The sequence below is a fragment of the Vogesella amnigena genome (genome assembly GCF_042648905.1).
Taxonomy (GTDB): domain Bacteria; phylum Pseudomonadota; class Gammaproteobacteria; order Burkholderiales; family Chromobacteriaceae; genus Vogesella; species Vogesella amnigena.
This window is the reverse complement of sequence record NZ_JBHRYH010000009.1, coordinates 1-54,720: the sequence shown is the minus strand read 5'-3', so window position 1 is coordinate 54,720 and position 54,720 is coordinate 1. Positions and strand designations below refer to the sequence as shown.

Here is a 54,720-nt window from a genome sequence, read left to right as displayed (position 1 = left end):
CCAGCGCCCAGTTGCGGCCGGAGCTGCTGGCCATGATCTCCGACAGCACTGCCGGGTCCAGCCCGTTTTTCACGCCCATGGCCAGCGCTTCGGCGGTGCCGGCCATCAGAATGCCCAGCAGCATGTTGTTGCAGGCCTTGGCGATCTGCCCGGCGCCGATGTCGCCGGCGTGGAAGATGCGCTTGCCCATGGCCGACAGCAGCGGCCGTGCGGCATCCACGTTGGCCGCATCGCCCCCCACCATGAAGGTGAGGGTGCCGGCGGCGGCGCCGGCAGTGCCGCCGGAAACCGGCGCGTCGATGAAGCACAGCCCGCTGTGTTCCGCTACGCGCCCGACATCGCGCGCTGTCTGCGCGTCGATGGTGCTGCAGTCGATCACCAGTGTGCCTTGCGGCAGGGTGGTGAACAGCCCTTCGCTACCCTGGTACAGCGCGGCGACGTGCTTGCCGGCTGGCAGCATGGAGATGATGGTGTCGGCGCCATCGACAGCCTCCGCCACCGAGCGCACGGCGTTGCCGCCGTGCTCGGCGAAGTGTGCCAGCGCCTCTGGCGACAGGTCGAAACCGCGTACGGCGTAGCCGGATTTGACCAAGTTGATGGCCATCGGGCCGCCCATATTGCCCAGGCCAATGAATGCGATGTGTTGCATGATGCGGCTCCTTGCGATGAGGAATCCAGGTGCCGGCGCCATGGTGAGGCTGCGCCAGCGCTGGTGGCACTTACAGCGTAGCCAATGGATGATTCTGTGGCCGCCACGGTGAGGCGAAATGTTGTGCGACATAGCCGGAATCCACCGCGGCGAGGGTGGGGCGCGACCAGCGCGGCTGTCTGTCCTTGTCCACCAGCAGCGCACGCACGCCTTCGCGGAAGTCCGGTGCGGCGCAGAAGTTCACCGACAGCACCAGCTCCATGCGGAACACTTCGGCAAGCGACAGGTGACGCGCGCGGTGGAAGATTTCCCAGCACACAGCGGCGCTGGCCGGGCAGCCGGCGCGGTAGGTCTCGGTGGCCGCCGCCAGCCACGGGTCGTCGAAGCTGCCGTGGCGCAGCGCGTGGTCGAAGGCTGCCAGCGAGCCCTTGTTCAGCAGTGCGTGGATGGCCGGCAGGTTACGTGCCAGGTTGCCGTCAGGCACCACGTCGCTGTTGCCGGCTTCCAGCTCGCCCAGCAGTGCGGTGAGCAACTCATGGTTGGCCGCAGGCTCCGCCTGCCAGGCAGCCTGGCGCAGCAGGTCCAGCAGCAGCGGCCAGCCGGTTTGCGGCAGGATGTGGTCGGCCAGGTTGGTCAGCAATGCATCGCGGGCGTTCAGCGGAGCGCCGGTGAGGCCGAGGAACAGGCCGCAGCGTGCCGGCATGCGCTGCAGGAACCAGCTGCCGCCCACGTCCGGGTACAGGCCGATGGTAATTTCCGGCATGGCGATGCGGGTGCTGGCGGTGGCCACACGGTGGCTGGCGCCGGCCAGCAGCCCCAGGCCGCCACCCATCACGATGCCGTGGCCCCAAACCAGCAGCGGCTTGCGGTAGGTGTGGATGCGGTAGTCCAGCGCGTATTCGCGGCTGAAGAATTCGGTGGCCAGCGGGTTGGGGTAGCTGTCGTCGGCCAGAATTGCCTCGCGCATGGCGCGCACGTCGCCGCCGGCGCAGAACGCCTTGTCGCCGCTGCCGCGCAGCAGTACCGCCACAATGCCGTCGTCACGGTCCCAGATCGACAGCCGTGCGTCCAGCAGGCGAATCATCTCCAGGTTCAGCGCGTTCAGCGATTTCTCGGCATTGAGCAGCGCCACGCCGATGCGCCGGCCACCGGCGGTGGCGATTTCGTCAAACAGTACCGCGTCGTTCATGGTGTTCCCTTTGTTCTTGTTGGCGGGCTCAGGCGTTTTTCCAGGTCGGCGTGCGTTTTTCCAGAAACGCCTGCACGCCTTCGCGCTGATCCTGGGTATCGAACAGCTTGATGAACAGCTCGCGCTCGTGGATCAGGTTGGCCGCAGGCGGCGCGTGGCGCGCGGCCTGTACCAGGGTCTTGCAGGCGGTGACGGAGCAGGGTGACTGGCGGCCAACCTTTTCCGCCAGCGCCAGCGCCGCGTCGCGGGCGGCGCCGCGAGACACCACTTCTTCCACCAGGCCGATGCGCAGCGCAGTGGCGGCATCCACCCGCTCGCCACACAGGATCATGCGCTTGGCCCAGCCTTCGCCTACCAGCCACGGCAAGTGCTGTGTGCCACCGGCGCAGGGTAGCAGGCCAACTGCGGCTTCCGGCAGCGCCATCTGCGCCTGTTCCTCGGCGATGCGGATGTCGCAGGCCAGTGCGCATTCCAGCCCGCCGCCCATGGCATAGCCGTTGATGGCGGCGATGCTCACGCCGCGGAATGCCGACAGCGCCTCGAATGCCTCGCCGAACAGGATGGTCATGCTGGCCGCTACGCCCTTGTCGCCATCGGCGAACAACTTGAGGTCGGCGCCGGCGGAAAAGAACTTCTCGCCCTGGCCGGTAATCACCAGCGCGTAGATGTCGCGGTCGGCGTTCAGGTCGGCCACCAGCCGTTTCAGCGCCTGCAGGCTGTCGTAGGTCCAGGTGTTGGCCGGCGGGTTGGCGATGGTGACGAGGGCGGTGTGGCCGATTTTTTCGACCTGCAGATTGGTGTAATGCATGTTGAAGAGTCCTTTGTTTTTGCCACGGAAGCACACGGAAGAACACGGAAATTTCTGGCCACGAACCCCACGAAAAACACGAAAAAAAGAGCAGTCAACCAAGCGCATTGTTTTCTTTCGTACCTTGCCGTGAGCGCCCTTGGCTAAAAAATCCGGCTGGCTGAAGCGTCGGGTAGCCAACAGCAGGTCAGGCAGCGTTTCGTGTCCTTTCGTGGGGTTCGTGGCCAGAGCGGTTTTATGTTTGCCACGAAAAACACGAACAAAAAGCAGTCAATCAAGTTCATTGTTTTCTTCCGTGCCTTTCCATGTGCTTCCGTGGCTAAAAAATCCTGCTGGCCTTCCGTGGCGAATCAGCTTGTTGGTCAGCGCAGCGTGTCCAGCGCGCCTTCCTGCCGCAGGCGGCGGGCAATGATCACGCGCATGATTTCGTTGGTGCCTTCCAGTATCTGATGCACGCGGTTGTCGCGCAGGTAGCGCTCCAGCGGGTATTCCTTGATGTAGCCGTAGCCGCCGAACAGTTGCAGCGCCTCGTTGGCTACCTTGAAGCCGGTATCGGTGGCAAAACGCTTGGCCATGGCGCAGTAGCTGCTGGCGTCCGGGCTGGCGTTGTCCAGGTTCCATGCGGCCAACCTTACTAGCTGGCGTGCGGCGATCAGCTCGGTGGCCATGTCGGCCAGACGGAACTGCACACTCTGGAACTCGGCCAGCGGCTGGCCGAACTGCTGTCGCTGCTGTACGTGGCGGGTGGCAGTCTCCAGTGCGGCCTGCGCAGTGCCCACCGAGCAGGTGGCGATATTGATGCGACCGCCATCCAGCCCCTTCATGGCCAGCGCAAAGCCCTGGCCTTCCTCGCCCAAGAGGTTGGCCGCAGGCACGGCGACATTGTCGAAGGTGATGGTGCGGGTGGGCTGGCTGTTCCAGCCCATCTTTCTCTCTTTTTTGCCGTAGTTGATGCCGGGGGTGTCGGCAGGCACCAGCAGGGCGGAAATGCCCTTGGGCCCCGGCCCGCCAGTGCGCGCCATCACCACCAGCACATTGCTGCTGCCGGCGCCGGAGATGAAGGCCTTGCTGCCGTTCAGCACGTAGCTGTCGCCCTGGCGTTCGGCGCGGGTGCGCAAGCTTGCGGCGTCGGAGCCGGCGCCGGGTTCGGTAAGGCAGTAGCTGCCCAGCAGCTCGCCGCTGGCCAGTCGCGGCGCCCATTCGGCGGCCACTTCCGGGCGGGCAAAGCTGCCCACCATCCAGCTCACCATATTGTGGATGGTGAGGTAAGCGGTGGTGGAGGTGCAGCCGGCGGCCAGCTCTTCGAACACGATGGCGGCATCCAGCCGGCTCAGGCCCAGCCCGCCGTATTGCTCCGGTGTGTACAGGCCGCAAAAGCCCATGTCGCCGGCGCGACGCAGGGTGTCCAGCGGAAAAATCTCTGCTTCGTCCCAGTGCGCGGCATGCGGCGCCAGTTCATGGCTGGCAAACTCGCGCGCGCTGTCACGAAAGGCGATCTGGTCGTCGCTGAGGGCAAAATCCATATGGCGTCCTTTCGGCCGGCTAGCGCAGCGCAATGGTGGTATGCACCTTGCCGCTGCTGGCTTCGTCGTCGAACCAGCGGCTGGTGACGGTCTTGGTCTGGGTGTAGAACAGCACCACCTGCTTGCCGTACGGGCCCAGGTCACCCAGCTTGCTGCCGCGCGAACCGGTAAACGAGAACAGCGGCACCGGCACCGGAATCGGCACGTTGATGCCTACCTGGCCCACGTTGATCTCTTCCTGGAACTTGCGTGCCGCTGCGCCGCTTTGCGTGAAGATGGCGGTGCCGTTGCCGTGCGGGTTGGCATTGATGATGGCGATGGCTTCGTCCAGGCTGTCTGCGGCCAACAGGCACAGTACCGGGCCGAAGATTTCCTGCTCGTAGATGCTCATGCCCGGCTTCACGCCGCTGAAAATGGTGGGGCCGACGAAGTTGCCCTGCTCGTAGCCGGGCACGTGCACGTGGCGGCCGTCCAGTTCCAGTCGCGCGCCTTCCGCAACGCCCTTGGCGATCAGCCCGGTCACACGTTCGCGCGCGGTGCAGCTGATCAGCGGGCCGAGATCCGGGTTGTCTTTGCCGGCGCCCACGCTAAGCGATTTGGCGCGTGCCACCAGCTCGGGTATCCACTGCTGCGCCTCGCCCACCAGTACTGCAACCGACAGGGCCATGCAGCGCTGGCCGGCGGCGCCGAATGCCGCGCCGGTGAGCTGATTCAGCGCCTGGTCCTTGTTGGCGTCTGGCAGCACGATGGCGTGGTTCTTGGCGCCCATCATGCACTGCACGCGTTTGCCGTTCTGGCTGGCGCGGTGGTAGACGTGGCTGCCAACGCGGCTGGAGCCGACAAAGGACACCGCCTTGATGTCAGGGTGGTCGCAGATGGCATTCACCACCTCCGGCCCGCCGTGTACCACATTGAGCACGCCCGGCGGAATGCCGGCTTCCAGCGCCAGCTCCACCAGCCTCATGGTCACCATCGGGTCCTGCTCCGAAGGCTTCAGTACGAAGGTGTTGCCGGTGGCGATGGCCATCGGGAACATCCACAGCGGAATCATGGCCGGGAAGTTGAATGGGGTGATGCCGGCGCACACGCCCAGCGGCTGTTGCAGGGTGTAGGTATCCACGCCGCCGGCCACGTTCTCGGCGAATTCGCCCATCTGCAGGGTGCCGATGTTGGCCGCATGCTCCACCACCTCCAGGCCGCGGAAGATGTCACCCTCGGCATCGGCCAGGGTCTTGCCCTGTTCGGCGGTGAGGATGGCGGCCAGTTCCTGCATGTGCTCACGGATCAGTTGCTGGTACTTGAGGAAGATGCGGGCGCGGGCGCCGATCGGAGTTTTCTTCCAGCTATTGAAGGCGCGGCTGGCAGCGGCTACCGCGGCGTTCACCTCATCGGCGGTGGCCATCGGCACGCGTGCCAGCACCTGCTGGGTGGCGGGGTTGATCACCTCGCGCCATTCGCTGCTCTGCGATTCGACGAATTCGCCGCCGATCAGCAGCTTGACGGTGGGAAGCTGAGACATGGTATTGCTCCTTCCTGCAGGCGCGCCGGGCGCGCATCCAAAGGTTGGCCGCAAGCCGGCTGGTGGCTGGCGGCGGCGTTCTTGCTGTTGGCAACATTCCCTGATCCAGGGCGGGTAGCGCGGGGTCAGGGGTGTTGTCGGTAGCAATCAGTAGCGATAGAAGCCCTGACCGCTCTTGCGCCCCAGGTGTCCGGCCGCCACCAGCTGCACCAGCAGCGGGCAGGCGCGGTACTTGGAGTCGCGGAACTCGCGGTACAGGATGTCCATGATGGATAGACATGTGTCGAGGCCAATCAGGTCCGCTAGCGCCAGCGGGCCGATGGGGTGGTTCATGCCCAGCTTCAGCACTGTGTCGATGTCCTCGGCGCTGGCCAGGTTTTCGTACAGCACGAAGGCCGCCTCGTTGATCATCGGCATCAGCACGCGGTTGGAGACAAAGCCCGGGCCGTCCTTCACCGTTACCGGGGTTTTGCCCAGCTGCAGGCTGAGTGCGTGGATGGCGGCGTGGGTGGCGTCGCTGGTCTGCAGCGCGCGGATGATCTCCACCAGCTGCATCACCGGCACCGGGTTCATGAAATGCATGCCGATCACCCGCTCCGGCTGCTTCACCCAGGCGGCGATGGTGGTCAGCGAGATCGACGAGGTGTTGCTGGCCAGGATGCAGTCCGGGCTCACGATATCTGCCAGCTCGCGAAAGATTTTTTCCTTCACCGCGGCGTTTTCGGTGGCGGCTTCCACTACCAGCTGGCAGCCGGCGAGGTCGGCCAGCAGGGCGCTGCCACGGATGCGCGACAGGGTGGCCACCGCCTCGTTGTCGTTGAACTGGCCCTTTTTCACCAGCCGGCTCAGGCTGTTGCTGATGCTGGCCAGGCCGCGGTCCAGCGCCTGCTGGCCAACATCGGCCATGATCACGTTGAAACCCGCCTGGGCGAATACCTGGGCAATACCGTTGCCCATGGTGCCGGCGCCAACAACGCCGATGGTGGTCATGCTCATCTTGCTTCCTCCGCTGATGGATGGTTGGCAAAATTAATTCTAGTTTACGTAAACGTCAACTATAATGAAAAAACTTGTACGAATCGCCATGCCGCAGGCCGGCTGCCTGCTGGCCGCAGTGCGGGATATGCCGGATGCCGCAAACGCGGCCACGTATTACAATCCGGTGATTGCGTACTTGCCGGCCCCGTGCCGGCGCTTTGCCGAACCTTTCCAGGAGTTGTCGTGAACGTAGCTGCTGATCGCACCTTCAGCATTTCCGAGCTGGCGCAGGAGTTTGATGTCACCACCCGCGCCATCCGTTTTTACGAGGCTGAAGGCTTATTGTCCCCCGCACGGGAAGGGCAGCGCCGCATCTACACCCGCCGCGACCGTGTACGGCTGATGCTCACCCTGCGTGGCAAGCGCATCGGCCTGTCGCTGCAGGAAATCCGCGAGCTGTTCGAGCTGTACGATGCGGCCAACACCGACGAGCCGCAGCTGAAGAAATTCATCGACCTGCTCAGCAGTCGCGAACAGCAGCTGAAGCGGCAGATGCAGGATCTGCAGCTGGTGCTGAAGGAAATTGGCCAGGTGCGCGGCCAGTGCGAGGAATGGCTGCACACGCGCAGCAAAGGCTGAGCGTTTTCGAGACTCCCTATCGCGTTTACGCGACAGCCGCCAACGAGGCGGCTTGTTTTTCAAATTAACTTTACGTTAACGTAAACGTACACATCACGCCGGAGGCTGTAATGCAACAAGATGCAATTGTAATCGTGGGCATGGCGCGTACCGCCATGGGTGGCTTTCAGGGCAGCCTGTCGGCGCTGAGCGCCAGCGAGCTGGGCGCCGCCGCCATTCGCGCCGCGGTAGCGCGCGCCGGCCTGGCGCCGGAGGCGGTGGAAGAGGTGATCATGGGTTGCGTGCTGCCGGCTGGTCAGGGCCAGGCTCCGGCGCGCCAGGCGGCGATCAAGGGCGGGCTGCCGCAGTCCGCCAACGCCACCACGGTGAACAAGATGTGCGGCTCCGGCATGAAGGCGATGATGCTGGCGCACGATCTGCTGCTGGCCGGTAGTGCCAGCGTGATGGTGGCCGGCGGCATGGAAAGCATGAGCAACGCCCCGTACATCATTCCCAAGGCACGCGGCGGGCTGCGCCTGGGCCATGGCGAAATCAAGGACCACATGTTCCTGGACGGGCTGGAAGATGCCTACGACAAGGGCAAGCTGATGGGCGTGTTCGCAGAAGCCTGCGCCGACAAATACGGCTTCAGCCGCAGTGCGCAGGACGAATACGCGATTGCCTCGCTTAGCCGTGCGCAGGCGGCCATCACCAGCGGCGCTTTCAAGAGCGAGATCACGCCGGTGACGATAGTTGGCCGCAAGGGCGAGGAGGTGATCGACACCGACGAGCAGCCGTTGAAAGCCAACCCGGACAAGATTCCCACCCTCAAGCCGGCATTCCGCAAGGACGGCACGGTGACCCCGGCCAATGCCAGCTCCATTTCCGACGGCGCCGCCGCGCTGGTGCTGATGCGTGCCAGCGAAGCCGCCGCACGCGGGCTGACGCCGCTGGCACGCATCGTGGCGCACGCCACCCATGCGCACGAGCCGGCCTGGTTCTCCACCGCGCCGGTGGGCGCGATGCAGAAGCTGCTGGCCAAGGCTGGCTGGAACGTGGCCGACGTGGACCTGTTCGAGATCAACGAAGCCTTCGCGGTGGTGACCATGGCGGCGATGCACGATCTGGCGTTGCCGCACGACAAGGTGAACGTGAACGGCGGCGCCTGCGCGCTGGGCCACCCGATCGGCGCTTCCGGCGCGCGCATCGTGGTGACCTTGCTGGCAGCACTGCAGGCCCGCGGCCTCAAGCGTGGCGTGGCCAGCCTGTGCATTGGCGGCGGCGAAGCTACCGCGCTGGCAGTAGAGCTGGTGTAAGGAGCGCGACATGCTGCTGACTGCTGAACAGGAACTGGTAGTAGACGCCATTCGCCACTACGTGCAGCGCGAAATCGCGCCGCATGCCGCCGAATGGGACAAGAGCCATGCCTTCCCGCGCCAGGCGCTGATGGGGCTGGGCGAGCTGGGCTGCTTCGGCCTCACCGTGGCCGAGGAGTGGGATGGTGCCGGGCTGGACTACGTCACCCTGGCTGCGGTGATCGAGGAGATCGCCGCCGGCGACGGCGCGCTGTCCACCATCATCTCGGTAATCAACTCGGTGGGCTGCGGGCCGATCGAGCGCTTCGGTAGCGACTGGCAGAAGCAGACCTTCCTGCGCCCGATTGCCCGTGGCGAGTGGATTTCCGCCTTCTGCCTCACCGAGCCGGATGCCGGCTCCGACGCCTCGGCGCTGCGCACCCGTGCAGTGCGTGACGGCGACGACTGGGTGATCAGCGGCGTGAAGCAGTTCATCACCAACGGCAAGCATGCCGACGTGGCCATCGTGTTCGCGGTCACCGACCCGGCGGCGCACAAGAAGGGCATCAGCGCCTTCCTGGTGCCCACCGCCAGCGCCGGTTACAGCGTGGCCAAGGTGGAGGACAAGATGGGGCAGCATGCCTCCGACACCTGCCAGGTGGTGTTCGACAGCGTGCGCGTGCCGGCCAGCCACCTGCTGGGCAAGGAAGGCGAGGGCTACCGCATTGCGCTGGCCAACCTGGAATCCGGCCGTATCGGCATTGCCGCGCAGTGCCTGGGCATGGCGCGCGCGGCATTGCAGTTTGCCACCCGCTACGCCACAGAGCGCCAGACTTTCGGCCAGACCATCATCCGCCACCAGGCGGTGGGCTTCCGCCTAGCGGAGGCTGCTGCGAAGCTGGAGGCTGCACGACAGCTGGTGTGGCACGCGGCAGCACTGAAGGACGCCGGCAAGCCGTGCCTGAAGGAATCCAGCATGGCCAAGCTGGTAGCGTCGGAGATGGCAGAGGCGGTTTGCTCGGCCGCTATCCAGACTCTGGGCGGCTACGGCTACCTGGCCGACTACCCGCTGGAGCGCATCTACCGCGACGTACGCGTGGCGCAGATCTACGAAGGTACCTCGGACGTGCAGAAGCTGGTGATTGCCCGCGCGCTGGAAGATGAAGTGATGTAAGGCTTGCGGCCAACGTTGGCACTAAGCAGAAACCCATGCCATGCATGGGTTTTTTTATTGATATCGAGCCCATTCGCCGCGATGATGAGCAGATGACAATAACAAGCGTGCACAAATGGGGAGAGGGGATGAAACGCGGCTTTTTCCTGCTACTGCTGCTGTGGCCCTTGCTGCTGGCAGCGCAGCAGCCGGTGCTGCGGGTGGGCTACTTCTATCTGCCGCCACATGGCTACCTTCAGGATGGCGAGCCGGCCGGCTACGCCTTGCAGTATTTCCAGCGGCTGGCGCAGTTGATGGGGGTGCAGCCCAGCTATCGGCAGGAGCCGCTGTCCCGGCTGCTACAGGATAGGCAACTGGATATGGTGCTCTACCTTGCCGGCAGTGCCGAACGGCGGCGACAACTGCAGTTCGCCAGTCGCCCGCTATTGCTGATGCGGGGTGTGCTGGTAGTGCGCCAGCAGTCGTCCTATCGCGAAATTCGCGTGGCAGAACAGTTGCAGGACATGCGTATCGGCATCTGGGCCGATGGCTATCTGTCGCCGCTACTGGCCAGCCGCCGTTCCCAGCTGGATGCCATGTCAGGTGACGATGTACTGGAACGCAGCCTGCAGAAGCTGACGCTGGGCCGTATCGATGCCTTCTATAGCCCGGAGCCTTATGCGGTGCGCGAAGTGTTGCGGCGGCGGGGGGGGCAGGAGCAGTTCCGCCTGCTGCCCTTGCCGGAGCAGCCAGTGGGGCTGTATGCGGCCTTTACCGAGCGCGGGCGCCGCCATCTGCCACGCTACGAGCAGGCGCTGGACGCCGCGCAACGCGAACAGAGTTATGCCGACTATCTGCAGTTGCAGCTAGGGGCCGCTCCTGGCTGACCGGCTGCCAGCTCAGGCGCCAAACCAGCCCTGCTGCCGCGCGTGCTCCAGCTGCGCTTCCAGGTAGACCCACAGCGCCGGGCAGCCTTCGCGGATCGGCGGGCCGATGCGTTTTACCACCCGCTCGTGGCTGATGCCGTTCTCGCGCCAGCTCTGGCCGTTGTTGGCCAGGTTCAGCAGCACCGGCATGGCGCGGTCGGCGGCGTGGGCGAAGCGCGCTTCTGCCGTTTCGCCGTCCTCGAATTCCTGCCACAGCGCCAGAAAGCGCGCGCCCTGTGCCTCCGGCAGCAGGCCGAAGATGCGCGTCACTGCCGCCAGCTCCGCCGCCTTGCGCTCCTCCCAGCCTTCCTCGGCATAGACGATGGTGTCGCCGGTTTCGATCTCGCCGATGTCGTGCACCAGCAGCATGCCGATCACGCGGTGGATGTCCACCGGCTGCGCCGCGTAGGGTTGCAGCGAGGCGGCCAGCATGGCGATCTGCCAGCTGTGCTCGGCGGAGTTTTCCTGGCGGTCCAGCCCCAGCGGCCGGGTCTTGCGGGTAACGCCCTTGAGCCGGTCCAGCTCCAGGATGAAATCTACGATGGCTTGCATAGTGGGAATCCTTTATTGCTCAAGGTTGGCCGCATCCAGGCTGCGCAGGAAATCGCCGGCATCCTGATAACCGATCACCTGCTGAGTCTGCCGGCCGCTGGCGTCGTACAGCATGATGCCCGGCGGGCCGTACAGGCCGAAGCGCTTGAGCATGTCCTGTTGTGCCGGGGTGTTGGCGGTGACGTCGGCCTGCAGCAGCTGCATCCGGTCCATGCGCTGGCGTACCGCCGGGTCGCGGAAGGTGGTTTCTTCCATCTCGATGCAGCTCACGCACCAGTCGGCGTAGAAATCCAGCAGTACCGGCTTGCCGGCTGCCTTGGCTGCTGCCAGCGCGGCATCCAGCTCGGTATTGTTCTGTACGCGGGTAAACACCGCCTTGGGGAGCTGCTGGCCATGCCAGATGCCGGCCCAGGGCAGGCGTGGTGACGGCGCGCCGGTGGCGGCGCCGAGCAGCTGCAGCAGGCCGGCCACGGCAAACAGCACCGCCAGCAGACGGCGCAGCCATGCCGCCACCCCCTGACCGGCCGCGCGTGCCAGTCGCCAGGCGATGCCCAGCGCCAGCGCGCCCCACAGCAGCATGGTGACTGGCGTGGGCAGGAAGGGGCCTGCCATCCAGATCGCCACACCCAGCATCACGCAGCCGAAGCCGGCCTTGACCGCGTTCATCCACTGCCCGGCACGCGGCAGCACGTGGCCGCCAAAGGTGCCTACCAGCAGCAGCGGCAGGCCCAGGCCCAGCGCCATGGCGTACAGGGCGGCGCCGCCCAGCAGTGCGTCGCCACTCTGGCCGATATAGCCCAGCGCCACCGCCAGCGGCGGTGCTACGCAGGGGCCGATCAGCAATGCCGACAGCGCGCCCATGCCGAACACGGTGGCGACATGGCCGCCGCTCAGGCGGTTGGAGGTGGTGGCGAGCCGGGTTTGCAGCGCGGCTGGCAGCTGGATGCTGATCACGTCGAACATGGCCAGGGCGAACAGCACCATCAGCCCGGCAGCGGCCAGAATCACTGCCGGTTGCTGCAGCCACACGGTGAGCAGGCTGCCGGTAAGACCGGCGGCCACGCCCACAGCGGTGTAGGTGAGCGCCAGTCCCTGCACATACGCCAGCGACAGTCCGAAGCCACGGCGCTTGCTCAGCCGGTGGCCGTGGCCGGCGATCAGCGACGACACAATGGGTAGCAGCGGGTACATGCAGGCGGTGAATGCCATGGCGAGGCCGGCAGCAAAGAATGCCGCCAGCGTGGCGGCCAGCTTGCCGCGCGCCAGGGTGGGCGCGCCGCTCTGGCTGGGGGTGCTGTCCAGCCACGGGTTGCTGCTCATGCCGTCGCCCACTTTCAGGCTGCGGGTCAGCGGCGGGTAGCACAGGCCGGCATCGGCACAGCCCTGCACCACGGTTTTCAGTACAAAGCCGGGCGGTAGCGGGCCGTTCAACGGCAGGCTGAGGGTGATGCCCTGGTGGAATACCTGCTGGCGGCCGAAATAGGGGTCATTCTTGGCTTCGCCCGGTGGTAGCGCCGGCACGTTGACACTGCCGGCAGGCTGCGGGGCAAGCTGGATGCGTTCGCGATACAGGTAGTAGCCCTTGGCCACATCCAGATGCAGCAGCAGTGTTTGTCCCTGCTGTTCCAGCCGCGCGGCAAAGGCGCGCTCCGGTGGCAGCAGTTCATCGGGATTCAGCGCCCAGCTGCCGGCACTGAGCAATGCCAGTAGCAGCAGGAAAATCGGTCGGATCAGGCGAGACAGTGACATGGTTGGTGGCGATTGCAAGTATCGGTAAGTGACCACCGTAGGGTGGCTTGGTTCAGGCCGGCAGCTTAACAGGACACCTCGAAAAACTCCCGCTTTCGTCGCGATACTGCGTTGCTCACGAAAAACTTCTCCTTACATACCAGATATATGCTGCGTCGAATTTTTTCGTTCGTGCCTTGTTTCGCTTAGAAAGCGGGGTTTTTCGAGGCGCCCAACCGTGTGTGCGGCCAACGTCATGCCGTGGAGCCTGAGCCAAGCGTTTGCTTGGTGTATGATGCGGCATTCGCCATGGAAACCCGGACATGAAACTGCATTTCGGCCACGCCAACAGCTTTCCCGCCTCCATCTATCGCAAGCTGCACCAGCGACTGGGCGAGCACGGCTATGAAGTGGGCTACCTGGATGCCATCGGCCACGATCCGGCGTACCCGGTTACCGACTGTTGGCCGCGGCTGGTGGACGAAACGCTGGCCTATATGGACGCGCACTATCGTGAGCCGGTGCTGGCGGTGGGCCATTCGCTGGGCGGTGCCATCCTGTTCATGGCGGCGATTCGCGAGCCGCAGCGCTTTCGGCGGCTGATCGTGCTGGATTCGCCGCTGCTGGGGCCACGCAGCGCACTGGTGATCTGGCTGGCCAAGCGGCTGGGCTTCATCCAGCAGCTCACCCCCGGCGGCACCGGCACGCTGCGGCGGCGCGACAACTGGGCCAGCGTGGAATCGGTATATGACTTCTTCGCCCGCAAGCCGGTGTTCAATCGCTGGGACGAAGACTGCCTGCGCGACTATGCACAATTCGGCACGGTGGATAACGGCGCGGGCGGGCGTTGCCTGAAATTCCGCCCGGCAGTGGAGCATGCCATCTACGAGACCCTGCCACACGATGCCTGGTTCCAGCGCGGCAAGCTCACGGTACCGCTGGATTACGTGGTGGCGGCGCAGGGCAGCGCGGTGCGGCCGCATGATCTGGCCTTCATGCGCCGGCACCTGGCTGCCAGGGTGGTAAGCCAACCGGGCAGTCATCTGTTCCCGCTGGAGCACCCGCTGGCAACCGCCGACCTGATCGCCCGCCTGGCTGCGGGCGGCTGAATTACAGCAGAACGCTCAGCGCCAGACCTCCCAGCATGCCTACCATGGCCATGGCCAGCGTGGGCAGGCAGCGCATGGCCAGCTCGCGGCCGGCAATGCTGAAGATCAGGCTGAACTTGAACGCGGTATTGACCAGCACCGCGATGGTTACGGTAACCAGCAGCGGTTGCAGTGCTACCTGCTGCTGGCCGAACATTTCCAGTGACGTCAGGGCAATGGCGTCCACATCGTTGATGCCGGAAACCAGCGCCATGATGTACAGGCCGCTATTGCCGAAGATGTCCTTCAGCCATGCCGAGCACAGCATTACCACCGCGAACAACGCGGCAAACCCCAGGGCAATGTTCAGTTGCGCCGGGTTTTTCAGCTCCAGCTCCGGGGCGTTTTCCTGCTGCTGACTGCGACGCTGGCTGATGAAGATGGTCAGCACGCCCAGTGCCATGCCCGGCAGCATGATGCCCAGCATCGGCAGGGTTGCCGCCGGCGAGATGGCCATGGTCAGCACCTGCAGCCGCAGGAACAGCACCATATTGGCCAGCAGGATCACCCGTGCGGCCAACTGCTGCGAGCTGGGGTTGCGCGCGGCTTCGCGTGCATACACCAGGCTGGTGGCGGTGGTGGATACCAGCCCGCCCATGAAGCCCAGCAGCGGCGCGCCCACTTTTTCGCCCAGGATTTTCACCGCCAGGTAGCCGGCCAGCCCCACGCCCACGATCAGCACCACCAGCAACCAGATCCGGTGCGGGTTGAAGGCGGCGTACGGGCCGAAGCCGTGGTTGGGCAGCACCGGCAGGATGATGAAGGTGAGGGTGGCGAACTGCAGCAGCGCCAGCAGATCGTAGCGCAGCAGTTTGTGGGTAAAGCTGCTCAGCTCCGGCTTCAGATACAGCAAACCGGTGGTGAGCACGCCCAGTGCCACCGCCAGTTCGATATTGCCCAGGGCGATCATCACGCCCAGGCTGTAGGCCACCAGCAGCGCGATCACCGTGGTGGTGCGCGGTTCGTGCGGCTCGTCCGGGGCGCGATTGGTGGCGGGCAGGATGCCCATGGCGGCTACCGCCAGCAAGCCGGCGGCGGGAAGCCAGGCGCTACCCAGGCTGGGTACCAGCATGGTCAGCAGCGTGCCCAGCATGCATACCAGCGGAAAAGTACGGATGCCGGCCAGGGTGTGCTGCTTGCGCTCTCGCTCCACGCCGATCAGCAGGCCGATGCCCAGGCTGGAAAGGTAGGACGGCAGACTCTCGTATGGTGTGCCGGCCAGATGCAGCCAGGCGGAAAGGTCCCATTGCATATTGTTGTTCTCCGGGTAGATAGCAAAACGGCCAGCAGCGCGGGGCTGCTGGCCGGTGTCACTGGCGGCTGGGCCTTAGCCGCGGCCTGCCAGTCTGGTGGCGATGCTGTTGGCGATGCCGGCTGCGTCCAGGCCGCAGCCCGACAGCAGCAGTGCCGGGTCCCCATGCTCAACATAATCGTCCGGCAGGCCCAGCAGCAAGGTTTCGATAGCGATGCCGGCGCTGGACAGCGCCTCCAGACAGGCGCTGCCGGCGCCGCCCATGATCACGTTTTCTTCCACCATCACCAGCAGTTCATGGCTGGCGGCCAATTCTCGCACCAGTGCCGCATCCAGCGGTTTGACAAAACGCATGTCGGCCACGGTGGCGTCGAACTGTTCGGCTGCGGCCAACGCCGGGGTCACCATGCTGCCAAAGGCGAGGATTGCCACCTTGCCGGCGCCCTGGCGGCGGATGTGCCCCTTGCCGATCGGCATGGCCGACATTTCCTGCAGTACGGCCGCGCCCGGGCCGGTGCCGCGCGGGTAGCGCACCGCGCTGGGAGTGTCCAGCGTGAAGGCGGTGTACAGCATCTGGCGACATTCGTTTTCGTCCGACGGCGCCATCACCGTCATGTTCGGGATGCAGCGCAGGAAGGACAGGTCGAAGGCGCCTGCGTGGGTGGGGCCGTCGGCACCCACCAGGCCGGCGCGGTCGATGGCGAACACCACCGGCAGGTTCTGGATCGCCACATCGTGGATCAGCTGATCATAGCCACGCTGCAGGAAGGTGGAGTAGATCGCCACCACCGGCTTCATGCCGTCACAGGCCATGCCGGCGGCGAAGGTCACCGCGTGCTGTTCGGCAATCGCCACGTCGAAGTAGCGGTCCGGGTGTTCCTGCTGGAAACGCACCATGCCGGAGCCTTCGCGCATTGCCGGGGTGATGCCCACCAGCCGCGCGTCCTGCTTGGCCATATCGCACAGCCAGTCGCCGAAGATCTGCGTGTACTGTGGCTTGCCACCGCCGCTCTTGCCGGCGGCCAGGCCGTTTACCGGGTCGAACTTGGTAACGCCGTGGTATTTCACCGGGTCGTTCTCGGCCAGCTTGTAACCCTGGCCCTTCTTGGTGACGATGTGCAGGAATTGCGGGCCGGACAGGCTCTTGATGTTCTTCAGCGTGTCCACCAGCACATCCACATCGTGGCCGTCGATCGGGCCGATGTAGTTGAAGCCGAATTCCTCGAACAGCGTGCCGGGGGTGAAGAAGCCCTTTACGTGTTCTTCCATCTTGCTGGCGATCTCGCGCAGCGGCGGCGCAATGCCCAGCACCTTGTTGCTGCCCTGTTTCATCGCCGCGTAGAAGCGGCCGGACATCAGCTTGGCCAGGTAGTTGTTAAGCGCGCCGACATTGGGCGAGATCGACATATCGTTGTCGTTGAGGATCACCAGCAGGTCGGTGTCCATCGCGCCGGCGTTGTTCAGCGCCTCGAAGGCCTGGCCGGCTGTCATGGCGCCATCGCCGATGATGGCCACGCACTTGCGCGGGATGCCCTGGGCCTTGGCCGCTACCGCCATGCCCAGCGCGGCGCCGATGGAGGTGGAGGAGTGCCCCACGCCAAAGGTGTCGTACTCGGATTCGCAACGCTTGGGAAAGCCGGCCAGGCCGCCCAGCTGGCGCATGCTGCCCATGCGCTCCTTGCGGCCGGTAAGAATCTTGTGCGGGTAGGTCTGGTGCCCCACGTCCCATACCAGGCGGTCGTCCGGGGTGTTGAACACGTAGTGCAGGGCGATGGTCAGCTCGATGCTGCCCAGGTTGGAGGCAAAGTGGCCGCCGGTCTTGCTGACGGTTTCCACCAGGAACTGGCGCAGCTCCTGCGCCAGTTGCGGCAGCTCGTGGCGACCGAGTGTTCTCAGGTCGGCCGGACTCTGTATGGTGTCGAGCAATGTTGTCATATTGATTTTTTTGTGGTGATCAGAACGAGCGGGCGACGATGTAGTCGGCCAGCTGTTTCAGGCGCGCGGCCTTGTCGCCGAACGGCGCCAGTGCCGCCAGCGCGTCGTCGTACAGGTCGCGGGCATAGGCCTTGGCCTCGCCCAGGCCCATCAGGCTGACATAGGTGGGTTTGTCGTTGGCCGCATCCTTGCCAGCGGTCTTGCCCAGCGTGGCGGTGTCGGCTTCCACATCCAGCACATCGTCCACCACCTGGAACGCCAGGCCCATGCGCTTGGCAAAGTGGTCCAGCGCTTCGGTCTGGGCGTTATCCAGCGGCGTGCCGCACATGGCGCCCAGCAGTACCGAGGCGCGAATCAGTGCACCGGTTTTCATCAGGTGCATGAACTCCAGCTCCGGCTGCGACAGCGGCTTGCCGACACTGGACAGATCAATGGCCTGGCCGCCGGCCATGCCGGCGTGGCCGGATGCCTGCGCCAGCAGCTTCACCATGGCCAGCTGCTGCGCGGCATCCACGCCCGGTAGCCCGGTGGCCACCAACTCGAAGGCCAGCGTTTGCAAGGCATCGCCCACCAGCAGCGCGGTGGCTTCATCGAACTGCACGTGACAGGTGGGTTTGCCACGGCGCAGCACGTCGTCGTCCATGCACGGCATGTCGTCGTGCACCAGCGAATAGGCGTGGATCATCTCCACGGCGCAGGCCACGCGCGACACGTTGGCCGCATCGGCGCCCACCAGCTCGGCGGCGGCGAAGGCCAGCAGCGGGCGCACGCGCTTGCCGCCCTGCAGCGTGCTGTAGCGCATCGCCTCGTGCAGCACGTGCGGCGCTCGGCTGGCATCCGGCAGCAGGGCTTCCAGCGTGCCTTCCACGGCTTGCTGGGTGGCGGTCATCCAGGCGGTGAAGTTGTCATTGGCCATCGGCGAGGTCCAGCGGCTTGAGTTCGTCGTTCTCCAGCACGCGCAGCTGTTGTTCGGCGTCTGCCAGCTTGCTCTGGCAGAACTTGATCAGTTCCATGCCCTGCTTGTAGGAGGTCAGGGCGTTGTCCAGCGGCATGTCGCCGCTTTCCATGGCACGAATGATGTCTTCCAGTTGAGCCAGCGCGCTCTCGAAGCTGGCCTGGGGCTTGTTGGTTTTGGCCATTGCTGGTCTTTCCGTCAATGAATGGCAGGTCGGCCGCCATTGTAGGCGTTTTTGCTTCGGCTAACAAAGCCGGCATATCGCGCTGCAACAGATGAAAAACCCCGCTGCCAGCTGGGCTGTAGCGGGGTTGTCGTACTGCCGGGCAGCCGCTTAGTGACTGCGCTTGGGGAACAGCAGCGAGGCGATTACCGAACCGCCGATCACCGCGAACACCACGCCCAGCGAAATGCCGATCGGCACATGGAATACCTGCAGCAGCAACAGCTTCAGGCCGATGAAGGACAGCACGATGGCCAGGCCGTAGCGCAGCAGGTGAAAGCGGTCGGCCACGTCGGCCAGCAGGAAGAACATTGCGCGCAGGCCAAGAATGGCAAAGATGTTCGACGTCAGCACGATGAACGGGTCCATGGTCACCGCGAAGATGGCCGGAATGCTGTCCACGGCGAACACCACGTCCGACAGCTCCACCATCACCAGCACCAGGAACATCGGCGTGGCGTAACGCAAGCCGTCCTTGATCACGAAGAAGGCTTCGCCGTGGTAGTCGTTGGTCATGCGGATGTGGCCGCGCAGGAATTTCAGCAGCGCGTTGTTGGTCAGGTCCTGCTCTTCCTCTTTTTCCGGCAGCATCATCTTCAGGCCGGTGAACAGCAGGAAGGCGCCGAACACGTACAGGATCCAGCTGAACTCCGCCACCAGCGCGGCGCCCAGGAACACCATCACCGTGCGCAGCACAATGGCGCCGAACACGCCGTACAGCAGCACGCGACGCTGGTATTCCACCGGCACCTTGAAGAAGCCGAAGATCATCAGGAACACGAAGATATTGTCCACCGCCAGCGATTTTTCGATCACGTAGCCAGTGAAGAACTCCAGTGTCTTCTGATTGGCCACTGCCTCGCCATAGGCGGGGTCATTGGCCAGCGTCCACCACAGCCAGCCGCCAAAGGCACAGGCCACGCTGACCCAGACCAGCGACCAGCCGGCGGCTTCCTTGATGGAAACCTTGTGCGAACCGCTCTGTTTCAATGCCAGCATGTCGATGATGACCATCACCAGCACGGCAACAAAGAACACCGTGTAGAAGAAAGGCGATCCGATCGAAGGGAGGGCCTGTTCCATAGTGGGGAAAACTCCTTAGTGTGAAGGCGCGTAGAGAGTGTGTTTTGTTATTATCGGCCAGGTTTGGCAACAACCCCGGTCAGCGATGTACATATTGTTACATATGCAGGCATGTCTGACGAAACGGGGCATCACTGGTTCAATCCATGCACAAAAATAATCTGAAAAATATTCTGATCACCGGCTGTTCCAGCGGCATCGGCCTGGATGTGGCGCGCGGCTTGCGCGCCGATGGCTGGCGCGTGTTCGCCACCGCGCGGCGTAGCGAGGACGTGGCCAGCTTGGTCGCGGAGGGCTTTGCCGATGCGCTGCAGCTGGATGTGGACGACAGCGACAGCATCCACGCGGCGCTGGCCGAGGTGCTGCGCCGCACTGGTGGCAGGCTGGAGGCGCTGTTCAACAATGCCGGCTTCGGCCAGCCTGGCGCGGCGGAGGACATTCCGCGTCACGCCATGCGTGCGCAGTTCGAAACCAATCTGTTTGGTGCCTGGGAGCTGAGCAACGCGGTGCTGGCGGTGATGCGCCGCCAGGGGGGAGGCCGCATCCTGTTCAATAGCTCGGTGCTGGGTTTTGCAGCAATGCGCTACCGCGGCGCATATAACGCCAGCAAATACGCAATGGAAGGGCTGTGCGACACGCTGCGTCTGGAGCTGGCCGGCAGCGGCATTCATGTCTGCCTGGTAGAGCCGGGGCCGATTGAAAGCCGCTTCCGCCCCAATGCACTGCAAAAATTCCTGGCCAATGTAGATATCGATGGCAGTGCGCATCGGGCGTCCTACCAGCAGCAACTTGCCCGGCTGCAGAAGGTGGGGCATGCACAGCCGTTCACCCTGCCGGGAACGGCGGTGCTGGCGGAAGTACGCAAGGCGCTGGCGGCGCGCCGCCCGGCGGCACGCTACCGGGTGACTTTCCCCACGCACCTGTTCTGGCATCTCAAGTGGCTGCTGCCTACCCGCTGGCTGGATTGGGTGCTGGGGCGGGTGTGAGGGTGTTGTCGGGTCGCTTCTGACCGTCGGCCACGGTGAGCTGCCGTCTTAACACCTGGCGAACACCATTTTGACCGGCGCTCCCCGTAGGGCAATTGGGCGCTACCCAACGTTGGCCGCAAGCGTGTCGGCTTTTGTCGCTGGGTAGTGGTTACGCCGCACCGCGCTTCAGTGCCCGCATGGCGTCGGTCAGGCCGGCCACGGTGAGCGGGAACATGCGCTCGTCCATCAGCTCGCGGATCATCTGTACCGACTGGGTGTACTGCCAGTGTTCCTGCGGCAGCGGGTTCAGCCACACCGCGTGCCGGAACTGCTGCAGCAGGCGTCGCAGCCAGACTTCGCCCGGCTCCGGGTTCATGTGTTCCACGCTGCCGCCCTTGAGCACGATTTCGTAGGGGCTCATGCTGGCATCGCCAACGAAGATCAGCTTGTAGTCGTTGCCGAAGGTGTGGATCACGTCCCAGGTGGCGGTCTGTTCGCTGAAGCGGCGGGCGTTGTCCCGCCACAGCTTCTCGTACACGCAGTTGTGAAAATAGTAGTACTCCAGGTGCTTGAACTCGGCCTTGGCGGCGGAGAACAGTTCCTCGCACACGCGGATGTGGTCGTCCATCGAGCCGCCCACGTCGAACAGCACCAGCACCTTCACCGCGTTGTGCAGCTCTGGTGTCATCTGCACATCCAGCAGGCCGCCGTTCCTGGCCGTGGCGGCGATGGTGGCTGGCAGGTCAAGTGTTTCGGCGGCGCCAGCGCGGGCGAATTCGCGCAGGCGGCGCAGCGCCACCTTGATATTGCGGGTGCCCAGTTCCACCGAGTCGTCGAAATTGCGGAACTCGCGCTGATCCCACACCTTCACCGCGCGGCGGTGGCGTGACTCGTGCTGGCCGATGCGCACGCCTTCCGGGTTGTAGCCGTAGGCGCCGAACGGGCTGGTGCCGCCGGTGCCTATCCACTTGTTGCCGCCCTGGTGGCGCTCTTTCTGTTCTTCCAGCCGCTGGCGCAGGGTTTCCATCAGCTTGTCCCAGCCCATGGCCTGGATCTGCTGTTTTTCCTCCTCGCTCAGGTATTTCTCGATCTGCTTTCGCAGCCAGTCTTCCGGAATGCTGGTCTGCAGATCTTCCAGTGCCAGCTCCAGCCCTGTGGCGTAGCTGGCGAAAACCTGGTCGAAGCGGTCGAAGTATTTTTCGTCCTTGATCAGCACCGTGCGCGCCAGTTGGTAGAACTGCTCCACGCTGCCAAAGGCCAGTTGCTGTTGCAGGGCCTGCAGCAGGGTGAGGTGTTCTTTCAGCGATACCGGCAGGCCGGCGGCGCGTAGTGCCAGGAAGAAGTCGAGCAGCATGAAAAAAGGCGGTGACAAGGAAGAGAAAACTATCTAGAGTCACAACTCTAAACAATTGTTTGATTGCGCTGGAGCATAGCATATGAAAGCTGGCAGCCCCATTGCCGACAGTCTGCACGCATCACTTGCCCAACTGCAACAGCTGGCGGCTGGCAATGCGCCCGATCTGGTCACCCGCCGGGGCTGGCTGGATGGCCTGGCGCGCATGGTGCGCGAGCATCAGGCCGAGTGGATTGCGGCGGTGAATGCCGATTTTGGCTGCCGCAGTGCGGTGGAAACCCGGCTGGCGGAACTGTTCCCGGCACTGGAAGGCATCACCCTGGCGCGGCGCAAGCTGCGTGGCTGGATGCGGCCGCAGCGGCGCGGCACCAGTTTCTGGTTCTGGCCGGCACGGGCCGAGGTACGGCCGCTGCCGCTGGGCGTGGCGGGGGTGATGGTGCCGTGGAACTACCCGATTTTCCTGGCGCTGGGGCCGCTGACCAGCGCACTGGCTGCCGGTAACCGGGTGATGCTGAAAATGTCGGAGCTGAGCCCGCACACCGGTGCTCTGCTGGAAAAGCTCTGCCGGCGCTATCTGGGCGACGATGTGGTGCGGGTGGTGAATGGCGGTATCGACGTGGCGGCGGTATTTGCCAGCCTGCCGTTCGATCACCTGCTGTTTACTGGCTCCACCCGGGTTGGCCGCGTGGTGATGCAGGCGGCTGCGGCCAACCTCACGCCGGTAACACTGGAACTGGGTGGCAAATGCCCGCTGCTGCTGGCGCCTGGTTTCGATATGCGGCGCGCAGTCGGCAGCATCGTGGCCGGCAAGCTGCTGAATGCCGGACAAACCTGCGTGGCGCCAGACTATGTGCTGCTGCACGAGCGCGATCGCGATGCCTTTGTTGCGGCATTGCGCCAGCAGGTGCTGCGGGCCTACCCGCAGCCGGCAGGCAACCCGGATTACACCGCCATCATCAACCCGGCGCATTACCAGCGGCTGCTGGCCTGGCGAGACGAAGCCGCCGAGCTGGGCGCACGGGTGGAAGCAATCTGTGACGACGACCCGGCGGCCATGGCCGCCGCCGGCAAGCTGCCGCTGACACTGATCGAAGGCGCCCCGCCGCAGGCCACGGTGATGCACGAGGAAATCTTCGGCCCGCTGCTGCCCATTGTTAGCTACCGCGAATATGGCGAGGCGCTGGCGTATATCAACGCCCGTCCGCGGCCGCTGGCGTTGTACCTGTTCGATGCCGACCGCCGCCGGGTGCAGCAGACCCTGCAGCAGGTGCGCTGCGGCGGCGTAACGGTAAACGACACTTTGCTGCATGTGGTGCAGGACCAGCTGCCGTTCGGCGGCATCGGCCCATCCGGCATGGGGCATTACCACGGCTACGAAGGCTTCCTCACGTTCAGCAAGCTGTTGCCGGTGTTGCACCAATCGCGGCTGGCCGGGGCGGTGCTGACCCAGCCGCCGCATGGCCGCACCGTACAGCGGCTGCTGCAACTGATGCTGGGGAAGGTGCGATGAGCCTCAGCCGACGACAGTTGATCCAGACCGGCCTGCTGGGCGGGGTGGTGCTGGCCTTGGGCAGCCGGCTGGCCATGCCGCCGCAGGCGCCCAGCTTTGCGGCCAATCCTGCCGACCGCGAGCTGATCGCCGCACTCGGGCGCGGCATGCTGGGGCCGCTGCCGGCCAGCGGGCAGCTGGCGCTGGCAAGCAATGTGCTGACAGCGATTGCCAGCCTGCCGCTGGCGGTGCAGGCCGAAGTGCGGCAGCTGTTCGACCTGCTGCAGCAGCCCCTGGCGCGCCGGCTGCTGGCCGGCGTATCGCCGACATGGGCCGAGGCGGGCGAGGCCGAGGTGCGCGCCTTCCTGCAACGCTGGCGCCACAGCCGGCTGCTGCTGTTGCGCAGCGGCTACCAGGCCTTGCACGGCCTGCTGTATGCCGGCTGGTATGGCGATGCGGCCAGCTGGCCGGCCATCGACTACCAGCTGCCACCGATGATGAAAGGTTTGCTATGAGCCGGTTGCCAGATCCGTGGCAGACAGGGTTGGCCGCAGGCTGGCAGGCGCACGACGGCGCCAGCCTGCGGCAACACCGTACCGTGGAGTGTGATGTGGTGATCGTCGGCAGTGGCGCCGGTGGCGGCATGGCCGCCGAGCTGCTGGCGCAGGCCGGGCTGAAGGTGCTGCTGCTGGAGGAGGGCGCGCGCCACAGCTCGCAGGATTTCCGTCTCAACGAGGCCGAGGCATATCCGCAGCTGTACCAGGAATGTGCCAACCGCCAGACCGCCGACAAGGCCATCACCATCCTGCAGGGGCGTAGCGTGGGCGGCAGCACCACGGTGAACTGGGCCAGTTGCTTTCGCACCCCGGCCGACACCCTGGCGTGGTGGCAGCAGCGGCATGGGCTGCAGGCGCTGGGCGAGGCAGCGCTGGCGCCGTGGTTCCAGCGTGCCGAACAGCGGCTGCACATCGCGCCGTGGCCGGTGGAACCCAATGCCAACAATGCGGTGCTGGCGCGTGGCTGTGCCGCGCTGGGCTGGCGGCATGCGCCCATCCCCCGCAATGTGCATGGCTGCTGGAGCCTGGGCTACTGCGGCACCGGCTGTGCCACCAATGCCAAGCAGTCGATGCTGGTCACCACCATTCCGGCGGCGCTGGCGGCCGGTGCCGAACTGTACAGCCGCATGCGGGTGCGCCGCCTGCTGCTGGAGGGCGAGCAGGTGGTCGGGGTGCAGGCCGATGCCTTGCAGGCCGACGGCGTGCGCGCCAGCGGCGTCACGCTGACCGTGCGTGCGCGGCAGGTGGTGCTGTCGGCTGGCGCCATCGGCACGCCGGCCATACTGCTGCGCAGTCATGCGTCGGACCCGTACCGGCAGCTGGGGCAGCGTACCTTCCTGCACCCGGTGCTGCTGTCCGGCGGCATCTTTGCCGAGCGCATCGAGGGCTACTACGGTGCGCCGCAATCGGTATACAGCGACCACTTTCTGCACACTGGCGCCATCGACGGCTCGTTGGGTTACAAGCTGGAAGTACCTCCCATCCACCCGCTGATCATGGCTGCCACGCTGCCGGGCAATGGCGGCGAGCACCAGCGGCTGATGCAGCGGATGCCGCACATGAACGTGGTGCTGGCGCTGCTGCGCGACGGCTTTCATCCGCGCAGCCAGGGTGGCCGGGTGCGGCTGCGCAGCGATGGCTCGCCGCAGCTGGATTACCCGCTGGGGGAGGTGGAATGGGAGGCGGCACGGCGCGCGCTATTGAGCATGGCCGAGCTGCAGTTTGCTGCCGGCGCCCGCGCGGTGTTGCCGGTGCATGAGGATGCCGGGCTGGCACGCAGCTGGCGCCAGGCGCGGCAGATGATCGCCAACCTGCCGATGCAGGCCTTGCGCACCCGGGTGGTGAGTGCGCATGTGATGGGCGGGGCGGCAATGTCGGCCGAGGCGCGCAGCGGCGTGGTGGATCACCTTGGCCGCCACTGGCAGCTGGACAACCTCACCGTGATCGACGGCTCGCTGTTCCCCACCAGCGTTGGCGCCAACCCGCAGCTATCGGTGTATGCCTTTGCGCTGCGCGCGGCGGACGCGTTGCGGCAGCGCATGCAGGCTGGGTGAAATGGCTGCGGCCAACCTTGGGGTTGGCCGCATGGCTAGCTGTAGGTCGGAAGCCCCGCAGGGGCGTTCCGACAAATTATTGCGTGCGTGTTGGGGGTGGCTACTCCGCCTCCAGGTGTCCAACGTTTGGCGTGCCACAGCATGAGGCGGAACGCCCTGTCGGGCTTCCGCCCTACTTGTGCTGCTCAGAACAGCTCGATATCGCCACCGGGCTGTGCGCTGCCTGCCGTGCCGGACAGTGACAATTCGCTGGTGCGCGCCTTGATGCGCTTTTGCTCGCTCCACTGGTAGTGGCTCAGCTCGAAGTGGCTTAGCGCGGATTTCAGCTTGTCGCCCAGCTTTTGCAGATCGTCCGGCGAGATGGCGTGGATGCGGCTGGTGGCCAGGGCGTCCTGGTTCAGCTGCAGCAGGATGTCGCAGGAGGATTTGGATGAGCTTACCGCGGCATCCTGCGCATTCACCGCCTGGGCGATCTCCATGGTGGCCAGGTTGATGTGGCCGATGGCGGTGGTGATCTGCTCCAGCGCGCTGCGCGACTGGTCGGCATGGGTGGCGGCGAAGTCGGCCTGGCGGTGGGTGTCCGCCATCGAGCGCACCACGCTGCGGGTGCCTTGCTGCACTTCGGCCATGATGTCGCGCACCTGGGCGGTGGCTTCCTGGGTGCGGTGCGCCAGTTTGCGTACCTCGTCCGCCACCACCGCAAAGCCGCGGCCAGCCTCGCCAGCCCGCGCCGCCTCGATGGCGGCATTCAGTGCCAGCAGGTTGGTCTGGTCGGCAATGTCGCGGATCACATCGAGAATGCCGCCGATGCGCTCGGATGCCGCCGACAGTGCCTGCACGTCGCGCTCCGACTGTTCCAGGGTACGGGCGACATCGGTCACGCCATTGATGACAATCAGCGTGGCGTCGCGACTGGCGCTCATGTCCTGTTCGGCGGTGCTGGCCGCCTGGGTTATCGCCAGCAGCTGGCGGTGCAGGGTTTCGGCCTGGGCAATCATGTTGGCTATGCTTTGAATCAGTACCTCGCCGTGGCTGGCCTGCAGCAGGTTTTTCTGCAGCATGGCGCTGTAGGTGTCGGTCAGCTCCTGCGCCATCGGCATCAATCGTGCCGTGGTGGCCATCACCATGCCCATCGCCTCGTCCACGTGCTGGAACATGTGATTGATCTTGTCGCTACAGTGCGCCCACTGCGGCAGGTCTTTTTCCGTCAGCGGCAGCGAGAAGTTGATCGGCTCGGTAGCCAGCGCGCTGAGGTGGTCGCCGATGCGCTGCATCGGGCGGATGAACAGCCGCCAGATGCTCCAGGCCAGGCTGCCCAGCACCAGCAGGCCGGCCAGCAGGGTCAGCAGTACCTGGTTCAGCGTGCCGGCCGGTAATAGCCAGGCCAGCAGTGGCAGCAGCAACAGGGGGGGCAGGGCGGGAAGCAGGCAGCGTAACAGGGGGTGATTCATTAGGTTTCCCTGAAAGAAGGAGGAGGGAGTCGGCTTCCCCTACAAAAAGTGCGTGTATTATCCCGACCGGTCTGCACTTGGCAAGTGTGCGGAAGTCGTAGACTGATTAACAATAAGCCAGATTTATCGAAGGTGACCTGTCATGTGGGAGTGGCTGTTGGGTGGTAACCAGTCGATCAGCCGGTCGAATGTCGAATCGGCGCTGGAACGGCTGGTGGAGGAGGTGGAGCCGCGCATCAAGCTGCTGCCGGATGGCCGGCGCAAGCTGCGTCGTGGCGTGCGGCGCACGCTGCAGTACATGCACGATATGTGCGAGCACCTGCCGGATTCGCTGGACCTGAGCGTGCCCGGCTACAGCCTGGATCGCCGCGTCGGCCTGCTGTTCGCCTCGCCGCAATCGCTGAGCGACATCCTGGCGGGCAGCGAGTCGCTGCATGAATATTTCTCCCACCCTTCCTCCGCCGATACCGTACAGCTGATGCTGGCGATGCAGCCTACCGAGTCCCACCGGCTGGGCAGTGCCTTGCTGCCGGACGGCTCGATCCGCAAGGATGTGCCGCAGACGGTGCTGAGCTTCGATCGCCATCGCTTCATTGCCGCCGGCAGTACCCGCGACGAGGCGATCCGCAAGGGGCGCGAGCATGCGTTTGCCGTGTGGTGCGCCACCCTGGGGGATGGCATGCAGTCGCTGGAGGCACGGCAGCGGCTGTTGAAGGTGGAGCGGCAGGCGCTGCAGCTGCAGCTGCGCAGCGGCGGCCAGGTGCTGAATGCCGAGGCGCTGAACCTGAGCGGTGTGCTGGACAAGGATGGCGCGCAGCAGCGGCTGGTGGAGGTGGAGCGGGAGCTGGCGGCAGGACGGCAGCTCGACTCGCTGGCCGGCAAGCTGGACCTGTTGCGACAGGTAATGGAGGGGCCGGAGGAGTACATCCAGGCGCGCCAGGATACGGTGTGGGTGAATCGCATGGGGGTGCTGACGCCGCCGGAACAGGGTGGCCAGCAGCTGGACTATGCCGAGGTGCTGCTGGGCTACCTGCAGCAGCGCCGCCGCGTGGTGTTTCCGGCCACGCTCAGCCGCGATGCCTGGCGCGAGTGGCAGCAGCGTTGGCCGCAGCAGGAGGCCATGCTGCTGTGAGGTGCCCGTGAGTCAGCCCTGGCCGTGGCAGACAATCAGCGGCACCTGCATTTCGGCGGCACTCAGCCCGCCGTGGTTGCCAATCAAGCGGGGCCGTTCGCTGTCGTCCACCATCTGCAGCAGCCCCCAGTCATCTTTCAGTAGCAGCACGTAGTCGCCCGCCCTTGCGGCCAACTGCGGGTGCAGCGGCGCCGGGCCAAACCACCCGGCCGCCAGTACATCCTCGGCCTTCAGTACCCACAGCGCATGCCCCAGCGCGGCCTCGACGGCTGCCGGAAACGCCTCGGCACATTCCGGGCGCGGTGCGCAGAACGCCACCCGCGGCTCGCCCCACAGCGGCCGCGTCAGCATGGCGGCCAGTTCCGGGTAATCATTCAGAAACAGCAGTTTTTCCGGCGGGATATCCAGCTGACCGTGATCGGCGGTGATCAATAGCCGGGCGGTGCCGGGCAGCGTGGCCGCCAGCGCGGCGCAGTGGCCATCGATGCGCTGCAGCAGCTGCTGCGCCTTGGGGTGGCGGGTGCCCTTGTGGTGCATCAGCGAATCCAGGTCCGGGATATACGCATACACGAACTTGCGGGCTGGCTGCCGGGCCAGCGCCGCCAGCTGCGCGAACAGCGCATCGTAACCGTGCCATGGCAACGCCTCGGCTTCGCCGCCGTGGTGGCGGCTGTAGTGCGAATCGGCAATGTACTCCGGCTGCAGCACGTAGTGGCGCCGATCGCCGCCGGCCAGTGCCGATGGCTGGCGGTACAGCGTAGTAGCCAACGCTTCGTCCGATAGCGCTTCACCCTCGCCACGCCAGTGCTCGCGCAGCGGCAGCGGTGTGGCGATGCAGCCGGCCTCCGGCGCCCATACATGCCAGGACAGCAGGCCGTGCTCCGCCGGCGCTGCGCCGGTGAGCAGGGTGCTGATGGCGGCGGTGGTGGTGCTGGGGAAAACCGACTGCAGCGTGCAGCGCGGCTGCCGCGCCAGCCAGCCATCCGGCGCCAGTGCGGCCAACTGTGCCTCGCCCATGCCGTCGATCAGCAGCAGGATCACCGTTTCCGCATCCTCCAGCCCGTGCAGCAGCGCATGCTGCAGCGGCGGCACGCTGTGGCGGCCATAAAGCCGTGCCGCCAGGTTGGCCAGGCTCTGCTGGTAATCGGGGCGGGGCAAATCGGCGGGAAGCTGGGCGGGCGTGTGCATGGCGAGGCTGGCAGGTGGCGGGTATAGTGCGGTTTTTACCATGCCGGGCCGCTGCCTGCCCACCGTTTGCCATGTCATCTGTGCTTCGTGTCAGCTGTACCGAGTGCGGCGCCTGCTGTGCCGCCTTTCGCGTGTCGTTCCATAAGTCCGAGCTGGCCCACGGCGAGGTGCCGGGCGTGCCGGTGCACATGGCGGTGCACGAGGTGAACAACACCATGCGCATGTGCGGCACCGACGAATCGGTATCGCGCTGCGTGGCGCTGGTGGGCGAGGTGGGCAAGCAGGTGTCGTGCAGCATCTACCAGAACCGCCCGTCGCCATGCCGCGAGTTTGGCCAGTTGGCTGATGTCGGCATCTACGAGGAAGCCTGCAACCGCGCGCGTAGCCGCCACGGCTTGCCGCCGCTGCCGGTGGAGTCCTGGTGAACGCACGCGCCTGATGCCATCGGGGTATTGCGGGCGCCGGCTTGGGGCGCGGCGATGCTTCGTGCTATCCTTGCGCCCCTTTTTTCTGTGTGACGCGTCACCCAACCCATGCGAGACCCCTGCGACCACTACACCATTGACCTGATTGGCGGCGTTCGCGCCAAGCCCGGTCGCAAGCCGCTGGGGGAGCGCGCGATGACACCGGCCGAGCGCAAGCGCCGTAGCCGCGAGCTGCGCCGCAATCGCCTGCAGGAGCTGTCGGTTACCGTGGAGCTGTCGCGCGACGCGCAAAAGGCGCTGGACAAGATGATCGAGTGGTGGGGGGTGAGCAAGAAGGAGGCCATCAACCGCGCCATGCTGATTGCCTGCCACTCGCAGACCGGGCGCACTGCCTCGCTGTTCGAATTCGAGCCGGAACCCCCGGCCAGGTACAAGCCGCGCCGGCACAAGGCCTGAAACAACAAAGCCCTTGCGTAGCGCGCAAGGGCTTTGTCGTTGGCGAGAGAATCAGCCCTGGCGTTTGCCGCCGGTAAGCTGGTGGTGCGCCGCCAGCACCTGGTAACAGCCCTGTGCCGCCTGCTGCAGCGCGGCAGCCTGCGGATGGTCGGCAAACTGCAGCTCGGCATCCAGTGCGCGCAGTGCGCGGCGCGCGCTGGTGCATACCTCTACCGCGGCATTGAAGTCGGCGGCGCAGATTACCTTGCCGTTGCGGATGCGGCGCGCGTACACCCCGGCCATCTGCGCGTACTTGGTGGCCAGTTCGCAAGCCTGCCAGGTCGGGTCCTCCGCCAGGGTGGCAAACAGCGCCAGGGTATGGGCGCAGGCAGCTTCGGCCTGGGCAAAGCGTTGCTGCTCGGCCTGCCGGCTGCCGGCGGGTTTGCGGGTCTTGTCGTTCATGCTGCCTCTCCGGCGTAAAAACATTCGGCACATACCGCCTGGTAGCGGCTTTCGTCTCCTATCTCCACCTGCGGGCCCTGGTGCAGGCGCTGGCCGGTGGCATCGGTGCGGATGTGCATGGTGGCCTTGCGGCCGCAACTGCAGATGGTCTTGATCTCCTCGATATCCTCGGCCAGCGCCAGCAGCCAGGCGGCGCCGGGGAAAGGTTCGCCGCGAAAATCGCTGCGCAGGCCAAAGCAGATCACCGGCAGCTGGCGCGTATGCGCCAGGCGGTGCAACTGGCGTACCTGCTCCGGGGTAAGGAACTGCGCCTCGTCCAGCAGCAGGCAGGCCTGGCCGCTGTAGTCGCCGGCCAGGAAATCATGCGCGGCATCGAAGGTATCGGCATCGCGCTGGATATTCAGCCGCGAAGTGATCTTGCCCTGGCCGTAGCGGTCGTCGATGGCGGCGGTGTACAGCCGCACCGGCTTGCCCATGGCTTCGTAATTGTGGGCGATCTGCAGCAGCATCGTGCTCTTGCCACTGTTCATGGCGGCGTAGCGATAGAAAAGTTTGGCCATGGCGGCGATGTGGTGCGGGAAGGGCGGCCATTGTACCTGCCGGGGCCTGCCGGGTGAACAGGGCATTGCCCGGCGCGCAGCCTCGGCACATGGTCTGGTGGGCGGGCCATCTTACGTTAACGTCACTGTGTGGTTATGATTGCTGCGCTGCACATCAAAAACAACAAGGGCTGACACATGGAAAAGCAACTGCCACTACTGGATACCCGCTACATCACCATGCGCTGGGGCGATATGGACGCGGTCGGGCATCTCAATAACACCTATTACTTCCGCTACATGGAACAGATCCGCGTGGAGTGGCTGGAGGACGCCGGCTTCCCCATCGAGCCGACCGGCATCGGCCCGGTGCTGGGGCATACCAGTTGCCGCTACCAGCGCGAGCTGACCTACCCGGCCACGGTGGCCATCACCATTGAAGTGGAAAAGGTTGGCCGCAGCAGCCTTAAACTGCGCCACCACTTTTACCGCCAGGACGACCCGGCCACGGTGTACGCGGTGGGCGAGGCCACGCTGGTGTGGGTGGACTACCAGGCCGGCAAGACGGTGTCGATCCCCGACCCCATCCGCACGCTGCTGCGCGCGGCCGGCGTGGAGGCCTGAAGGGCCGACTGGTCGGTGTGACGGTTACCGGTCAGGGGGGGGCAGGCCCCTCCGCCGTAGTCATGCAGGTGACTGCCATGCACAGGAGCCTGCTTTGCGGCCAATGCGTGCTATCCGGCCAAAACTGTCGTTCGCAACTATGGGGAACGGCTTCTGCTTCCAGTCAATGGCAGCTTTGCGCAAGCAACAGGTTTGGTCGACAAGCCAGTAGCTAGCGCTCGTGTAGCTTGTCGCTGATACGCGCGCGCACCTCGGCGGGCATGCTGCCATCTGCTTCCGGTTGTTGTGCCTGAGCGGCCTGCAGCAGTCGCTGCATTTGCTCCAGCTGTGCCTTGTGGCAGCGGCAATGGCGGCAAATCATCAGGTGCAGGGCGATTTGCGCACGGCGGTAAGTGGTGAGCGGTACCTCGCTCGCCAGTGTCAGGTCACGCGTTACATCACGACAAGCTGCCATCACGGCCTCCTTCACTCAGGCATACCCGCAGTGTTTGCCGTGCCCGGAACAGCAGCTGGTACATGTTCGCGCTGCTGATGCCCAGGCTGCTGCATACCGATTCGGCCGGTTCGTCGTTCAGTTCGCGCAGCCAGAACAGTTGCGCCATCCGGCGTGGCAGTCGGTTCAGGCAGGCATCGATCAGCAGGCGCAACTGCTTGTTGTCCAGCTCGCGCGACGGGTCACGCCAGGCGACGGGGGTATGCGCCCAATGGCCAGCAGCGGTGAACAGGTCATCTTCGCCGACACTATTGTCCAGCTCGGCTTCATCCGGAACCTGCTGCCAGTGCTGCTGCTCGCGGAGCAGATCGATGATCTTGAACTTGAGGATGCCGATCAGCCAGGTCTGCACGCTGGACTGGCCGGCAAACCGTTCGGCGCCTTCGAGTGCCGCCAGTAGCGTGTTCTGCACGGCTTCCTCGGCAAGGTGCGGGTCGCGCAGACGGCGCAGCGCGAAGGCATACAGCACATCGCCGTGTGTATCCAGCCATTGCAGTGCAGGATTACTCATATTGTTCCTTATGCGTTCGCTTGTGCGACAGCCAGCCTTCCAGCGACCAGCTGCCTGCACCATGCAGCACAAGATAGCCCAGCAGTACGCCCCACAGGTAGTGGTCCTTTAGTTCCAGCGCCTCCAAGGCGGGGTAGGAGATCACCGCCATGGCATTCACGATGAATAGCCCGGCCGCGGCGAAGCGTCCCGGCCAGCCCAGCACCAGCAGCACAGGCAACAGCAGTTCGCCTGCGGTGCCCAGCACGGCTGCTGGTGCCGGTGGCAGCAGTGGCACATGGTACTCCTCGGTGAACAGCAGCAGGGTGGTGTCCCAGTCGCGCAGCTTGGTCAGCCCGGACAGGAAAAAAACCTTGCCGACATACAGGCGGGCGGCAAGTGCCGCCAGCGGCTGCAGCTTGATTGCTCCGCATGTAAACAGGCGGTATGCGGCCAACGTGGTATCCAGCAGTTTCATGCTTGTTCTCTTTCATGGGTGGCGAGCGCGGTGACGGCGCCACTGGCAAACAGCCAGCCCAGCCACTCGCAGACTGGCGCATCCGCATCCATGGCCAGGGCGGTTTCCAGGGCCGGCAGTACCGGCAGGCCACCTTGCAGCGCCTGGTACAGGGCAAACCGGGCCGGTGGTATCTGCAGCCAGTTGTCGCGCAGCACCAGTACGGCCTGACCACCGGCGGCAATATCCGCTGCTGCGGCCCCCTGATGCATGGCCAGCAGGTCGGCAATCGGCCAGTCTGCCGATTGCACCAGTTGCAGCGCCGGATGTAGCCGTAGCGTCAGGGTTGCCAGCGTGGCGGGCGGCGTGTCGTTCAGGGTGTCTGGTGGTATCGGCTCGGCCTCCTCGGCCAGAAAGGCCTGCCAGCACGCCCAGTCCAGCTGCGCCACCACAGCCAGATACGGCAGCGCCGCAGCCGGCGCGAAGCCTTCGATGAAGGCTGGGAAATCTGCGCCCAGTGCATGCAGGTTGGCCGCATTGGCCGGCGTGGTATCGACATGGACGCGCGCCATCGCCGTGAAAAAATCCGCGCCCACCAACGCCTGTACTGTGGTGAAGGTATTTGCCAGCGCCGCGATGCGATTGATGCGGCAGTTGGCGCGATAGTGGCGCATGCGTTCGGCGTGCAGCAGGCCGGCTGGCGGCGCTACGTCGTTTTCCAGCAGGGCAGCAAAACCGGAAATGGCGGTGGCGTAGCTCATGACATCGCCTCCAGGGTGGCGCCCTGCAAGCGCTGGATGTGGCTGGCCAGCTGGCGGTATTCCCGGTGCAGCGCGGCGAATGCGCCCAGATTGCTGTCGCGCTCCAGCAGTACCGGTCGAGGCCCCCAGGTTTGCAGGGCGTCATCCAGCAGCTCCAGTACCGCTGGTGCCGCCGGCGCACCATGCGTGTCGATGGCGGTGCCGTCGAGGTATTCGAAGCCGGCAACATGGATTTCCGCGACGGCGGCTGCCGGCAGCGCGGCGATTTCCTTGCGGGGCGCTATCCCCAGATTCAGGGCGTTGACGTGGAAATTGTTCAAGTCGACCAGCAGGCCGCAGCCGGTACGCCGGTGCAGCTCGGCCATCAGCTCGCCTTCGCCAATCACCTCGCCGGCAAAGCTCACGTAGGCCGACACGTTTTCGATCAGCAGTGGCCGCTGCAGCAGGTCCTGCACCTGGCAGATGCGGCTGGCCAGGTGGGCAATCACGCCATCGACACGCGGCACCGGTAGCAGGTCGTTGTAATAGCGGCCGGCATGGCAATTCCACGCCAGATGCTCGGATACCGCTGCGGGCTCGATACGTTGCACCAGCGTACGCAACTGCGCCAGGTGCTGTGCGTCCAGCTCGCCAATCCGCCCCAGGCCCAGCCCCACGCCGTGCAGGCTGAGCGGGTAATCGCGGCGAATGGCCAGCAGGCTTTTCAGCGGCGCACCGCCGCCAAAATAGTTCTCGCTATGTACTTCCCACCAGCCGATTGCCGGGTGTTCCGCCAGCACGGTTTCGACATGTGCTGCGCGCAAGCCCAGGCCGGCGGACAACGGCAAGGTAGCCAGCATGGCTATCTCCTCAAGGTGGATGGCCTGCAGCCATTCGCTGCGAATGGCTGCCGGTGCATCGCATGGTTACATTGCCTTGAGGGTGCCTTTCATATCCACGCAGGTGCCGGCCGGCACGTACTTCCACTCCTTGGCGTCGTTATCCTTGCTGGCCTGGCCGGCGCAGGCATGGCCATTGGCCTTGCAGTCGTTCTGGCCAGCCTTGGCCACGCCAAAGCATTTTTCTTTTTCGGCGGCGACGGCGGTGGTGCTGACACCGGCAGCCAGTACGGAAGCCAGGGCAAGCGACATCAGGGTAGTTTTGTTCATGGTGTGTCTCCAGTTCAGTGGTCAAGAGGAAGCGTCCTCTGTCACTTGGTCGGAGCACACGCCGGCTTCTGACAGCCAGGGACGAATTTTTTTGCAGCGGGGGTAGTTGCCGTAACTGGCAGGCACCATGAAGCGCCTGTTTGGCGGGGGAAGGTCCGGTTTGATGACTTAATGGGGCTTGCCCAGATAGCGCCTGGCCAGCGTATGGTAAAGCGGTGCCGAAAATGAGCGGGATACCATGCTTGCCAGAAAGGCGCTGGCAATCAGGCTGATGACCATCGAGTGTCCGTCGATCATTTCCATCACGATTACAAAGGCAGTAATGGGCGCCTGTGTGACTGCGGCCAGAAATGCCGTCATGGACAAGGCAATCCATGCGCTGTTGCTCACATCCAGCAATTGCAGGCTGGCCAGGTTCTGGCCGATGCCTGCGCCCACGGCCAGGCTGGGGGCAAAAATGCCGCCCGGGATGCCGGCAAAGTAGGAAAGCAAGGTGGCAAGCATTTTCTCTGGCGCATAGAGCAGTGGTAGCGCTTCCTGGCCATTTAGCGCTTGTTGCGTTGGCAGATAGCCACTGCCGTGGGTTGTGCCATTGGATAAGAACCCAAGAACGGCGACTGCAAAGCCGCAGCAGGCGGCAAACAGGACTGGCCGTTCAGCCCGGAGCCTGCCGATAAGGCCTGGCCAAGGCTGCAGGCCTAGCAACATGCAGCGCGAAAACAGCCCGCCAAGGCAGCCGGCAATCAGCCCGCTGAACAGGATGGGCAATGCCAGCTTGCTGCTGACATTGCCAACCACCAGGTGGCCAAAATAGGTGTAATTCCCCTGCAGGGAAATGGAAATGACACCGGCCAGAATGATTGCGGTCAGCAGCACCCCGTTGGTGCGTTCTTCAAATTTTCGACCAAGTTCTTCAATGGCAAACACAATGCCGGCCAGTGGCGTATTAAACGCCGCCGCGATGCCTGCTGCGCCGCCGGCCAGAATCAGGTGATGTGGCTGCACGGGGAAGCGCCGTGGCAATAGCTTGCGCATTGCGTGCATGACGCCGGCGCCCACCTGTACTGATGGCCCCTCTCGACCGCTGGAGAAGCCGCAGCCCAGGGCTGCCGTGCCAAGCAGAATCTTGCCAATGACAATGCGCAGCGATGTGAGGCGGAGTCTGTCTTCGTCACTGCTGTGTTTCAGTGCAGCAATGACTTGCGGGATGCCGCTTCCCTCGGCGCCGGGAAAAAAGCGGCGGGTCAGCCAGGCAATCAAGGCGCCACCGGCAGTGGTGAGCAGGAATGGTGACCAGGGGTGACTGTGCCGCAGGGTGTTGAACAGCTCGATGGCAATGTCTACCAACCGTGCAAACAGGACAATCAGCAATGCAGCGAGCAGAGCGCCGGTCCAGACGGCCAGGCGGCCTTTCCATCGGCGCCAGTGAACCAGCAGCAGGACGCGGGAGGAGGGGTAGATGAGTAGCAGCTTCATGATAAAAAACAGGCGTGGCTCCAAGAGCCACGCCCTGTACTGACAGTATGTATCGTTGTTCAGAGCTGCTCTCAACTCAGTGCTTAAGCGTAGCATGAATTTATTTTTGCACAAAACAACAATCGTGTTTTTCACACCAAGCTGTGGTGTACCCGGGCAAGAAGGGGCCTGGATATCTGCTGGTGTGCAATGTTTCGCGCACCTGATGTGTGGCTGGCCAAGCTTGTCGCCCGCGCTGTGATAGTGCGGGGCTTCGAACGTATTCATCTCAATCACGACTTTGGCCTTATTCAGTAACTCCAGGCTGGCCGGGCACAAGACGCGCAGATGCAGGGTTTTGCCTTCTTGCTGCTTGCGGCTGGGCAGTGTGTCGATTACCTCAGGGGCGAAGTTATCCGCCGCGCGCCGCGTAGCAATGGCTGCCGTGCTGCGCTCGTCCTGGTTCTGGTGTTTCCCTGTCGTTCAATCACAACATCCGGGTGCTTGCTTGCCGGCAGCTGGTGGCTTCTGCTTGCCTGCGCTTGGTTTTGATGTAATTATTTTCATAAATTACAGATATGAAAATAAATATTCATGACCACATCCTTGCACGACACCAGATTGATGCAGCGCGTACAGCAGGCCTTGCCGCAGTTGACGCCTGCGCTGCGCAAGGTGGCGGAACACCTGCTGCGCCACCCCTTGCTGGCCGCCACCCAGGGGATAGAGGAGTGGGCCAGGGCGTGCGATGCCTCGCCGGCAGCGGTAAACCGTTTTGCCAGCAGCATGGGCTACGCCGGTTTCGCGGCGCTGAAGGCAGAACTGGGAGCGACACTGCAGGCGGTTGCCTCGCCGCTGAACAAGCTCGCTCAGCAGCTGGACGGCACGCAAAGTCATGACACCTTCGGCAAGCTGATCGCCGTATCGCAGACGAATCTGCAGACCACGGCAGACAGTCTCTCTGCCGCCGGGTTCGAGGCCGTGGTGGCGTCTCTGTGTGCCGCGCGGCGGGTGTATGTGCTTGGCTTTGGCAATAGCTACTACCTGGCCGGGCTGGCGGCAAGCAACCTTGCCCCGTACTGCGATGCCCAGCTGGCCAGTGCCGAAGGCGGTAATGAAAACGCCGCCTACAAGCTGGCCGGCGCCGGGAGCGAGGATGTGGTGCTGGCAATCACCCTGCCGCGCTATTCCCGCGATACCGTGCAACTGGCGCGATTCGCCGCCGAGCGCGGCGCCCGTATCGTGGCCATTACCGATTCTCCTGCATCGCCGCTAGCCGCTGTGGCAAGCCATGCCTTGTATGTGGCGGCCGAGCATCCGGTGCTGTCTGCGGCCAACAGTGCCGTGTTGGCGCTGATCGAGGCACTGGTTGCCGCGGTGATGCTGCGCAACCCCGATGTGCTGCGCCTTTCCGCCGAGCTGTCGGAAAGCCTGCTGGACTACCTCTATATCGATCAGCCGCTGGCCGCGCCGCGTCCGCGTGGCCAGTGACAAGGGCGCGGGCAGCGGGCTGCCCGCATCCGCTCCGGATAACAACAAAAGCAGTGACTTTCGCAGCCGAAACGGAGGAGATATGACGCACCAAAACAAGCTATTGCCGCTGCTGCTGGCGCTGGCAGTGACCATGCCCATGGCCGATGCCCTGGCACAAGGGCACCTGCTGGCGGTGGGCGGTATGCTGCGGGCCAGCAACAGCACGGTCCATCAGAAGTTTATCGAGCTGGCAGGGGGCGCAGCGCAGGCCCGTATCGCCATCATGCCCACCGCCAGCGGCAGCCAGTCGTCCAGCAAGCGCTTCAAAGCGGAGTTGCAGGCACTGGGCGTGCCCGAGGCCAATATCAGCATCGTCAACATCGACCGCAAGAATTACCTGCAGACCATGAACGATCCCGCTGCAGTGGCCCCGCTGCAGGGTGCTACCGCGGTGTGGTTTGTCGGGGGTGACCAGGCGCGCATTGCCCGCGCGCTGTTCAATGCCGATGGCAGCCCGTCGCTGGCCATGCAGGCCATCCGCCAGGTGAAGGAGCGGGGCGGGGTGGTGGGCGGCACCAGTGCCGGCGCCAGTATCCAGGGGGCATGGATGCCCACCGCCTATGGCGTGGTGATGGATACCCTGGATTTCGGCGTGGCGCCCCGCGCCGACATGCGTGGCACTGCCGTACTGCGCGGCAGCGGGCTGTTCGACGGCATCATCGACCAGCACCTGGACAAGCTGGAAGAAACCAGCAGCGGGCGTGTTGCCCGCATGGCCAGCTACCTGCTGGGCAACAAGCAGCCGCGTGGCTACGGGCTGGATACCAATACCGCAATGTGGGTGAAACCGGATGGCTCGCTGGAAGTGCTGGGCGAGGGCTATCTCACCGTGCTGGACACCAGTGCTGCCAGCATGGGCTTCAATGAATTTGGCAGCGAGATCCGCAATGTCAGGCTAGCCATGCTGGGGCATGGTGACCGCTTCGACCCGGCGCAGGGGGTGGTGACACCGCACCCGCAAAAAACGGCCATCAAGCTTGGCGATGAATATCTGAATGGCAACAGCCTGATTCCCGACCTGTCCGCCGTCAACGCCATCGGCCGCGCGGTGACCTACGGCCTGGCCGACAACACCGCCAGCCGGCAGCAAGGTTTGATGGTGCGCTACAACCCGGTGAGCGGCTATCACTACGGTTACCGCTTCACCTTCAGCAAGGGCGACAAATTTGCAGCCTGGAGCCGTTTTAACGACTCCCTGACCAATTACACCGTCAACGATGTGCGAATGGATATCGAACCCGTGGATGCCATGCTGCAGCACCCTGTCCATACCGTGCCACGGGATATCCGCGCCAGCCGCCACCCGCAGGCGGTCAAGGCGGTGGTGTTCCGCGGCATCCTGTCCCGCAACGAAGGCGGCATGTTCGAGCCGGCACGGGCAATTACCCGTGCCGAACTGGCCACGGCGCTGCAGATGACCTTGCAGGGCGAGCCCAAGGCGGGCGAGCAGCCGCTGCTGCGCGATGTGCCGGCGGATCACCCGGCGCGGCAGCTGATTGCCATTGTGGTAGGTAATGGCTGGCTGGCCGGTCACGATCACTTCTGGCCGAACGATGCCGTGACGCGACAGGAGTTTGCCGTGGCTGCCGTGGCCATGTACGAGAAATTCCGGCAACAGAAGCTGGAGCAGAAAGCCAGCCTGAACGACGCCGGCAGCATGGATGTGGCCTATGCCGATGCTGCGGCCAAGGTGGTGGCCGCCGGCTTGCTGGATGCTCGTGGCGGCAATTTCCACGGCATGAAGCCGGTAACACGCGACGAGGCCGCCATGGTGATCGCCAGCATCACTGGCCTGGTCAAATGATCCACCCGCCTGACGGCAGTTTCCCTAACCCTTGCGCTCATTTTTTTGCATGCCTGTGGTGAGCGTTTTGCCCGCTTCGGTGGGCTTTTTTTATTACGGCATGAAGCTATGCCGGCCGGCAGCGGCATGTCCGCTGCTGATGGTCATGCAAGACACGCGGAGAAGCACTTGGTAGAAATCGGCCATAACATCCTGCCCGCCAGCCTGGGTAACAGTAGCAAGATCACCAGTTTTCACTTTGGTAGCACCAGTAGCAGCCGCAAGGTGTATATCCAGGCCGCGCTGCATGCGGACGAGATCCCGGGCATGCTGGTGGCCTGGCAGCTGAAGCAGCAGTTGCAGCGGCTGGAAGCGGAAGGCCATCTGCAGGCCGAGGTGGTGCTGGTGCCGCAAGCCAACCCGCTCGGCCATGCGCAGACGCTGCTGGGGCAGCAGCTTGGCCGTTTCTCGCTTGCCAGCGGCGAGAATTTCAACCGGAGTTACAGCCGGTTGGCGGCCAGAGCGTATTCGCAGGTCAAATCCGCCCTGGGTAGCTGTGAGGCGGAAAATACCCGCCTGATCCGCAAGGCGCTCCTGCAGGCAATTGCGGCGGAAGTGCCGCAGACCGAGCTGCAAAGCCTGCGCTGGCACCTGATGCGCCTGGCCGTGGATGCGGATGTCGTGCTGGATCTGCACTGCGACTACAGCGCCGTATTGCATGTTTACACCGCAGAACGGCTGTGGGCGCAATGTGCGCCGCTGGCCAGCCTGCTGGGCTCGCAGGTGAATTTCGTATCGGATGCCGCCGGTGGCGACCCGTTTGACGAGGCGTGCTGCAAACCCTGGTGGGAGATTCGCGACATGGCTGCCAGTGATGGCCTCGATGTGCCGGTAGCACTGGCCTGCCTGGGGGTGACGATCGAGTTGCGCGGGCAGCAGGATGTCAGCGCCAGCCTGGCACGCCAGGATGCGGATGCCATCCTGGATTTCCTGCGCCTGCGCGGCTATCTCACCGACTGGCCGGTGGAGGTGTCTGCCGCCGAGCTGGCAACGCCGACACCGCTGGCCGGTTCCGAAAACATCATCGCCCCGCACCCGGGCATCGTGCACTTCCTGACCACGCCCGGCAGTCGGCTGCAACCAGGCGAGCCGCTGGCGGAGATCATCGACCCGGTCAGCAACCGGGTTTCGGTGCTGTCATCCAGATACGGCGGTGTGGTCTACACGCTGGAAAACCGGCATTACGCTACTACCGGCATGTGGGTGGCCAAGGTCGCCACCGGCCAGGCATTCAAGACCGGGAATCTGCTATCGGCTTAGGTGCCGCGCCATGGGGCGGGCAGGGGGAGGCGGGTCTGTCTGGCAGTAGCGTGTCGCCAATGAAAAACCGGCCGCAGCTTGCGCTGCGGCCGGTTGTTTTTGCAGTTAGTGGTGCTAGTCGGGTGTCAGGCAAACACCTGCAGCACTGCGGCCAACTGGCCGCCGGCGGCGCCGGGCACCGCCATGCGGCTGTCCACCGCCATCATTACCGACAGCGCGGTAATGGTGACAATCGAGAAGGCGAACACCTGCCGTGCCCACACGCGGTCGTCTGCGGCCTTGTGGCCGGACAGCGCCATCTTCAGCCACCACAGGCTGGTAGCCACCGCCACCACCAGGTAGCCGTAGCCCACGTAGCCGCCCAGCATCAGCATGATGGTCGCCACCATGAAGGCCAGGATGTACAGCACGATCTGGCGCTTGGCGGCGGAGATGCCGCGCACCACCGGCAGCACCGGAATGCCCGCCGCCTGGTAGTCCTGCAGGCGGAAGATGGCAATCGCGTAGGAATGCGGCATCTGCCACAGGCAGAACATCAGCAGCAGGATCGCCGCGCCCATGTCGAAGCGGCTGGTGGCGGCGCAGTAGCCGGCCACCGGCGGTACCGCGCCGGACAGGCTGCCCACCACGGTGCCGTATACCGACTTGCGCTTCATGTACAGGCTGTACACGCCGGCGTAGATCACGAAGCCGAACAGCGCGCAGGCGGTAGCCAGCGCATTGGTGCCGAACCACAGCGTGGCAAAGCCGGCAACGCCGAGCACGATGCCGTGCGCCAGCGCCGCGCGTACCGACATTACGCCGGTAACCAGTACGCGGCCCTTGGTGCGCGCCATCTTGCTGTCGATGTCGCGGTCCACGCAGTTGTTCAGCGAGCAGCCGGAGGCCACCACCAGCGACAGGCCGATGAGGGTGGCCAGCATCTGCAGCAGGTCGACATGCCCCTGTGCCGCCAGCAGGTAGCCGCCGGCGGTGGAGATCAGGTTGCCGAAGATGATGCCCGGCTTGGCTACCAGCAGATAGCGCTTGAGCTTCACGTTGGCCGCACTCAGCTTGGCATCATCAGCGCGTCGGCGCTGAAGATGATCCATACCGACAGCACCACCAGCAGCACGATCACTAGCGCGGTGAACAGGAAGGCCAGGGTGTTGACGCGGCCTTCGCTGCTGAAGTTCAGGTGCAGGAAGTACTTCAGGTGCACCAGGATCTGCACCACGGCGAAGCCGGCGATGGTCAGCAGGGTGTTGTGCGGGGTCAGACCGCCGTTCATTACCAGCCAGAACGGAATCACGGTCAGGATCACCGACAGCACGAAACCGGTCAGGTAGGAGGAAACGCTGCCGTGGCTGGCGGCGTGGTCGTGGCTATGGCTCATCAGATCGCCCCTTTCAGGTACACCACGGTGAATACGCAGATCCACACGATGTCGAGGAAGTGCCAGAACATGCTCAGGCAGTTCAGGCGGGTCATGGCGCGGCCGGTCAGGCCGGTCTTGACCACTTCCAGCATCATTACCGCCATCCACAGCAGGCCGGCGGTCACGTGCAGGCCGTGCATGCCCACCAGCGCAAAGAAGCCGGACAGGAAGGCGCTCTTGTCCGGGCCGTGGCCCTCGGCGATCAGCGCGCCGAATTCGTGCAGCTCCATGCCGATAAAGCTGGCGCCGAACAGGAAGGTCACCGCCAGCCAGCCCAGCAGGCCGGCCTTGTTGCCCTTGTGGCCGCTGATCATGGCAAAGCCGTAGGTGATGCTGGAGAACAGCAGCGCGAAGGTTTCCACCAGCACGAACTTCAGTTCGAAGATGTCGTGGCCGGCCACGCCGCCTGCCACGTTGCCCACCAGTACCGCGTAGGCGGCAAAGGCGCTGGCAAACAGGATGCAGTCGGTCATCAGGTACAGCCAGAAACCCAGCTCTACGCTGGCGCCGCTGTCGTGGTGCTCGTGGTCATGGGCATGATCGTGGTCATGCAATGCGTTTACTTGCGAAGTCATGGCTGCTTACACCTGCTCCAGAGTTTTTGCCGTGTGCGGACGGACGTTGCTGTCGCGCTCCTCGTAGCGGTCGAAGTCGATGCCCATCTTCTCGAAGCGCGCGCGCTCGATGGCTTCCACTTCTTCCGGCTGCACGTAGTAGTCCTTGTCGTTGTCGTAGGCGCGCGCCAGCATGCTGGCCACGATGCCCACCAGGCCAACGATGGACAGCCACCAGATGTGCCAGATCAGCGCAAAGCCGCACACCAGGGTGAAGCCGCCGATGTAGACGCCGGCCGCGGTGTTCTTCGGCATGTGGATCGGCGCGTACTGCTTGGGAATATCGTAGGCCACGCCTTTTTCCTTCATGTCGGTGAACGCGTCGATGTCATGCACCTGCGGCAGGGTGGCGAAGTTGTAGAACGGCGGCGGCGAGGAGGTGGACCACTCCAGGGTGTGGCCATTCCACGGGTCGCCAGTCACATCGGCCAGTTGTTTGCGGTTGCGCAGGCTCACGAACAGCTGCAGCAGCTGGCAGCCGATGCCGATGGCGATCAGCAGCGCACCGATGCAGGCCACGTACAGCCACGGGGTCCACAGTGGGTTGTCTGTGTGGTTCAGGCGACGGGTCATGCCGAGGAATCCCAGCACGTACAGCGGCACGAAGGCGAAGTAGAAGCCGGTCTGCCAGAACCAGAACGATGCCTTGCCCAGGCGCTCGTCCAGCTTGAAGCCGAAGGCTTTCGGGAACCAGAAGGCGAAGCCGGCCAGGTAGCCGAACACCGCGCCACCGATGATGGTGTTATGGAAGTGGGCGATCAGGAACAGACTGTTGTGCAGCACGAAGTCGGCGCCCGGCACCGCCATCAGTACGCCGGTCATGCCGCCGATGGAGAAGGTGATGATGAAGCCCAGGGTCCACAGCACCGGCGCGGTAAAGCGCAGGCGGCCACGGTAGATGGTGAACAGCCAGTTGAATAGCTTCACGCCGGTGGGCACCGAAATCACCATGGTGGCAATGCCGAAGAAGGCGTTGACGCTGGCGCCGGAGCCCATGGTGAAGAAGTGGTGCAGCCACACCATGAAGCCCAGCACCGAGATCACACCGGAGGCGATGATCATCGAGGTGTGGCCGAACAGGCGCTTGCCGGAGAAGGTGGAAATCACTTCGGAGAACACGCCGAAGGCCGGCAGGATCAGGATGTACACCTCGGGATGGCCCCAGGCCCAGAACAGGTTCAGGTACATCATCGGGTTGCCGCCGGCTTCGCTGGTGAAGAAGTGGAAGCCCAGGTAGCGGTCCAGCGTCAGCATGGCCAGAGCGCCGGTGAGGATCGGGAACGAGGTCACGATCAGCACGTTGGCCCAAGTGCAGGTCCAGGTGAAGATCGGCATCTGCATCAGCTTCATGCCCGGTGCGCGCATCTTGAGGATGGTCACCAGGAAGTTGATTGCTGTCAGCGTGGTGCCGATACCGGATATCTGCAGCGCCCAGATGTAGTAATCCACTCCCACGCCGGGGCTGTAGGCCAGCTCGGACAGCGGCGGGTAGGCTACCCAGCCGGTCTTGGCGAATTCACCAACCCCCAGCGAGATGTTCACCAGCGCGGCGGCGGCCACCAGCAGCCAGAAACTCAGCGAGTTCAGGAACGGGAAGGCCACGTCGCGGGCGCCAATCTGCAGCGGCACCACGATGTTCATCAGCCCGGTCATGAACGGCATGGCCATGAAGATGATCATGATCACGCCGTGGGCGGTGAAGATCTGGTCGTAGTGCTCGGGCGGGAAAATGCCGTGCGCGCCACCGGTGGCCATCGCCAGCTGGGTACGCATCATCAGCGCGTCGGCAAAGCCGCGCAGCAGCATGACCAGCGCCACGATGATGTACATCACGCCGATTTTCTTGTGGTCGACCGAGGTCAGCCACTCTTTCCACAGGTAGCCCCATTTGCCGAACTTGGTGATGGCGGCAATCAGGGCCAGGCCGAGCAGGCCGGCGCCCGAAAGCGCCCCCATGATGATGGGCTCGTGGAAGGGTATCGCTTCCAGAGTCAGTTTTCCGAACATTGCTTGCTTACTCCTTGGCTGCTGCGGGGGCGCACAGGCTGCTGCTCAATGCCTTGAGCTGGCTGGCGCTGAGGCCGGATTCCATGGCGGTCTGGTGGCCGGCCATGTACTTGTTCAGCACCCCGTAGAACAGGCCGGGGGCGACGGAAGAGAAGTACTGCACCGGGTGGTTCTCGCTGCGCTTGAGCAGGCTGGCGTAGTTGGCCGCATCCAGCGGTTTGCCGGCGCGTACCTGTTTTACCCAGTTGTCGAACTCGGCCTGGCTGTTCATCGCCAGGGCCTTGAACTTCATGCCGGTGAAGCCGGCGCCGCTGTAGTTGGCGGACATGCCGTCATAGCTGCCGGCCTGGTTGGCGATCAGGTGCAGCTTGGTCTGCATGCCGGCCATGGCGTAGATCTGGCCACCCAGCTGCGGAATGAAGAACGAGTTCATGGCCGCGTCGGAGGTGATCTTGAAGTTCACCGGGGTGTTTGCCGGGAAGGCCAGCTGGTTCACCGTGGCGATGTTCAGCTGCGGGTAGACGAACAGCCATTTCCAGTCCAGCGCCACCACCTGCACCTCGATCGGCTTCACGGCCGAATCCAGCGGGCGGTACGGGTCCAGCTTGTGGGTGCTTTCCCAGGTGATGTAGGCCAGCACCGACACGATGATGATGGGGATGATCCACACCACGGCTTCGATGCGGCCGGAGTGCGCCCATTTCGGCGTGTAGGTGGCGCTTTCGTTGCTGGCGCGGTATTTCCAGGCAAAGCCCAGTGTCATCACGATTACCGGCACCACTACCAGCAGCATCAGCAGCGTGGCGGTGATGATCAGCGATTTTTCGTCGGCGCCTACCTGGCCCTTGGGGTCGAGAATCCCCCCGGAGCAGCCGGCAAGCAGGGCGGCCAGGCCGGGCGCCAATGCTTTCGACATGGTTGAAGCGGTGCGTTTTATCATCCTGCGACCTTGGTGGTTTATGAATAATCTGGGTGTCGCGCCGCGGGCGCATGGCTGGCGGCTGTCCGGGTGTGTCCGGCGGCCTGCGGGCCGGGGCCTTGGCCGCAACTGGGGTGGTGTGCGGCACGCCGGCCGTGCCGGGTGCTGGCGGGCGGGCGTATCAGGTGCGGCGCGGGGTATGGCGGCAAAGCGAATGCAGAGGCGGGGCGCTGCATTCCTGACATTCAGGGACGGGCGCGATTGGAAGCGATTTGGCGGGCCGGCTCAAGCCGCCGGCTGAACATCTGGAAACAATTTGGCGGCGCAGGCGCTTGCACCTGGAGAAAGATTTTGCTGCGTTGCGGCAACTTGTTGATGTAGATCAATATATGCCTGAGACATTTTTGCTTGCCGTTACAAACGGCAGCAAAAAAACTCAGCTATTTGCCGGGTTTGCCATGATCCAGATCATGGTTGTTGCATGAAAGTCGGTGCTTGCCGGCGCCAGCCACGGCTATAGGTAGCTGGCGCCGATGCGGCCGGTCAGCCAGCGTCTGCTGGCTTGTCGCGGCTGGCGGGGGGAATCAGGAAGTCGCGTGGCTTGCGTAGCGCCAGTTTCAGTACCGCCGGCAGCAAGGGCAGCGCATCGCTGCCCTTGAGCTTGCGCGAGCGCAGCGCCACCCACAGCGCCAGGTTGAAGCTCACCAGCAGGTTGGTCAGGCCGATCAGCACCACGCCGGCCACCGCCCACAGTGCCATCTGCAGCGGCAGCTGGTAGTCGTAGCTCACCGCGGCATAGGACAGATAGGCCGAAGAGAAGGTGATGTGGCGGATGTCCAGCGGCAGCCCCAGCAGAAAGCCCACCGTGCCGGTGATGCCGAGGCACAGCCCGAAGTAGAAATTACCGGCCAGGCCGCCCAGGTTGTGCTCCACGTAGTGCGCCAGCCGGCGGGTGCGGCGCTCGCCCAGCAGCCGGTTCAGCCACGGCAGTGCGGCCAACCGTTGCGGTATCTGGCGGTAGATCGCCAGATTGTCGTAGTAGCCGGCGATCAGCCCGGCCAGGAACAGGTACACGCCGGCAATGGCGGCATGCAGCAGCGCCAGGCTGCTTATCGGGTTCTGGTCCTGCAGCAGGTGGCTGGCCTTGTCGATATCGATAACCGGTGCGCCGGTGGCCGCCTGCCAGGCAACGGCAATCAGCCACGCTACCGGAATCGCCACCAGCACATTGCCCAGGATCGCCACCAGCTGGGTGCGCACCACCTTGGCCACCAGTTCGGCCAGCTGCTGCAGCTGCGGCTTGCCGTTGGCCTGGTGAATTACCGCGGCAATGCGCGCGGCGGTCATGGCGGGCTGCTTGGTGGCAATGGTGAAGTGCAGTACGTGGATCAGCATGAAGCCCAGCGAGTAGTTGAGACCGAACGCCAGCGCTTCCCAGACCAGCGGCAGATGCAGCTTGGCCAGCAGCAGCTTGAACAGCGCCATGAAGCCCACGATCAGCCCGGCACCCATCGCCGCCCGCGCCATGTCCTTCCACTCGTTGCGATTCTCGGCAATGTAGTGCTCGCCATGGCGGCCGGCATGTTCGGTAACCTGGCGCGCCAGCAGCTCGGTGGTGCCGGTGAAGACGTCGCGCACGCTGTACTTGCGGTTTTCCGCCTGCACCAGCTCCGCCAGCAGGCGGAACAGGGTGCCATCCGTGGCCGGGCTGATGTCCGGGTCCAGCAGATGCAGGATGTTGCGCAGGCGGGCAATGTGCTGTTCCAGCCGCAGCAGGTGATAGGTAAGGCTCACCGACACGCCGCGCTCGCCGGCCACCTTGCGCAGGCGGGCTATCAGCTGCTCGCACTGGTCGAGCAGCACCAGTATCTGCTTGTCGTCCTCGGCCTGATGGCTGCTGTCCAGCATCGCCAGCCGCGCGGATTCCACGAACTGCTGCGCCTCGGCGGACAGGTGCAGGAACGGCGATTCGAAACGCTCGATATCCGGGTAGACTCGCACCAGCTCCGGCTCCAGGCCAATGGCGGTGATGCGCGCGGTGAGCACCTGCACCGCCTCCAGCAGCTGCAGGCGGGTGGGGTTGGCCGCGGTGGCGGGCTCCTCGGCCCAGGCCAGCGCCTGCCACAGCTCCTGCCAGACGCGGGTGTCCACCGCCGCTACCCAGCGGTAGTCCTCGCTGCCGCTGAACATCAGCCCGAACTGGTCGCACAGGTGGCTGCTGGAGCGGGCGGGCGGCAACAGCCGCTCGCCGATGCGGCGCTTGATCACCTGGGAGAAGGTTTCATTGGAAAGCAGGCCGGTGTCGGTATACAGCTGCACCTGGCGGGCTTGTGCCATCAGTTCGATGATGGCGCGGCGCAGCCCGGCGCGCCGCTCGGGGTGGCGGCTCAGCAGGTAGGTGAGGGCGCGCAGGTTGCTGGTGGCCTGTACGAAATCGCCGGCATCGTCCGGGCGCAGCTGGGCAATCAGCGCGGCCAGTGCGGCGACGGGGGAGTCTTCCGGCTGGCGTGCGGCCAGCTTGTCGAGCAATTGATCCATGCGGTGTCCAGAGGGTTGAGTGCCGCCCGCAAGCAGCGGGGCAGCAGGGGCTGGGCGATGGCGCGCAGCTGGCGCGCCGTGTGGATAGCCTGAACAGGCTGTATGACAGACAGGCGGGCCGGCGCGGGAGTTCAATAAATTATTGCCGCCAGCATGGCGAAAGGCCATATGCCGGTGGCCAGAAACGTGCCGTTGGCCGCAAGAAAACGCCCCAACCGTAGCCCGGATATGCGCAGCGCATCCGGGGTGGCGCCACCTCATCGCCACGGCGGCATGCGGGGAAATGCCGGTGGTTGTTGGTGGCCTCCTTTGCGGCATCCCTGGATGCGCCTGCGGCTTATCCAGGCTACGAATGGGGGCAAACGTTGGCCGTAAAAAAAACGCCCCGCCGAAGCGGGGCCGAGTGGGGAATGATAGTGGCAGCCGGGCCGGCGCCACAGATTGCCGCCCAGTCGCTGCCAGGCCATCGCCAACACCCCTGTTGGATGCGATGGCCGCCAGCGGCGGGGCAAACTCTGTTGTGCTACTCGATGGCAGACGCGGCGTTGGTCTGCTGGCGCAGCAGGAATTTCTGGATCTTGCCGGTGGATGTCTTGGGAATCGGCCCGAAGATGATGCGCTTCGGCACCTTGAAGCGTGCCAGATGGGTGCGGCAATGTTCGATTACCGCCGCCTCGTCGCCGGCAATGCCTTCCTTCAGCTCCAGGAAGGCGCACGGCACCTCGCCCCATTTCGGGTCCGGCAGCGCCACCACCGCGGCGGTGATCACGCCGGGGAAGCGGCACAGCACGTCTTCCACTTCCAGCGAAGAGATGTTCTCGCCGCCTGAGATAATGATGTCCTTGGAGCGGTCCTTGATCTTCACGTAGCCATCGGGCTGGATCACCGCCAGGTCGCCGGTGTGGAACCAGCCGCCGGACAGCGATTCCTGCGTCGCCACCGGGTTTTTCAGGTAGCCCTTCATCACCAGGTTGCCGCGGAACATGATCTCGCCCATGGTCTCGCCGTCGTGCGGCACCTCGGTCATGCTGGCCGGGTCCATCACTGTCATACCCTGCTGCATGGTGTAACGCACGCCCTGGCGGCCGTTGCGCTCGGTGCGGCCGCCAATGTCCATGTCTTCCCATTCATCCTGCTTGGCGCAGACTGCCGCCGGGCCGTAGGTCTCGGTCAGACCGTAGACGTGGGTGATGTTGAAACCCAGTTTCTCCATGCCCTCGATTACCGCCGACGGCGGCGCGGCGCCAGCCACCAGACAGTTCACCTGGTGATCGATACCCAGTTTGCAGTCGTCCGGCGCGTTGATCAGCATGTTGTGCACGATGGGTGCGCCGCAGTAGTGGCTTACCTTGTGTTGCTTGATGAGGTCGAAGATCAGGCGCGGATCGACGCGGCGCAGGCAGACATTGCTGCCGACGTTGGCCGCCATGGTCCATGGGAAGCACCAGCCGTTGCAGTGGAACATCGGCAGCGTCCACAGGTAGGTGGCATGGCGCGGCATGCCCCATTCCAGAATGTTGCACACTGCGTTCAGGTAGGCGCCGCGGTGGTGGTAGACCACGCCCTTGGGGTTGCCGGTGGTGCCGGAGGTGTAGTTGAGGGCGATGGCGTCCCATTCGTCGGCCGGCAGCTGCCAGTCGTAGCCTTCGTCGCCGCCGGCGATAAAGGTTTCGTATTCGATATCGCCCAGCCGCTCGCCGGGGCCGGCGTATTCCGGGTCATCCACGTCGATCACCAGCGGCGGGGTCTCCAGCATGGCCAGCGCCGGGGCGATGGTGAAGGAGAACTCGCGGTCGGTGATCAGTACCTTGGCCTCGCCGTGGCGCAGCATGAAAGCGATGGCTTCCGGGTCCAGCCGGGTGTTCAGGGTGTTGAGCACGGCGCCGCTCATCGGCACGCCAAAGTGGCAGTCGAACATCGCCGGGATGTTGGGCAGCATCACCGCCACGGTGTCGCCACGCACGATGCCGGCTTTGCCGAGCGCCGATGCCAGCCGGCGGCTACGGGCGTAGGCTTCTGCCCAGTTGTAGCGTATGGCGCCGTGGATCACCGCCGGGCGTGTCGGGTACACGTTGGCCGCACGCTCGATGAAGCTCAGTGGCGACAGCGCCACGTGGTTGGCCGCGGTTTGCGGCAGGTCTTGCTGGTATGCCTGCAGGGACATGCTGTGCTTCTCCTCTGGTCTGTCGCCGCTGTGTCGTTGCCGCCAGCCGGTCGTCGTGCTGTGTTCTCTGTTATGCCATCGATGATTGCCGGCCAACCTTGCACAACTATGTGGCAAATGTAACGAATGATTGCAGCGCCCCATTGCAGGGCAGGCTTGGCCTAGAATCAAAACTTTCGAATTGTTGCCGGGGGCCTTGTACGCCATGTCCCAAGCCGTAGTTGCCGACACCGAACCGTCTCCGCGCGGCGCCATGCTGCTGGCCGGGCTGGATCTGCTGGACCAGGGGGTAACGGTATTCGATGCCGATCTCAAGCTGGTGGCCTGCAATCAGCGCTTCCTGCAGCTGCTGGACTTTCCGCCCGCGCTGGGGCAGGTGGGCACGCCGTTCGACGCATTCATCCGCTATAACGCCGAGCGAGGCGAATATGGCCCCGGCGACCCGGCGCAGCTGGTGGCGGACAGGGTGGCGCTGGCGCGGCGGTTCGAAGCGCATGACACCGAGCGCATACGCCCGGATGGCTCGGTGCTGCGCGTGCGTGGCGAGCCGCTGCCGGGCGGCGGCTTCATCTCGCTGTATACCGACAAGACCGAGCAGCAGGCTTACGAGCGGCTGCTGCAACAGCAGAAGCAGGATCTGGAGTCGCATGTGCGTGAGCGTACCGCCGAGCTGGAAGCCGCCAACCGCCAGCTGCGCGAGGCCGATGCGGCCAACGCCCAGATCACCGCCGCACTGCGCCGCAGCGAGGAACGGCTGCGGCTGATTACCGACACCATTCCGGCGCTGATCGCCTACTTCGACAAGGATCACATCTACCGCTACGCCAACCGCGGCTACGCCGACTGGTTCGGCCGCCGCAACGAACACATCGTTGGGCGCCACATCGAGGCGGCGCTGGGTGGCAAGTTCTACGCCGCGGTGGTGGGCTATGTGAACGAGGCGCTGTCCGGCAAGCAAGTCACCTACGAATACTCGATGGACAAGGACGACGGCAGCACTATCTTCGCGCGCAGCACGCTGGTGCCGGAGATCGCGGCGGATGGCCAGGTGCTGGGCTGTTTCGTGCTGTCCTTCGACATCACCGAGCAGACCCAGACCCAGGCGGCGCTGGTGCAGGCGCAGAAAATGGAAGCGGTGGGGCAGCTGTCCGGCGGTATGGCGCATGACTTCAACAATATGCTCACTGTGGTGATCGGCAACCTGGCCGAGCTGCGCAGCCGCCATCAGCACGATGCCGAGGTGCTGGATTACCTCGACCCGGCGCTGCAGGCTGCCGAGCGCGGCGTGGCGCTGGTGCGCCGGCTGCTTACCTTTGCCCGCCAGCAGCCGCTGGCGCCGCGTGCGGTGAGCATCGCCAGCCTGTTCCAGGACATGCTGCAGTTGATCCGCCGCTCGCTACCGGAAAACATCGCGGTGAGCACGCAGCTGCCGGCGGAGGCGCTGCACGCACTGGCCGACCCGCACCAGCTGGAAAGCGCCATTCTCAACCTGGTGCTCAACGCGCGCGACGCCATGGGCGAGGGTGGGCAGCTGACCTTGGCCGCCAGCCGCATCACGCTGGCGGAGCGCGACAGCGAACTGCACCTGCAGCCCGGTGACTACGTGCGGCTGGAGGTGCGCGACAGCGGCAGCGGCATGAGCCCGGAAGTACAGCTGCGGGTGTTCGAGCCGTTCTTCACCACCAAGCGCTTCGGCTCTGGCAGCGGGCTGGGCCTGGCCATGGTGTACGGTTTTGCCCGCCAGTCCGGTGGTGCAGTGCGGGTAAGCAGCACGCCGGGCCAGGGCACGGTGTTCAGCCTGTACCTGCCGCTGACGCAGCCGGAAGTGGCGCTCACCGGCCGGCTCAACTTCAGTGGCAAGGCGGGTGGGCGCGAGCGACCGCTGGTGCTGCTGGTGGAGGACGACCCGGATGTGCGTCGCGTGGTGCGGCTGCAGCTCACCGGCCTGGGCTTCCCGGTGCTGGAAGCGGAAAGCGGCGACGAAGCGGCGGTGATGGTGGCCAGCATCGACGACATCGGTTTGCTGCTCACCGACATCGTGATGCCCGGCCAACTGGATGGCCGCGCGCTGGCGCAGCGTGCGCGCCAGTTGCGGCCGAAGATGCGCATCGTGCTGATGAGCGGTTACGATGAGGCCGGCCGTGGTGCTGCGGCCAACTTTCCCAAGCTGGAAAAACCCTTTACCCCGGCCCAGTTGGCCGCTTTGCTCGACGAGGTGATGCTGTGTCCGCCGCAACCCTGAACCCGGCCACCGATGCCGACAAACTGATCTACCTGGTGGAAGACGACCTGGCGGTGGCGCGGCTGATCGGCAACGTACTGCGCGACTATCACTTTCGCTGCGAGGTGTTCCACAGCGGCAGCGAACTGCAGCGCCGGCTGCGCCAGCAGCTGCCGGACCTGGTGATTCTCGACCTGGGCTTGCCGGACATGGATGGCATGAGTCTTGTGCGCGAGATCCGCGCCCATGGCCGCTGCGGGGTAGTGATCCTCACCGGCCGTGGCCATGTGGGCGACCGGGTGATGGGGCTGGAAAGCGGTGCCGATGACTACATCATGAAACCGTTCGAACCACGCGAGCTGGTGGCACGTGTACGTAGCGTGCTGCGCCGCTGCAGCGAGTTGGCGCCGGATCCCGTCAGCCGTGGTGGGCGGGTTGCCAGCTTTGCCGGCTGGCGCTACGACGCGGAAAGCCTGACGCTGACTGCGCCGGATGGCGGCGAAAAGACCCTGAGTGCCGGCGAAGGGCAGATGCTGCAGCGCTTTCTGGAACGCCCCAACCGTGTACTGCCGCGCGAGCAGCTGCTGGGGCAGGACGATATGTCGCCGTACGACCGCAGCATCGATGTACGTATCTCGCGGCTGCGGCGCAAGCTGGAGGACGACTCCTACAGCCCGCGCATGATCAAGACGGTGTATGGCGCTGGTTACTTGTTTCTGGCTGCGGTGAGCTGGGCGTAAGCCCGTATTGCCTGGATCCGCGGCGCGTAGGGTGGGCAAAGCGTAGCGTGCCCACCGATGGCGCCTGGGTGGTGGGCACGCCCTGCGGCCTTTGCCCGCCCTACGAGCCTGCAAAATCGAGCCGGTGTGCTCCAAGCCCGTAGCCCGGATAAGCGCAGCGCATCCGGGGAAAGGATCCGGGCGGTCGAAGCCGTTTTCCCGGATGCGCCTACGGCTTATCCGGGCTACCAGCTATGTGCCCTCAAGCGCCAGCAGTCTCCAGCGTCTGACACACGTCCACCCACTGCCCATCCACGATGCGCGCCAGTTCCGCCGGGCTGATACGCACTGCGGTGTGTACGTCGCCGGCGGCTGGCAGCACTTCCTCGTATACCTGCAGTGAGCTGTCCACGTACACCGGTAGCGGTTGCGCCAGGCCGAACGGGCACACGCCGCCCACCGGGTGGCCTGTCAGCTCGTGTACTTCCTCCGCCGGCAGCATGCGGCCCTTGCCGAAGGCATCCTTGAATTTGCGGTTATCGATGCGGGCATCGCCGCGTGCCACCAGCAGCACCACGCGGCTATCGGCCAGCCGGAAGGCCAGGGTCTTGGCGATGCGGCCCGGCTCCACGCCGTGCGCCTCGGCGGCCAGCGCCACGGTGGCAGTGCTGGTGTCGAGTTCGATGATGGGGATGTCAAGCTGGCGTTGCGCGAAGAAGGCGCGTACCGATTGCAGGCTCATGTTTGCCTCATGGTTGGTAAGCAAACGCTGATTATCGCCAGACTCGTGCAAACTGCAAACCATGGCGGCGTGGGAAGGGGAAAAAGCAAAAAGCCTTTCCAAGAGGAAAGGCTTTGCGTTTTCTGGCGGAGCGGACGGGACTCGAACCCGCGACCCCCGGCGTGACAGGCCGGTATTCTAACCAACTGAACTACCGCTCCAACCTAAAGCTTGGTGGGCGTTGACGGA

The 54,720-nt window shown here is 64.5% G+C and carries 53 protein-coding genes and 1 tRNA gene (1 of these 54 only partly in view); 20 read left to right on the top strand and 34 right to left on the bottom strand.

The window, feature by feature from the left end:
- From mmsB to ACFOKJ_RS03835, 6 genes are all read right to left on the bottom strand, one after another.
- Positions 1-649 carry the 5' portion of a 3-hydroxyisobutyrate dehydrogenase gene (gene mmsB / locus ACFOKJ_RS03860; protein ID WP_390276781.1) on the bottom strand. The gene continues 236 nt to the left of window position 1, outside the view, so the window shows 649 of its 885 coding nt (coding positions 1-649); the start codon lies at positions 647-649; the stop codon falls past the left edge of the window.
- Positions 650-719: 70 nt separating this feature from the next.
- The gene (locus ACFOKJ_RS03855; RefSeq protein ID WP_390276779.1) at positions 720-1,838 is read right to left on the bottom strand and encodes an enoyl-CoA hydratase/isomerase family protein; all 1,119 of its coding nucleotides are present in this window, start codon (positions 1,836-1,838) and stop codon (positions 720-722) included.
- Between the two features lie 28 nt (positions 1,839-1,866).
- The gene (locus ACFOKJ_RS03850) at positions 1,867-2,646 is read right to left on the bottom strand and encodes an enoyl-CoA hydratase (RefSeq protein ID WP_390276777.1); all 780 of its coding nucleotides are present in this window, start codon (positions 2,644-2,646) and stop codon (positions 1,867-1,869) included.
- 362 nt (positions 2,647-3,008) lie between these two features.
- A complete protein-coding gene (locus ACFOKJ_RS03845) occupies positions 3,009-4,169 on the bottom strand; it encodes an acyl-CoA dehydrogenase family protein (protein WP_390276776.1) in 1,161 nt (386 codons plus the stop codon).
- A gap of 19 nt (positions 4,170-4,188) precedes the next feature.
- Positions 4,189-5,688 carry a CoA-acylating methylmalonate-semialdehyde dehydrogenase gene (locus tag ACFOKJ_RS03840; protein WP_390276775.1) on the bottom strand — a complete coding sequence of 500 codons (1,500 nt, stop codon included), beginning with the start codon at positions 5,686-5,688 and terminating at the stop codon, positions 4,189-4,191.
- A 147-nt stretch (positions 5,689-5,835) separates the two neighbouring features.
- Positions 5,836-6,684 carry a 3-hydroxybutyryl-CoA dehydrogenase gene (locus ACFOKJ_RS03835; RefSeq protein ID WP_390276774.1) on the bottom strand — a complete coding sequence of 283 codons (849 nt, stop codon included), beginning with the start codon at positions 6,682-6,684 and terminating at the stop codon, positions 5,836-5,838.
- Positions 6,685-6,748: 64 nt separating this feature from the next.
- Here ACFOKJ_RS03835 and ACFOKJ_RS03830 point away from each other — a divergent pair, with 64 nt between their 5' ends.
- The 5 genes from ACFOKJ_RS03830 to ACFOKJ_RS03810 all read left to right on the top strand — a co-directional run bounded on the left by ACFOKJ_RS03830 (position 6,749) and on the right by ACFOKJ_RS03810 (position 10,619).
- Complete coding sequence (locus ACFOKJ_RS03830) at positions 6,749-6,913, top strand: hypothetical protein (protein ID WP_390276773.1); 165 nt, start codon at positions 6,749-6,751, stop codon at positions 6,911-6,913.
- Positions 6,910-7,305 carry a MerR family transcriptional regulator gene (locus ACFOKJ_RS03825; RefSeq protein ID WP_390276772.1) on the top strand — a complete coding sequence of 132 codons (396 nt, stop codon included), beginning with the start codon at positions 6,910-6,912 and terminating at the stop codon, positions 7,303-7,305. The genes ACFOKJ_RS03830 and ACFOKJ_RS03825 overlap by 4 nt, the downstream gene beginning before the upstream one ends.
- Before the next feature lie 110 nt (positions 7,306-7,415).
- Entirely contained in the window at positions 7,416-8,600 is a 1,185-nt protein-coding gene (locus ACFOKJ_RS03820; protein WP_390276770.1) for an acetyl-CoA C-acyltransferase, read from the top strand.
- A gap of 10 nt (positions 8,601-8,610) precedes the next feature.
- Positions 8,611-9,753: an acyl-CoA dehydrogenase family protein gene (locus tag ACFOKJ_RS03815; protein ID WP_390276769.1), complete on the top strand. Its 1,143-nt coding sequence runs from the start codon at positions 8,611-8,613 to the stop codon at positions 9,751-9,753.
- A 128-nt stretch (positions 9,754-9,881) separates the two neighbouring features.
- Entirely contained in the window at positions 9,882-10,619 is a 738-nt protein-coding gene (locus ACFOKJ_RS03810) for a substrate-binding periplasmic protein (protein ID WP_390276768.1), read from the top strand.
- 12 nt (positions 10,620-10,631) lie between these two features.
- On the opposite strand, the gene ACFOKJ_RS03805 is transcribed toward ACFOKJ_RS03810, so the two are convergent.
- Together ACFOKJ_RS03805 and dsbD are read right to left on the bottom strand one after the other, a co-directional pair.
- Entirely contained in the window at positions 10,632-11,210 is a 579-nt protein-coding gene (locus ACFOKJ_RS03805; protein ID WP_390276767.1) for an HD domain-containing protein, read from the bottom strand.
- 12 nt (positions 11,211-11,222) lie between these two features.
- On the bottom strand, positions 11,223-12,959 hold the full coding sequence (dsbD, locus tag ACFOKJ_RS03800) for a protein-disulfide reductase DsbD (RefSeq protein ID WP_390276766.1): 1,737 nt from the start codon (positions 12,957-12,959) through the stop codon (positions 11,223-11,225).
- 302 nt (positions 12,960-13,261) lie between these two features.
- Here dsbD and ACFOKJ_RS03795 point away from each other — a divergent pair, with 302 nt between their 5' ends.
- The gene (locus tag ACFOKJ_RS03795; RefSeq protein ID WP_390276765.1) at positions 13,262-14,047 is read left to right on the top strand and encodes an alpha/beta fold hydrolase; all 786 of its coding nucleotides are present in this window, start codon (positions 13,262-13,264) and stop codon (positions 14,045-14,047) included.
- A gap of 1 nt (position 14,048) precedes the next feature.
- Here the strand turns inward: ACFOKJ_RS03795 and ACFOKJ_RS03790 are convergent, their stop codons facing one another.
- The 5 genes from ACFOKJ_RS03790 to ACFOKJ_RS03770 form a co-directional block, all read right to left on the bottom strand.
- A complete protein-coding gene (locus ACFOKJ_RS03790; RefSeq protein ID WP_390276764.1) occupies positions 14,049-15,338 on the bottom strand; it encodes an MgtC/SapB family protein in 1,290 nt (429 codons plus the stop codon).
- A gap of 75 nt (positions 15,339-15,413) precedes the next feature.
- Positions 15,414-17,273: a 1-deoxy-D-xylulose-5-phosphate synthase gene (gene dxs, locus ACFOKJ_RS03785; RefSeq protein WP_390276763.1), complete on the bottom strand. Its 1,860-nt coding sequence runs from the start codon at positions 17,271-17,273 to the stop codon at positions 15,414-15,416.
- Between the two features lie 19 nt (positions 17,274-17,292).
- Positions 17,293-18,189, bottom strand: coding sequence for a polyprenyl synthetase family protein (locus tag ACFOKJ_RS03780; protein WP_390276762.1), 897 nt, complete (start codon positions 18,187-18,189; stop codon positions 17,293-17,295).
- Entirely contained in the window at positions 18,179-18,412 is a 234-nt protein-coding gene (locus tag ACFOKJ_RS03775; protein ID WP_390276761.1) for an exodeoxyribonuclease VII small subunit, read from the bottom strand. Before ACFOKJ_RS03775 ends, ACFOKJ_RS03780 begins: the two co-directional genes overlap by 11 nt.
- Positions 18,413-18,562: 150 nt before the next feature.
- Positions 18,563-19,534 carry a TerC family protein gene (locus tag ACFOKJ_RS03770; RefSeq protein ID WP_390276760.1) on the bottom strand — a complete coding sequence of 324 codons (972 nt, stop codon included), beginning with the start codon at positions 19,532-19,534 and terminating at the stop codon, positions 18,563-18,565.
- Between the two features lie 146 nt (positions 19,535-19,680).
- Between ACFOKJ_RS03770 and ACFOKJ_RS03765 the strand changes: the two genes are divergently transcribed.
- A complete protein-coding gene (locus ACFOKJ_RS03765; RefSeq protein ID WP_390276759.1) occupies positions 19,681-20,520 on the top strand; it encodes an SDR family NAD(P)-dependent oxidoreductase in 840 nt (279 codons plus the stop codon).
- A gap of 151 nt (positions 20,521-20,671) precedes the next feature.
- On the opposite strand, the gene ACFOKJ_RS03760 is transcribed toward ACFOKJ_RS03765, so the two are convergent.
- Complete coding sequence (locus ACFOKJ_RS03760; RefSeq protein WP_390276758.1) at positions 20,672-21,856, bottom strand: vWA domain-containing protein; 1,185 nt, start codon at positions 21,854-21,856, stop codon at positions 20,672-20,674.
- Between the two features lie 82 nt (positions 21,857-21,938).
- Here ACFOKJ_RS03760 and ACFOKJ_RS03755 point away from each other — a divergent pair, with 82 nt between their 5' ends.
- Genes ACFOKJ_RS03755 through ACFOKJ_RS03745 form a run of 3 tightly spaced genes read left to right on the top strand, consistent with a single transcriptional unit; the run spans position 21,939 to position 25,455 of the window.
- Complete coding sequence (locus ACFOKJ_RS03755) at positions 21,939-23,366, top strand: coniferyl aldehyde dehydrogenase (protein ID WP_390276757.1); 1,428 nt, start codon at positions 21,939-21,941, stop codon at positions 23,364-23,366.
- Positions 23,363-23,860, top strand: a complete 498-nt coding sequence (locus tag ACFOKJ_RS03750; protein WP_390276756.1) for a hypothetical protein — start codon at positions 23,363-23,365, stop codon at positions 23,858-23,860. The genes ACFOKJ_RS03755 and ACFOKJ_RS03750 overlap by 4 nt, the downstream gene beginning before the upstream one ends.
- A complete protein-coding gene (locus tag ACFOKJ_RS03745) occupies positions 23,857-25,455 on the top strand; it encodes a GMC family oxidoreductase N-terminal domain-containing protein (RefSeq protein WP_390276755.1) in 1,599 nt (532 codons plus the stop codon). The genes ACFOKJ_RS03750 and ACFOKJ_RS03745 overlap by 4 nt, the downstream gene beginning before the upstream one ends.
- Positions 25,456-25,640: 185 nt before the next feature.
- Here the strand turns inward: ACFOKJ_RS03745 and ACFOKJ_RS03740 are convergent, their stop codons facing one another.
- The gene (locus ACFOKJ_RS03740) at positions 25,641-26,906 is read right to left on the bottom strand and encodes a methyl-accepting chemotaxis protein (RefSeq protein WP_390276754.1); all 1,266 of its coding nucleotides are present in this window, start codon (positions 26,904-26,906) and stop codon (positions 25,641-25,643) included.
- Between the two features lie 142 nt (positions 26,907-27,048).
- Here ACFOKJ_RS03740 and ACFOKJ_RS03735 point away from each other — a divergent pair, with 142 nt between their 5' ends.
- Complete coding sequence (locus ACFOKJ_RS03735; protein WP_390276752.1) at positions 27,049-28,038, top strand: hypothetical protein; 990 nt, start codon at positions 27,049-27,051, stop codon at positions 28,036-28,038.
- A gap of 12 nt (positions 28,039-28,050) precedes the next feature.
- Here ACFOKJ_RS03735 and ACFOKJ_RS03730 read toward each other — a convergent pair whose 3' ends face one another.
- A complete protein-coding gene (locus tag ACFOKJ_RS03730; protein ID WP_390276750.1) occupies positions 28,051-29,226 on the bottom strand; it encodes an alkaline phosphatase family protein in 1,176 nt (391 codons plus the stop codon).
- Between the two features lie 71 nt (positions 29,227-29,297).
- Between ACFOKJ_RS03730 and ACFOKJ_RS03725 the strand changes: the two genes are divergently transcribed.
- Both ACFOKJ_RS03725 and ACFOKJ_RS03720 read left to right on the top strand, forming a co-directional pair.
- Positions 29,298-29,651, top strand: a complete 354-nt coding sequence (locus ACFOKJ_RS03725; protein WP_390276748.1) for a YkgJ family cysteine cluster protein — start codon at positions 29,298-29,300, stop codon at positions 29,649-29,651.
- Between the two features lie 108 nt (positions 29,652-29,759).
- A complete protein-coding gene (locus tag ACFOKJ_RS03720) occupies positions 29,760-30,107 on the top strand; it encodes a hypothetical protein (RefSeq protein WP_390276747.1) in 348 nt (115 codons plus the stop codon).
- Positions 30,108-30,158: 51 nt separating this feature from the next.
- Here ACFOKJ_RS03720 and ACFOKJ_RS03715 read toward each other — a convergent pair whose 3' ends face one another.
- Positions 30,159-30,548 carry a hypothetical protein gene (locus ACFOKJ_RS03715; protein WP_390276745.1) on the bottom strand — a complete coding sequence of 130 codons (390 nt, stop codon included), beginning with the start codon at positions 30,546-30,548 and terminating at the stop codon, positions 30,159-30,161.
- A complete protein-coding gene (locus ACFOKJ_RS03710) occupies positions 30,545-31,108 on the bottom strand; it encodes a thymidine kinase (protein ID WP_390276744.1) in 564 nt (187 codons plus the stop codon). The genes ACFOKJ_RS03715 and ACFOKJ_RS03710 overlap by 4 nt, the downstream gene beginning before the upstream one ends.
- Positions 31,109-31,285: 177 nt before the next feature.
- Here ACFOKJ_RS03710 and ACFOKJ_RS03705 point away from each other — a divergent pair, with 177 nt between their 5' ends.
- Positions 31,286-31,711 (top strand): acyl-CoA thioesterase, encoded by a 426-nt coding sequence (locus ACFOKJ_RS03705; protein WP_390276743.1) that lies wholly within the window; start codon positions 31,286-31,288, stop codon positions 31,709-31,711.
- Positions 31,712-31,922: 211 nt separating this feature from the next.
- On the opposite strand, the gene ACFOKJ_RS03700 is transcribed toward ACFOKJ_RS03705, so the two are convergent.
- The 7 genes from ACFOKJ_RS03700 to ACFOKJ_RS03670 form a co-directional block, all read right to left on the bottom strand.
- Positions 31,923-32,165, bottom strand: a complete 243-nt coding sequence (locus ACFOKJ_RS03700) for a hypothetical protein (protein ID WP_390276742.1) — start codon at positions 32,163-32,165, stop codon at positions 31,923-31,925.
- Positions 32,149-32,715, bottom strand: a complete 567-nt coding sequence (locus tag ACFOKJ_RS03695) for a sigma-70 family RNA polymerase sigma factor (RefSeq protein ID WP_390276741.1) — start codon at positions 32,713-32,715, stop codon at positions 32,149-32,151. The genes ACFOKJ_RS03700 and ACFOKJ_RS03695 overlap by 17 nt, the downstream gene beginning before the upstream one ends.
- On the bottom strand, positions 32,708-33,172 hold the full coding sequence (locus tag ACFOKJ_RS03690; protein WP_390276740.1) for a DoxX family protein: 465 nt from the start codon (positions 33,170-33,172) through the stop codon (positions 32,708-32,710). Before ACFOKJ_RS03690 ends, ACFOKJ_RS03695 begins: the two co-directional genes overlap by 8 nt.
- Entirely contained in the window at positions 33,169-33,912 is a 744-nt protein-coding gene (locus tag ACFOKJ_RS03685; RefSeq protein WP_390276739.1) for an HvfC/BufC family peptide modification chaperone, read from the bottom strand. Before ACFOKJ_RS03685 ends, ACFOKJ_RS03690 begins: the two co-directional genes overlap by 4 nt.
- Positions 33,909-34,751 (bottom strand): MNIO family bufferin maturase, encoded by an 843-nt coding sequence (bufB, locus tag ACFOKJ_RS03680; protein ID WP_390276738.1) that lies wholly within the window; start codon positions 34,749-34,751, stop codon positions 33,909-33,911. The genes ACFOKJ_RS03685 and bufB overlap by 4 nt, the downstream gene beginning before the upstream one ends.
- A gap of 66 nt (positions 34,752-34,817) precedes the next feature.
- Positions 34,818-35,060 (bottom strand): BufA1 family periplasmic bufferin-type metallophore, encoded by a 243-nt coding sequence (locus ACFOKJ_RS03675; protein WP_390276737.1) that lies wholly within the window; start codon positions 35,058-35,060, stop codon positions 34,818-34,820.
- Between the two features lie 168 nt (positions 35,061-35,228).
- The gene (locus ACFOKJ_RS03670) at positions 35,229-36,803 is read right to left on the bottom strand and encodes a chloride channel protein (protein ID WP_390276736.1); all 1,575 of its coding nucleotides are present in this window, start codon (positions 36,801-36,803) and stop codon (positions 35,229-35,231) included.
- A 306-nt stretch (positions 36,804-37,109) separates the two neighbouring features.
- Here ACFOKJ_RS03670 and ACFOKJ_RS03665 point away from each other — a divergent pair, with 306 nt between their 5' ends.
- From ACFOKJ_RS03665 to ACFOKJ_RS03655, 3 genes are all read left to right on the top strand, one after another.
- Entirely contained in the window at positions 37,110-38,006 is an 897-nt protein-coding gene (locus ACFOKJ_RS03665) for a MurR/RpiR family transcriptional regulator (RefSeq protein WP_390276735.1), read from the top strand.
- Between the two features lie 82 nt (positions 38,007-38,088).
- A complete protein-coding gene (locus ACFOKJ_RS03660) occupies positions 38,089-39,852 on the top strand; it encodes an S-layer homology domain-containing protein (protein ID WP_390276734.1) in 1,764 nt (587 codons plus the stop codon).
- 168 nt (positions 39,853-40,020) lie between these two features.
- On the top strand, positions 40,021-41,151 hold the full coding sequence (locus tag ACFOKJ_RS03655; RefSeq protein WP_390276732.1) for a succinylglutamate desuccinylase/aspartoacylase family protein: 1,131 nt from the start codon (positions 40,021-40,023) through the stop codon (positions 41,149-41,151).
- A gap of 125 nt (positions 41,152-41,276) precedes the next feature.
- On the opposite strand, the gene cyoE is transcribed toward ACFOKJ_RS03655, so the two are convergent.
- Genes cyoE through cyoA form a run of 5 tightly spaced genes read right to left on the bottom strand, consistent with a single transcriptional unit; the run spans position 41,277 to position 46,105 of the window.
- Entirely contained in the window at positions 41,277-42,242 is a 966-nt protein-coding gene (gene cyoE / locus ACFOKJ_RS03650) for a heme o synthase (RefSeq protein ID WP_390276731.1), read from the bottom strand.
- Positions 42,200-42,526, bottom strand: a complete 327-nt coding sequence (gene cyoD, locus ACFOKJ_RS03645; protein WP_390276730.1) for a cytochrome o ubiquinol oxidase subunit IV — start codon at positions 42,524-42,526, stop codon at positions 42,200-42,202. The genes cyoE and cyoD overlap by 43 nt, the downstream gene beginning before the upstream one ends.
- The gene (cyoC, locus tag ACFOKJ_RS03640; protein WP_390276729.1) at positions 42,526-43,143 is read right to left on the bottom strand and encodes a cytochrome o ubiquinol oxidase subunit III; all 618 of its coding nucleotides are present in this window, start codon (positions 43,141-43,143) and stop codon (positions 42,526-42,528) included. Before cyoC ends, cyoD begins: the two co-directional genes overlap by 1 nt.
- Positions 43,144-43,149: 6 nt before the next feature.
- Positions 43,150-45,189 carry a cytochrome o ubiquinol oxidase subunit I gene (gene cyoB / locus ACFOKJ_RS03635; RefSeq protein WP_390276728.1) on the bottom strand — a complete coding sequence of 680 codons (2,040 nt, stop codon included), beginning with the start codon at positions 45,187-45,189 and terminating at the stop codon, positions 43,150-43,152.
- A 7-nt stretch (positions 45,190-45,196) separates the two neighbouring features.
- Positions 45,197-46,105, bottom strand: a complete 909-nt coding sequence (cyoA, locus tag ACFOKJ_RS03630) for a ubiquinol oxidase subunit II (protein ID WP_390276727.1) — start codon at positions 46,103-46,105, stop codon at positions 45,197-45,199.
- A 275-nt stretch (positions 46,106-46,380) separates the two neighbouring features.
- Between cyoA and ACFOKJ_RS03625 the strand changes: the two genes are divergently transcribed.
- Positions 46,381-46,593: a hypothetical protein gene (locus ACFOKJ_RS03625; RefSeq protein WP_390276726.1), complete on the top strand. Its 213-nt coding sequence runs from the start codon at positions 46,381-46,383 to the stop codon at positions 46,591-46,593.
- Between the two features lie 58 nt (positions 46,594-46,651).
- On the opposite strand, the gene ACFOKJ_RS03620 is transcribed toward ACFOKJ_RS03625, so the two are convergent.
- Complete coding sequence (locus ACFOKJ_RS03620; protein WP_390276725.1) at positions 46,652-48,646, bottom strand: site-specific recombinase; 1,995 nt, start codon at positions 48,644-48,646, stop codon at positions 46,652-46,654.
- Between the two features lie 523 nt (positions 48,647-49,169).
- Entirely contained in the window at positions 49,170-50,810 is a 1,641-nt protein-coding gene (locus ACFOKJ_RS03615; protein ID WP_390276724.1) for an acyl-CoA synthetase, read from the bottom strand.
- Between the two features lie 205 nt (positions 50,811-51,015).
- Here ACFOKJ_RS03615 and ACFOKJ_RS03610 point away from each other — a divergent pair, with 205 nt between their 5' ends.
- Together ACFOKJ_RS03610 and ACFOKJ_RS03605 are read left to right on the top strand one after the other, a co-directional pair.
- Complete coding sequence (locus ACFOKJ_RS03610) at positions 51,016-53,052, top strand: PAS-domain containing protein (protein WP_390276722.1); 2,037 nt, start codon at positions 51,016-51,018, stop codon at positions 53,050-53,052.
- Positions 53,034-53,771, top strand: a complete 738-nt coding sequence (locus ACFOKJ_RS03605; protein ID WP_390276720.1) for a response regulator transcription factor — start codon at positions 53,034-53,036, stop codon at positions 53,769-53,771. Before ACFOKJ_RS03610 ends, ACFOKJ_RS03605 begins: the two co-directional genes overlap by 19 nt.
- A 241-nt stretch (positions 53,772-54,012) precedes the next feature.
- Here the strand turns inward: ACFOKJ_RS03605 and ACFOKJ_RS03600 are convergent, their stop codons facing one another.
- Together ACFOKJ_RS03600 and ACFOKJ_RS03595 are read right to left on the bottom strand one after the other, a co-directional pair.
- Entirely contained in the window at positions 54,013-54,492 is a 480-nt protein-coding gene (locus ACFOKJ_RS03600) for a YbaK/EbsC family protein (RefSeq protein ID WP_390276719.1), read from the bottom strand.
- A gap of 123 nt (positions 54,493-54,615) precedes the next feature.
- A tRNA-Asp gene (locus ACFOKJ_RS03595) sits at positions 54,616-54,692 on the bottom strand.
- Positions 54,693-54,720: the final 28 nt, after the last annotated feature.

Bases quoted from the DNA above. Each gene is read 5' to 3' on its own strand.
- ACFOKJ_RS03855 (WP_390276779.1), bottom strand. From the start codon at position 1,838: ATGAACGACGCGGTACTGTTTGACGAAATCGCCACCGCCGGTGGCCGG.
- ACFOKJ_RS03850 (WP_390276777.1), bottom strand. From the start codon at position 2,646: ATGCATTACACCAATCTGCAGGTCGAAAAAATCGGCCACACCGCCCTC.
- ACFOKJ_RS03845 (WP_390276776.1), bottom strand. From the start codon at position 4,169: ATGGATTTTGCCCTCAGCGACGACCAGATCGCCTTTCGTGACAGCGCG.
- ACFOKJ_RS03840 (WP_390276775.1), bottom strand. From the start codon at position 5,688: ATGTCTCAGCTTCCCACCGTCAAGCTGCTGATCGGCGGCGAATTCGTC.
- ACFOKJ_RS03835 (WP_390276774.1), bottom strand. From the start codon at position 6,684: ATGAGCATGACCACCATCGGCGTTGTTGGCGCCGGCACCATGGGCAAC.
- ACFOKJ_RS03830 (WP_390276773.1), top strand. From the start codon at position 6,749: ATGAAAAAACTTGTACGAATCGCCATGCCGCAGGCCGGCTGCCTGCTG.
- ACFOKJ_RS03820 (WP_390276770.1), top strand. From the start codon at position 7,416: ATGCAACAAGATGCAATTGTAATCGTGGGCATGGCGCGTACCGCCATG.
- ACFOKJ_RS03815 (WP_390276769.1), top strand. From the start codon at position 8,611: ATGCTGCTGACTGCTGAACAGGAACTGGTAGTAGACGCCATTCGCCAC.
- ACFOKJ_RS03810 (WP_390276768.1), top strand. From the start codon at position 9,882: ATGAAACGCGGCTTTTTCCTGCTACTGCTGCTGTGGCCCTTGCTGCTG.
- ACFOKJ_RS03805 (WP_390276767.1), bottom strand. From the start codon at position 11,210: ATGCAAGCCATCGTAGATTTCATCCTGGAGCTGGACCGGCTCAAGGGC.
- dsbD (WP_390276766.1), bottom strand. From the start codon at position 12,959: ATGTCACTGTCTCGCCTGATCCGACCGATTTTCCTGCTGCTACTGGCA.
- ACFOKJ_RS03795 (WP_390276765.1), top strand. From the start codon at position 13,262: ATGAAACTGCATTTCGGCCACGCCAACAGCTTTCCCGCCTCCATCTAT.
- ACFOKJ_RS03790 (WP_390276764.1), bottom strand. From the start codon at position 15,338: ATGCAATGGGACCTTTCCGCCTGGCTGCATCTGGCCGGCACACCATAC.
- dxs (WP_390276763.1), bottom strand. From the start codon at position 17,273: ATGACAACATTGCTCGACACCATACAGAGTCCGGCCGACCTGAGAACA.
- ACFOKJ_RS03780 (WP_390276762.1), bottom strand. From the start codon at position 18,189: ATGGCCAATGACAACTTCACCGCCTGGATGACCGCCACCCAGCAAGCC.
- ACFOKJ_RS03775 (WP_390276761.1), bottom strand. From the start codon at position 18,412: ATGGCCAAAACCAACAAGCCCCAGGCCAGCTTCGAGAGCGCGCTGGCT.
- ACFOKJ_RS03770 (WP_390276760.1), bottom strand. From the start codon at position 19,534: ATGGAACAGGCCCTCCCTTCGATCGGATCGCCTTTCTTCTACACGGTG.
- ACFOKJ_RS03765 (WP_390276759.1), top strand. From the start codon at position 19,681: ATGCACAAAAATAATCTGAAAAATATTCTGATCACCGGCTGTTCCAGC.
- ACFOKJ_RS03760 (WP_390276758.1), bottom strand. From the start codon at position 21,856: ATGCTGCTCGACTTCTTCCTGGCACTACGCGCCGCCGGCCTGCCGGTA.
- ACFOKJ_RS03755 (WP_390276757.1), top strand. From the start codon at position 21,939: ATGAAAGCTGGCAGCCCCATTGCCGACAGTCTGCACGCATCACTTGCC.
- ACFOKJ_RS03750 (WP_390276756.1), top strand. From the start codon at position 23,363: ATGAGCCTCAGCCGACGACAGTTGATCCAGACCGGCCTGCTGGGCGGG.
- ACFOKJ_RS03745 (WP_390276755.1), top strand. From the start codon at position 23,857: ATGAGCCGGTTGCCAGATCCGTGGCAGACAGGGTTGGCCGCAGGCTGG.
- ACFOKJ_RS03740 (WP_390276754.1), bottom strand. From the start codon at position 26,906: ATGAATCACCCCCTGTTACGCTGCCTGCTTCCCGCCCTGCCCCCCCTG.
- ACFOKJ_RS03735 (WP_390276752.1), top strand. From the start codon at position 27,049: ATGTGGGAGTGGCTGTTGGGTGGTAACCAGTCGATCAGCCGGTCGAAT.
- ACFOKJ_RS03730 (WP_390276750.1), bottom strand. From the start codon at position 29,226: ATGCACACGCCCGCCCAGCTTCCCGCCGATTTGCCCCGCCCCGATTAC.
- ACFOKJ_RS03725 (WP_390276748.1), top strand. From the start codon at position 29,298: ATGTCATCTGTGCTTCGTGTCAGCTGTACCGAGTGCGGCGCCTGCTGT.
- ACFOKJ_RS03720 (WP_390276747.1), top strand. From the start codon at position 29,760: ATGCGAGACCCCTGCGACCACTACACCATTGACCTGATTGGCGGCGTT.
- ACFOKJ_RS03715 (WP_390276745.1), bottom strand. From the start codon at position 30,548: ATGAACGACAAGACCCGCAAACCCGCCGGCAGCCGGCAGGCCGAGCAG.
- ACFOKJ_RS03710 (WP_390276744.1), bottom strand. From the start codon at position 31,108: ATGGCCAAACTTTTCTATCGCTACGCCGCCATGAACAGTGGCAAGAGC.
- ACFOKJ_RS03705 (WP_390276743.1), top strand. From the start codon at position 31,286: ATGGAAAAGCAACTGCCACTACTGGATACCCGCTACATCACCATGCGC.
- ACFOKJ_RS03700 (WP_390276742.1), bottom strand. From the start codon at position 32,165: ATGGCAGCTTGTCGTGATGTAACGCGTGACCTGACACTGGCGAGCGAG.
- ACFOKJ_RS03695 (WP_390276741.1), bottom strand. From the start codon at position 32,715: ATGAGTAATCCTGCACTGCAATGGCTGGATACACACGGCGATGTGCTG.
- ACFOKJ_RS03690 (WP_390276740.1), bottom strand. From the start codon at position 33,172: ATGAAACTGCTGGATACCACGTTGGCCGCATACCGCCTGTTTACATGC.
- ACFOKJ_RS03685 (WP_390276739.1), bottom strand. From the start codon at position 33,912: ATGAGCTACGCCACCGCCATTTCCGGTTTTGCTGCCCTGCTGGAAAAC.
- bufB (WP_390276738.1), bottom strand. From the start codon at position 34,751: ATGCTGGCTACCTTGCCGTTGTCCGCCGGCCTGGGCTTGCGCGCAGCA.
- ACFOKJ_RS03675 (WP_390276737.1), bottom strand. From the start codon at position 35,060: ATGAACAAAACTACCCTGATGTCGCTTGCCCTGGCTTCCGTACTGGCT.
- ACFOKJ_RS03670 (WP_390276736.1), bottom strand. From the start codon at position 36,803: ATGAATACGTTCGAAGCCCCGCACTATCACAGCGCGGGCGACAAGCTT.
- ACFOKJ_RS03665 (WP_390276735.1), top strand. From the start codon at position 37,110: ATGACCACATCCTTGCACGACACCAGATTGATGCAGCGCGTACAGCAG.
- ACFOKJ_RS03660 (WP_390276734.1), top strand. From the start codon at position 38,089: ATGACGCACCAAAACAAGCTATTGCCGCTGCTGCTGGCGCTGGCAGTG.
- cyoE (WP_390276731.1), bottom strand. From the start codon at position 42,242: ATGGATCATCTTCAGCGCCGACGCGCTGATGATGCCAAGCTGAGTGCG.
- cyoD (WP_390276730.1), bottom strand. From the start codon at position 42,526: ATGAGCCATAGCCACGACCACGCCGCCAGCCACGGCAGCGTTTCCTCC.
- cyoC (WP_390276729.1), bottom strand. From the start codon at position 43,143: ATGACTTCGCAAGTAAACGCATTGCATGACCACGATCATGCCCATGAC.
- cyoB (WP_390276728.1), bottom strand. From the start codon at position 45,189: ATGTTCGGAAAACTGACTCTGGAAGCGATACCCTTCCACGAGCCCATC.
- cyoA (WP_390276727.1), bottom strand. From the start codon at position 46,105: ATGTCGAAAGCATTGGCGCCCGGCCTGGCCGCCCTGCTTGCCGGCTGC.
- ACFOKJ_RS03620 (WP_390276725.1), bottom strand. From the start codon at position 48,646: ATGGATCAATTGCTCGACAAGCTGGCCGCACGCCAGCCGGAAGACTCC.
- ACFOKJ_RS03615 (WP_390276724.1), bottom strand. From the start codon at position 50,810: ATGTCCCTGCAGGCATACCAGCAAGACCTGCCGCAAACCGCGGCCAAC.
- ACFOKJ_RS03610 (WP_390276722.1), top strand. From the start codon at position 51,016: ATGTCCCAAGCCGTAGTTGCCGACACCGAACCGTCTCCGCGCGGCGCC.
- ACFOKJ_RS03600 (WP_390276719.1), bottom strand. From the start codon at position 54,492: ATGAGCCTGCAATCGGTACGCGCCTTCTTCGCGCAACGCCAGCTTGAC.